Raw genomic sequence first — 57,671 nt, 5'->3', positions numbered from 1 at the left:
CATCAGTCATGGTACGCGCGGAGTGATTGCCTCTATCTGCGGGTTACAATTGGGGCTGGCCGTGCATATTGTGCTGGTCGGCGTGGGCCTGGGCGCACTGATTTCACAATCACTACTGGCATTTGAAATATTAAAATGGCTTGGTGCGGCTTACTTAATCTGGCTTGGTATTCAACAATGGCGAGCTGCCGGTGCGCTAGACCTGCATGCATTGGCGAACAGTATGCCACGGCGAAAACTGTTTAAACGCGCGGTATTTGTTAACCTGACTAATCCGAAAAGTATTGTTTTCCTGGCCGCATTGTTCCCACAATTTGTCCTGCCACATCAGCCCCAGGTGGCGCAATATCTGATTCTCGGTAGCACCAGTGTCATTGTCGATATTATCGTGATGATTGGCTACGCGACACTTGCTACACGAATTGCTGGTTGGATTAAATCACCGCAGCAAATGAAATTATTAAACCGGATATTTGGTGGCTTATTCATGCTGGTCGGTGCGCTACTGGCAACCGCACGAAAAGTATAAGAAAACTCGTCATCTCCCAACCGGGTAACTCACCGGTTGGGGAATAAATTCGTTAGCGAGACAATATCAGGTGGATACCAAAACCGGCGAATAGCACCCCAGCCAGGCCATCAATCCATTTGGATAGCCGCTGATAACCACGGCGCATCACCGGCAAGGCGAAGACACAGGCCACAATGCTGAACCACACGAACGTTTCGGACACAATCAGGACAAACAAGCCCCAGCGCGCGCCAGCACTGACATTGTCACCAACAAACAGTGAAAATACGCTGCCGAAATAGATAACTGCTTTGGGGTTAGATAAATTAGTCAGAAAGCCGCGTAAGAAAGTTCGGCCACGAGCAGGAAGCGCAACGTGTGCCTCACTTTCTGAAGCCCCCTGTTTGGCGCGGGCGGATTTCAGCAATTGCCAACCCATCCAGCACAGATATAACCCACCGCCGACCATAATAATTTCGTGCAACCACGCCATTTTCTGCAAGATGAGATTTAGCCCCATCAATGCCACACCGGCCCAGATAACAATCCCCAGCGAAATGCCGACCACCCCCATCATCGCTTCGCGGCGTGAACGGCTGGCCGCAGTTTGCGAGACAAAAAAGAAATCAGGCCCTGGGCTCATCAAAGCGACCAAATGCACCAGCGCGACAGTCAGAAACAGCATTAGCATGAAGAATTTCTCTCTACAAGGAAGGCGACCTGTTAGTCGTCATTATTATCTACGTGGTCGCGGATCAGCGCCATAAACGGCGCGCCAAAGCGCTCCAGCTTACGCTGCCCGACGCCATTAACACTCAACAGTTCGCTGGCGGTGATAGGCATTTGCTCAGCCATCTCCAGCAAAGTGGCATCGTTAAACACCACATAAGGCGGAATATTGCCCTCATCAGCAATAGACTTGCGCAACTTGCGCAATTTGGCAAACAACTTGCGATCGTAATTGCCACCATAGGATTTTTGATTGGCACTGCTACGCACTTTCAAACTCTGAATACGCGGCACCGCCAACTGTAATGGCAATTCAGCACGCAACACCGGGCGCGCGGCTTCGGTCAACTGTAAGGCAGAAAACATTGCGATATTTTGGCTCAACAACCCAAGGTGAATCAGTTGGCGCAAGACACTGACCCAGTGCTCATGACTTTGCTCGCGACCAATGCCGTACACCGACAGCTTGTCATGACCAAACTCACGAATACGCTGATTATTGGCCCCGCGCAGCACCTCGACGATATACCCTAAGCCAAACCGTTGCCCAACTCGATACACGCACGACAGCGCTTTTTGCGCATCCGCCAGCCCATCATAGCGCCTCGGCGGGTCCAGACAGATGTCACAGTTACCGCATGACTGCTGTTTACCCTCACCAAAATAGTTCAGCAGCACCAGTCGGCGGCAAGTTTGCGCTTCCGCAAAAGCCCCCATGGCATTAAGTTTATGCCGCTCAATATCTTGCTGTGCGCCCGCCGGTTTTTCTTCCAAACAGCGGCGCAGCCACGCCATATCGGCCGGGTCATACAGCAATATCGCCTCGGCGGGTAAACCATCACGCCCAGCACGACCGGTTTCTTGATAGTAAGATTCGATAGTGCGCGGAATATCAAAATGCACCACAAACCGGACATTGGGTTTGTTAATCCCCATGCCGAACGCCACGGTGGCGACCACGACTTGCAAGTCATCACGTTGAAATGCTTCTTGTACCTGCGCGCGACGCTCATTGTCCAACCCAGCATGGTAGGCCGCCACACTTAAGCCACGGCTTTGTAGACGGGCGGTGGTGTCTTCCACTTTTGCCCGGCTATTGCAGTAAATAATGCCACTTTTACCACGTTGGTCTTGGACAAAACGCCACAGTTGATCAAGCGGTTTGAATTTCTCTGCCAGAGTGTAGCGAATATTGGGGCGGTCAAAGCTACTGACCTGAATTAAAGGCTGATCCAGATTGAGTAACCGCACGATATCGCCACGCGTTGCTTCATCAGCCGTGGCGGTCAGTGCAATTACCGGTAAATGGGGGAAACGTTGCTTTAGCTGACCAAGAGCACGATATTCCGGGCGGAAATCATGGCCCCATTGGGAAATACAGTGCGCCTCATCCACCGCCAATAACGCAGGACGCCACTGGTGCAATTGGTCAAGAAAACTCTCCATGACCAACCGTTCTGGCGCGATATACAACAGTTTAATCTGACCGCTGCGGCAACCGTCCATCACCGCCAATTGCTGTTCACGTGTTTGTGATGAGTTTAAACACCCAGCGCCCACGCCATAGGCCAGCAGTTGGTCAACCTGATCTTTCATCAGAGAAATTAAGGGGGAAACCACCAGCGTTAAGCCATCCGTCACCAGTGCCGGAATCTGATAACACAAGGATTTACCACCACCGGTTGGCATCACTACCAGACAGTCTTGCCCTGATAGGGTGGCGTTGATAATTTCTTGTTGCCCTGGTCGGAATTGCTGGTAGCCGAAAGTATCTCGCAATACTTGCTCTGCCAGTAACTCCCTATTTATCACTGCTGCGGTTGACACACTTTTCCCCAACTATGAGATCTACACAGGCCGGTTAACCGGCCTGTGTCTGAAACTTTTCTAACGCCGGATGACGTTAAAGGACATCATTCAACATGATACCCATACCCACCCGTGTTTGCCTAAAGTTATAGTCAATCATTGACTCACCATAGCCACTAAACACTTGGGTATAGAAACGAACATGTTTGGTAATTGGGTAGCTCCAGCCCATTTCAGCGCCGCCGTAACCGGTATTCCAGTTATAACGACCATCAATACTGAACACGCTTTCCCCCAAGGCATAACCGACTTTCAGACGGTAATACCCCATGTATTTGTTGATATCCGGGTTGTCATCTTTGCCATCACTTTCAGGAATGCGATACCAAGGTTTCAGATCAATTTCCAGATTGCCGCGTTGCGCCATCAGACGCGTATACACGCGATCCCAGCTACGTGACGTGGGGTCGGCTTTCCCATTAGACTGATGGTTATAACCAAATTCGACTTCACGGAATGTCCAGCCCGCCAATTCATAATCTGTCGCCCATGCCAGGAATATCTGAGGTTCATAGTTGGTTTCACGGAACGGCGAAGATTCGTCACTATTAGATGCCTGCCACCAAGAGCGTTGAGTATAGGAAGCGCCCAGCAATGAGTTATCACCAGCAATACCACGCCAGATAGGGAAACCTAAACTGAGTTGGAATTTAACTTCGTCTTTCTTGGCATTCTCAGCCCAATCATAAGAGCTTATCGCATTCTTATTGATGTCACTGGTATAGGTGTATAGCAAATAGTTCGTTTCATACGGATAAAGCAAAAACGGGTTATCGTGGTCCTGTAACATCGCCGCGATAATACTGCCGCGCACCGTCGGTGCGTCATGAATCTTCTCAACCGTAGCTTCTTCTGCCTGCGCCAATGTCGGCACCAGTAATAAAGCTATTAAAATCCGCCAAAATCTACCCATAATTCCCCCATCACCTTACGAATTATTTCTATTTGTAATGAAAACAGCTCATTCTACACACAAATGTTATCTGAGATTAGTGTTGTTTATATTTATGATTTAACGACTGGAAAACAACAAAATAGGAGCATAAAATAAACAAACTAATAACATGAGAAATTATCTTTTAAGAGAAAAACAATGCCTGTTACCCCTTTAACTCTGGAGAGCGCCCGCAACTTCATCGGTGAGATCTTCGTTTATCACATGCCATTTAACCGCGAATTAGGATTAAAATTAACTCGTTTCGAGCAAGATTATGCCGAAATTACCTTTGATAATAATGACAAACTGGTGGGTAACATTGCGCAACGGATTTTGCACGGCGGTGTTATTGCTGCCGTACTAGATGTTGCCGCAGGTTTAGTGTGTGTCGGGAACAGTCTGGTTCGTCATGAGCCGTTGATACAAGAACAACTGCAAATGAAGCTAGCGAAAATGGGGACAATTGACCTGCGAGTCGACTATTTGCGTCCTGGTCGTGGTGAGCATTTTATTGCCAGCAGCCGTATTTTACGAAGTGGTAACAAAGTCTCTGTTGCCAGAGTTGAGCTGCATAATGAGAGCCAAATGCATATCGCCAGTGCAACTGCGACCTATTTGGTTGGCTAATGTGTTCGACAGCGGTGATGATTCGTAGGGCAAACTTAAGTACACTCACCGCATCTCCTTTCTAGTTCTGAGCCACACCATGGATAAACAACGAACCCGTCAGGGCATTTTTTTTGCTCTGGCCGCCTATTTTATTTGGGGGATCGCCCCCGCTTACTTCAAGCTCATCCAACAGGTGCCGGCTGATGAAATTTTGACTCATCGGATTATCTGGTCATTTTTCTTTATGCTGATTCTGCTGACGGTCAGCCGCAATTGGCCGCAGGTTCGCCATGCTATTCAAAATCGCAAACGCCTACTATTACTGGCAGTTACTGCGGTATTGATTGCCAGTAACTGGTTATTATTTATTTGGGCGGTCAACCACAACCATATGCTGGAAGCCAGTCTGGGCTATTTTATCAACCCATTGGTCAATGTGTTATTTGGCATGTTATTTCTTGGCGAGCGTTTTCGTCGTATGCAATGGGTCGCGGTGGCACTGGCTTTCGGCGGGGTGTTAATTCAGCTGTGGCAATTTGGTTCACTACCAGTGATTGGTTTAGGTCTGGCGATTACCTTTGCACTATACGGCTTGATACGCAAAAAACTGGGAATTGATGCCCAAACGGGCATGTTGGTAGAAACGATGTGGTTATTACCCATTGCGGCGGTCTACTTGTTCTTTATTGCCGACAGCCCGACCAGTCACATGGCGGCAAATGCCTGGTCATTGAATGTCCTCTTAGCCGCTGCGGGGGTGGTTACCACCATTCCTCTGCTGTTCTTCACTGCCGCCGCCACTCGTTTACGGTTATCAACACTGGGTTTCTTCCAGTATTTGGGGCCAACACTGATGTTTATTCTGGCGGTCACATTCTATGGTGAGACTATCGGCAACGATAAAATGGTGACTTTCGTCTTTATCTGGGCGGCGCTCTTGTTGTTCACGCTGGATGCGCTTTACACCCAACGTAAGCTACGCGCTTAACAGTGAAAATGCTAAAAAAGTCCGGCGACTCATTGAGTTACCGGACTTTTTTATTGAAATATTAAAGCCAGTTTTTGCGTTTGAAATACAAATATGGTGCCAGACCCGCAATAATCATCAAACTAATCGCCCCGGGATAACCGAACGACCACCTTAATTCCGGCATAAACTCAAAGTTCATCCCGTAACTGGACGCCACCAATGTTGGTGGCAGGAAAACAACTGATACGACCGAGAAAATCTTGATGATACGGTTCTGTTCAATATTGATAAAACCCATCGCCGCTTGCATCAGGAAGTTTACTTTCTGGAATAGGGATTCATTATGCGGCAACAAGGATTCGATATCGCGCAGCACCTCACGAGCTTGCTCCAACTGGTTACTGGGCAAACGGGCCTTACGTACCAAGAAATTCAGCGCTCGCTGGGTATCCATCAGACACAGCCGAACTTTCCAGCCGATATCTTCCTGTTCTGCCAACGTCGAGAGTGCGGCATCATATTCATCGCCCTGCTGGCCTTCCATGATAACGCGGCTTAAGGCCTCCAAATCGCTGTAAATATTCTCGATTTCATCTGCCAGCTGTTCAATTTTGGTTTCAAACAAGTCCAGCAGCAATTCATAAGCATTGCCGTCAACCAATGTCTGATTTCGCGTACGCATACGATACAAACGGAATGCCGGTAATTCGCGTTCGCGCAGGGTATAAAGGCGGCCATCACGGATAGTAAATGCCACGGTTGAGTTACCGGCATGGTCTTCAGCATCTTCATAATAGAAGAAGGAGTGAATATGCAGCCCATCCTCATCTTCAAAGAATCGTGCTGAAGCCTCGATGTCGTCCAACTCTGGCCGGGTCGCCAGACTTTGCCCTAACTCATTCTGGACGCGTTCCCGCTCCCCCTCTTCTGGCTCGACTAAATCGACCCAAAGTGAGGTAGTCAGGTCATCTGATTCATCCAGCTCCAAACGGGATAAGCGATTGTTACTTAATTTAAATGCGCTCAGCATGTGCCAAAACTCCCTTGCGGTGATGGAGTGGGAAAACGCATTGAAGCACAGAAACAGGTGAGTATTGAAATACCGTTTGTTTCAGACCATAAGGAGATCTGACTCACAGCGACGGTTTAGCGGGGCCGCTGACAACCACGAAGGCTATCAGCAAATAAGAGGATAGCCTTAGAAGTTGCACCATATGAACAGGTTATTGAGCCAGTATCTACTGGGTGTGTCCAAGGCGAATGTCCTCATCAAGAATAGTGCGCGCATGTTACGCCGAGAAGAAAAAGACTGTCAACCGGTTAAAAGATGTTAATTCGTGAGCACAATTTTCAGTTCTGAGCGGCAAGATTTTTTATCTGGTAACTCGTGACAATAAAGTAGGTAAATTCCTCCACAACATCACCCTGTTTACGCTAGATTACACTCAGCCACTCTTAAGGATATTTAGCCAGAATGAAGCAAATTACCCAGCAATCCCTGATGCAACTGAGCCAACAAGCCCAACAATCGCCGCGTCAGAGGGCCAACCTCAACTTCCATCCGCAGCTTGATGATGCCATACAGCGCCTGGCTATCGCGATGGAGCCGGAGACCTATGTCCGTCCTCATCGTCACCCTCACACGTGGGAATTACTAACAGCATTGCAAGGCAACTTTATCGTGTTGTTATTTGATGAGAGCGGAAAGGTAACACACCGAGCGGTGCTGGGTCAGGAAACCGCCATTCTGGAAATCCCTGCCAATGTATGGCACGCCGTGCTGTCACTGGAAAAAGGGGCGGTTATTTTTGAAGTGAAACACGGCCCTTATCAGCCAGTTGCTTATGAAGATGTTGCCCATTGGTCACCGGCTGAGGGTGAGCCCGACGTAAATCGAATTATGGCATGGTATGCCGTGGCAGATATTGGGGCAAACTATCAGAAATAATGTCATAAAAAACCGAAGCCAACTTCGACTTCGGTTTTGTGTACCCTGCATCTTCATTTAGCCGATAACTCAGCAAAACTCACAAACAGGTTTCCCTTGGTATTGGCAAAATAATCAACGCGTTATATTTTTAAACTTCTTAGTGGTGTCAGTCAGTGCAATTTCTGTCGGTAGCCGTTCCATTGAGCTGGCACCGTAAAAACCATCACATTGTGGGCAATTATCCATAATGTATTGGGCATCTTCTGGGGTAGAGATAGGCCCGCCGTGGCACAGGACAATGATGTCTTGGCGCACAGCTTTTGCCGCAGCGGCCCATTCGTTAATCAGAGGAACACAATCTGCCAGTTTCAATGCGGTGTCAGCGCCAATATTGCCGCCGGTGGTCAACCCCATGTGAGGAACAATAATATCGGCACCCGCTTGGGTCATGGCGACGGCATCTTCAGCGCTGAAGACATACGGTGTCGTCAGCAGGTCTTTTTCGTGGGCGAGACGAATCATGTCCACTTCCAAACCATAGCCCATGCCGGTTTCTTCGAGATTGGCGCGGAAATTACCGTCGATTAAGCCAACCGTTGGGAAGTTCTGCACGCCCGAAAAGCCCAAGTCCTTCAACTGATCCAAAAAGTGGTCAAATTGACAGAATGGGTCGGTGCCATTAACTCCCGCCAACACCGGCGTTTTCTTGACTACAGGCAGGACTTCTTTTGCCATATCGACCACAATTTCATTAGCATTGCCGTAGGCCAGCAGACCCGCCAGCGAACCACGGCCGGCCATGCGATAGCGGCCTGAGTTATAGATAACAATTAAATCAATACCACCGGCTTCTTCACATTTGGCCGACAGCCCTGTCCCCGCGCCGCCACCGATAATCGGCTCACGGCGGGCAATCATTTCCCGGAATTTGGCCAATATGGCCTGGCGTTGAAATTTTGGCATATGTTTCTCCACGAATTAAATGGCCCTAATGGGATGGGCTCTTTGCTATTTCTTTAAAGTTTTCTACTGCAGCTTGGGCAAACTCTGGGTCATTAATATTGAACGGATAATGCACCAGACGGCGTTTGTCAGTTTGAATCACGGTTTCTTGCAGCGTATGGATGAAAGCTTGCAGTGCTTTTTCATCCCAGAAAGGCTGGCCCGGCGCATCGAGTGCCGAGAATCCACCCTCTGGAATTAAGAAACGCACCTCTCCCTGGCAACGATTTAATTTCTCGCCAATCCAGCGCGCCATTTCAATATTCTCTTGCTCAGTGGTGCGCATCAGAGTGACCTGCGCATTATGTTTATAGAATAAGCGGTCTGCATATTTCGCCGGAATGGTCGCCGGGCTACCAAAATTGACCATATCTAATGCACCACAGGAGCCGACGTAAGGAATATTGGTGTGAGCAATAGCATCGAATCTTTCTGGCCCACAGGCCAATACTCCATCAAATAATAAGTCGCAGACTTCAGTGGTGGTCAGATCTAGCGCACCGGCCAGTAAACCGCTTTCGGCCAATTTTTCCATGGCTTTGCCGCCACTGCCGGTCGCGTGGAAAACCAGACAATCATATTCTGCCGATAGCGCGGCACTAACCGCCTGAATACAAGGCGTGGTGACGCCAAACATAGTCAAGCCCAGCGCGGGTTTATCCTCTGTGACTGATTCTTCTTTGGCAAAGTAAACCGCTCCGGCAATTTGATGAGCTGCATTGCTCAGCACGCGGCGGGAAATACGATTGAGGCCAGCAATATCAGTTACTGAATACATCATGGCGATATCACTGGCGCCGATGTAACCGGAAACATCACCAGAAGCCATCGTTGATACCATCAGTTTAGGTATACCAATAGGTAAGCTTTGCATTGCGGGAGTTATTAGCGCGGTACCGCCGGAACCGCCCAAGCCCAAAAGTGCCGCTACATCATCACGGCTGGCAATAAAACGCTCAAAAGCCACCGCCATCGCACTTATCGCCCGGCCTCTGTCACCACAGAAGACGGCCTGAAGCCCATCCGGATGATAGTTCGCCACCGTTTCTGCCGTGATATCAGCGCCGCTGGCGCGTTTACCTTCTTTCGTCGATAAATCAACCGTAACCGTAGTGAGGCCGGTTTCTTTAATTAACTCACTGACATAGGCCAGCTCATCGCCTTTGGTATCTGTTGTTGTCGCGATAAAAATATGACGAGGCATCTGAACATCCTTCTATGAATGCGGAATGTCGCAAAAAACTCAAGCCGCTCACTTCATTTTGTTGGGAATTGGTTGTTTGCTTACTGCCGGACAATGAAGCGAATTGGTTAAGATAAAGCCATATTGAGACTGCGGTATCATTTTCGCAAAGTGCATCATTAAAATATGAGACTGAAGTCTCAAAAATAATCTGAATGTGGAGAGCATTCATGGCGATTTGTGCGAACGGTTTGTTATAGTGGACGAAAATACAATTTCTAAACTATGGAGTGCCCGTGAATCATCAGGATAAACAAGAACACGTCTCTCCATCGCTAACCACCATCAGGGCCAGAACCCGGCGGTTACTTATCGACACCGCGATGGCGATGTATGAACAAGGTGCATTCCCATCAATCACAGAAGTAGCAAACGCGGCCCAACTCTCTCGTGCCACGGCTTACCGCTATTTCCCGACACAAAGTGCATTAGTCTCTGCCATGGTCGATGAAAGCCTTGGGCCAATACTGGAATGGCAACCCATTCAGCCCGATGCACGCCAGCGGATTGCTGAATTACTCTCTTTTGCTTATCCGCAGATGTTGCAACACGAAGGCGTGCTGCGAGCGGCGCTGCATTTATCCTTAGAGCAATGGGCCAACAACCGCAGTAATCCAAATAATGAAGAGAAGTTAATCCGCGGCAACCGTAAACGGCTGTTAAAACTGGCAGTTGAGCCATTGGAAGGGAAATTGGCACCAGAAGCACTGCAAAGAGTTATCTATGCCTTTTCATTAATTTATGGGTCAGAAGTTTTTATGGTACTGAAAGATATATGGCATTTAGATGAAGCTGGAATTCAGGATGTTACCCAGTGGATGGGCAAAGCCATTTTGCTACAAGCGGAAACCGATGCAAAACAAGCGGCTCAAGGCGAATCAGAGCCGCTAACACCGTGATGACGTCAAGGATGAAGGGTAAACTTAGACGGCTTCCAGCCGGGCGTAAGCGGCCACCAACCACTTAATCCCCTCGCCGGGGAAAGCCACCTGCAACCGGCTGTGTTCACCGCTGCCTTCCAGATTCACGATAGTGCCCTCGCCAAACTTAGGATGACGAACTCGCTGACCCAGTGAGAAGCCGCTGTCATTTTCGTTCATCGGCGTTCCCATACTGCGGTGGTTTACCGGACGAGAGACCGTTGCGCGTAACCGCACTTCTTCGACACATTCCTGCGGCAATTCGCCGATAAAACGTGATGGTCGATGATTGACTTCTTTGCCGTACAGACGGCGACTCTCGGCATAGCAAAGAGTTAGTTTCTGCATTGCACGGGTGACCCCAACATAGGCTAGCCGCCGTTCTTCTTCCAGACGCCCACCTTCATCCAATGACATCTGGCTCGGGAACATGCCCTCTTCCATACCGACGATGAATACCTGCGGGAACTCCAACCCTTTTGCTGAATGGAGAGTCATGAGCTGCACCGCATCCTGATAAGCATCAGCTTGGCCTTCTCCGGCCTCCAGCGCCGCATGAGAGAGGAATGCCTGTAATGGCATCAGATCCTGATCTTCGTCCTGATAGCTGTACTGGCGGGTCGCATTGACCAGCTCTTCAAGGTTCTCAACCCGCGCCTGACCTTTTTCGCCTTTTTCCTGCTCATACATTGACCATAAACCGGAGTCACGAATCACTCGGTCAGTTTGGACATGCAGCGGCATATCCGACGTCTCATGTGCCAGTGAGTCGACTAACTCGACAAAACGTTGCAATGCAGAAGCCGCACGGCCTGCCAGCACTTTTTCCTGCAACATGGCGCGAGTTGACTGCCACAAGGTTAACTGGCGGTCACGGGCAGTTTGGCGAATAACATCTAAGGTGCGATCGCCGATACCACGGGTTGGCGTATTCACGACCCGCTCAAAGGCCGCATCATCATTGCGATTAGAAATGAGGCGCAGATAAGCCAGTGCGTCTTTGATTTCTTGACGTTCGAAGAAGCGCTGACCGCCATATATCCGGTACGGCATGGCGGTCTGTAATAAGGCCTCTTCCAAAACACGTGACTGGGCGTTACTGCGATACAAGATGGCGCAATCATTCAGCGCACCACCATTGTCTTGCCAAGCTTTAATGCGGTTCACGACAAAACGGGCTTCATCTAATTCATTAAAGGCACAATAGAGTGAAATCGGCTCACCTTCAGCGCCGTCGGTCCACAGGTTTTTCCCCATGCGGCCATCATTATTAGCAATTAAGGTATTTGCCGCTGTCAGGATATTGCTGGTCGAGCGGTAATTTTGCTCTAATCGGATGGTTTCAGCACCCGGGAAATCTTTCAGAAAGCGCTGGATGTTTTCCACCTGCGCCCCACGCCAGCCATAGATTGATTGGTCGTCGTCGCCGACAATCATCACGTTGGAACGATCCCCTGCCAGCAGGCGAATCCAGGCGTATTGAATGTTATTGGTATCCTGAAACTCATCCACCAGAATGTTGGTAAAGCGCTCGCGATAATGATTCAGAATGTGTGGCTTATTCAGCCACAACTCGTGGGCACGCAATAATAGCTCGGCAAAATCCACCAAACCTGCGCGGTCACACGCTTCCTGATAGGCCTGATAAATACGCAGCCACGTAGCTTCGACCGGATTGCCATAGCTCTCAATATGTTGTGGTCGTAGCCCTTCATCTTTTTTGCCGTTGATATACCACATTGCCTGACGCGGCGGCCATTGTTTCTCATCTAAATTCAAGGCTTTAACCAAGCGTTTTAATAAGCGCAATTGGTCGTCGCTGTCGAGAATTTGGAAATCCTGCGGCAGATTGGCATCCATATGGTGAGCGCGCAGCAACCGATGCGCCAGACCGTGGAAAGTCCCAATCCACATTCCGCCCTGGCTGGTGCCAATCAAATGTTCAATACGGTGGCGCATTTCAGCCGCCGCTTTATTGGTAAAGGTGACTGCGATAATGGAATATGGGGAGGCATTTTCTACCGATAACAACCAGGCAATACGATGAACCAGCACCCGTGTTTTGCCGCTGCCTGCACCGGCCAGTACCAACAGGTTGCAGCGTGGCGCGGCCACGGCTTCGCGTTGTTTTTCATTCAGGCTGTCGAGCAGATCAGAAACGTCCATAGGCACCGTTTATCGGGTAAGGGAAAATAGCTAAATCGCCAGTTATCCGGCGATTTTACCATCATTCCACTGTGAATTTATACAGAGTTATTGCAGAGGATTATAGCAATGCTGTCAGGGAAGCCAACTGCGAAATCTCAATATGGGGCAATAACCGGCTATCACTGGCCGTCATCAGGCTTTGTTCGCGGTCATTAATCCAGCATGCTTGCATACCGCAACGTAGCGAACCGGCGACATCCGTGGTCAAATCATCACCGACATGCAAGATATGTTTCAGCGGAATATCCAGATGATTCGCCGCCTTATGGTACATATCGCGGAAAGGTTTGGCACGGCCATGGGGGCCGGAGCGCAAGACAAACTGGAAATAATTATCCAGACCACAGGCTTTAGGATCCGCATTGCCATTGGTAATGGCGACCAAGGGATAATGCTCGGCTAACGCGCTCAGAGTGTCATGTGTGGCGGGCGGCACATAAATACGGCTGCGCCATAAGGCAAAGTTTTCCATGGCTGCATCGGCCCCACATTGCGCTTGTGACTTATTCAAGCCGTGGCGAATGAGGCCCAGCTCGATGGCATGCCAGCGCCACTGAGTGACATCGTGATAAACATCGGGATCTTGCGCCAGTATTTCACTGCGAAAACGATGCAAATCTGCGGCCTGTAACTGTGCCAAATTGGGATGATACTGTTGTAAAAACGCCACAGACTCTTGTTCTGTACGGGATATCACCGGCCGATTGTCATACAGGGTGTCATCCAAATCGAAGGTAATAGCGGAAATACGTTCAAGTGGACGATAAAAATGCATCAGGATTTGCCTCGTTTGGCCCGTGGATGAGCAGCATCATACACTGTTGCCAGATGTTGAAAGTCTAGATGAGTATAAATTTGCGTAGTGGTCAGATTGGCGTGGCCCAGTAACTCTTGCACTGCGCGCAAATCTCCACTGGATTCCAGCATGTGAGTGGCAAAAGAATGACGCAATTTATGGGGGTGAATATGACTACTGACCCCTTGTTTTACGCCCCACTCAGCAAAGCGTTTTTGTACGTTACGTGCTGAAATTCGCTTACCGGTATTGGCTAAGAAGATAGCGTCATCCTGCGGCTCAAACAATTCTCGCAGCTCCAGCCAGTGTTCCAGCCATGTGACTGCCGTCCTGCCGATGGGCACTTTGCGCTCTTTGCTGCCCTTACCCATCACCCACACTTCACCGCCGACCAAATCCACATGTTTACAGTTCATTCCGACCAGTTCGGATAAACGTAAACCCGCGCCATACATCACTTCCAGCATCGCCCGGTCACGCACAGCCAGCGGGTCATTCAAGTCGATATCCAGCAGTTTATCGACTTCATCGACATCAATATTTTTCGGCAGATGGCGACCAGAGCGCGGAGTGCTCACGCCTTTGGCAGGATTGGCTGTCAGTATGCCCTGACTGACGAGCCAGTCGAGGAAACTGCGCAAAGCTGAGAGCCGTAAAGCCAAGCTTGATGAGTGTAAACCGGCACGTTTACTGCGGGAAACAAAGGAGCGAACCTGAGCGGCATCCAGCGTTTGCCAGTTAACCAAACCCATTTGTTCGCCCATTTCTATTAAGGCCTGCAACTGACGCCGATAGCTGGTAATAGTTAGCGGACTAAGCTGACGTTCAACTTTCAGGTAGCGCAGGAACCCCTCGACCTGCGGGGCGAGCGAAACGCTGAGCTCGGTCATATAGGCTCTATCCAGCGCTCCAGCAGGCTTGGCAACAATGTAGATAACTGATTAAGCATCACGGTGCCCATGCCTTGCTGATAATGCTGTATATCGCGACTGCTGAAGACAATCACGCCCAGATCGCCGTCTTTGCCCAACAATGACAGCGCCACTGAACCAACTTGCTTAGCTTGGGGCAATAACAGTAACAATTCCGGGCCATTCAAGCTGCCAAGATAATGGCGATCATTACCCAGCCGCTGAATGCGCATTGGCTCAAAAGCATGGCGAGACAGGCCCAAATGGGTGAAATCTGATGGCGCGCCTATCTGCCAGCGGTCAGTGAACAGCCTGACATTAGCCCCGGCCAGACCAAAATCTCTGGCCCAGCGCTGCAAGCGATTCAGCATATCTTGTAAGCTACTGGCGGCGGCAAGGTTGCCTTGCAGTTGCAGTAAGCGGTTGAACAGCACTTCATTCAAACCGGCCTGCTCCATCAGTAACGTAATCTCTTCTTCCAACTGACCTATCTGGTTACGCTGGCGGCCCAGTTGCCATTCCACCAGCGAGACTGTGCCTCTCACCGGATGGGGAATATGCATCTGTTCAACCAAACGAGCATTGCGGATAAAGAAGTCGGGATTTTGCAATAAATACTGCATCACGGCGTCGTCGTCTAATTCGATAGCCTCTAGCACCTGCTCCTCATAACTTTTCATGTAACACCCGTCATAATGAACATTTATACCCTAAATAATTCAAGTTGCAGGAAGGCGGCAACTGAGTATGTCCCCAGAAGCTTACATGAGTAAGTGACTGGGGTGAACGAAGGCAGCCAACGCACATGCAGCTTGAAGTATGACGGATATATTATAAATGGATAAATCCGTCATACACATGGGTCGCTGGCCCGGTCATATACAGTGGGTGCCCCGGCCCTTTCCAACTGATATGCAAGCTGCCCCCCGGCAATTCAACATGAACCTCTTCACTCAGCAACTCTTGCTGGATGCCAATCGCCACTGCCGCACACGCCCCACTACCACAGGCCTGAGTTTCACCGGCTCCGCGCTCATACACCCGTAAGCGAATATGTTCGCGACTCACCACCTGCATAAAGCCGATATTCGCCCGTTCAGGAAAGCGCTCATGGCTTTCTAATACTGGGCCAAGCAAGGCAACATTGGCAACAGAAACATCATCAACCTGCAGCACACAGTGAGGATTTCCCATTGAAACTACACCACACAGTACGGTGTGCTCTGCCGCACGCAAAATATAGGTTTTCTCTGCTTTGGCCGCACGGAAAGGGACACTTTGCGGCTCAAAATTAGGCTCGCCCATATTGACACAAACCAGCTCGTCTTCAGTGACACTCAGTATCATACGGCCCGTTTGGGTACTCACACTAATATCGCGCTTATTGGTCAGCCCTTTCAGGCGGACAAAACGGGCAAAGCAACGAGCGCCATTACCACACTGAGAAACTTCGCTGCCATCTGCATTAAAAATACGGTAATGAAAATCCAGCTCAGGATCGTAAGGCGGCTCCACCACCAACATCTGATCAAAGCCCACGCCAGTGTGCCGGTCTGCTAATCGACGGATTAACTCCGGCGAAAAGTAAACATTTTGGGTAACTGCATCAACAACCATAAAGTCGTTGCCAAGACCGTGCATTTTGGAGAACTGCATTTCATACTCCGCTGACTTTTATTTACCGGCTAAATTTTCGGTACTGGCTAAATCTGGCTGCGATAGAGATAATTATTGTGGCCCAGCGATAGTTTGGGTCGGTTTCGTCTCACCCGGCACACCCTGCTGATTTTTATTGACCTGACCGCTGTCTTGTTTTGTCGTTTCAACATTGGGTTTCTCTGCCGGAGGGAAAAATAACGGGCCTTTCAAGCCACATCCGGCAAGTGAAAACACCATTATCGCAGTAAGTGGCCAATATAATTTTTTTTTCATTTTTTAACGCCTGTAAATTGTTTTGACACCAGAAAATTGGTTTGACGCCGATAAATGTATTAATGCCTGTGATTCATGCGTCCAAGGTCTCTATAATCGCAGGTGGATCATGAAAAGCAATAGGAATTGAATATGAACGACAGCGAGTTTCATCAGTTAGCCGATCAATTGATGCTTTACATTGAAGAGACACTGGATGGTTTTAGCGGCGATAGTGATATCGATTATGAAACCAATGGCGGGGTGATGACCCTGGCTTTCGAAAATGGCAGCAAGATTGTTATCAACCGCCAAGAGCCACTGCATCAGGTATGGCTGGCAACCAAAACGGGCGGATACCATTTTGATTATCGCGAAGGGCATTGGTATTGCTCTCGCAGCGGCGAAGAATTCTTTACCAAGTTATCCGAAGCCGCGACCGCCCAAGCCGGGGAAGATGTTAGTTTTATCTAGCCGCATCCGGCGTCAAGGACTCAGATTAGTCCCCAACATCCTTGGAGTTGCGGGCAGGCGGCAAGTAAATCCCCCTGCAACTTCAAGGACGCAGGGGAAATTAATGTAGCTGAAACTGCTGCGCTGGCGCGTTGGCTTCTTTATCCGCAATATGTAGATGAGACAACGTATTGCTGCGGAAAGGAATGACCTGAGTTCGGCCATCTAACTGCACAATTTGGTAGAATTGCGGCAAGTTGAAGTTGATAAAGCTGGAGCCGTAAGTAAAGCGGTCGTGAGAAGATGAATAGAACCGGCTGACATCCCGCACTAATTCCTCTTTACTGCCCTCGCAGTGGTGATAGACCTCAACGCGGTTTGCCTCATCAAGGATATAAATATTAAATCCTTTTTCATCTGCGGTACCCTCGAAGAAGAACTGAATAATCCCTTCACTGGCAAAACCATCAACAACCGGTGGCAGATGAACCTGATCAGTTTCGACCTGAATTGATAACCCATGCAGCTTGTTATTAGAGATAGCACCATAGAATTCAACGGCATTTTCCAGTTTCTGAACCGAGACACTCAGGCGCTCAAAGAACAATCCCCATGTCTGGCCGGAAACCCGCACCGCTTTGAAACGGCCCGGTTCCTGACGAGTACTGGATAAGCGCAGTTCAATACATTCAGAGACTAATTGCTGAATACGGGTGCGAATCAAACCACGTAGATGTTGGCTATAGCAGAACACATCTACGGATTCTGGTGGTGCCGCATCCTGATGCATTTTGCCTAAAATGGTTTTTAGTGCTTCCAATACCGCCTGTTCACCACTGAAATGCAGGGTGCGCACTTCGTTCCAGGAGTTGCGGTACAACAAATCGATGCTCCCGACCAAGCACTGCTGCTGCTCACCAAAACTGAAGACATCCAGTTTACGGAAATCAAAATGCACTACCTGATTGCGGAAAGCCGCAGTGGGGTCATGCTCCAGATTGACGATAATCGCCAAATGGCGAATTTCACATGGGCTATATAGCGCTTTAGGTGTTGGTGCTGGCAGACGCAATGGGAAGTGGTGAGAAATGTCCGTCACCAGTTCTTGCAGTTTGACGGTATTACACAGATTGGCACTTTTAATATGCAGGCGTGTCTTGCTGGTCAATAAGCCGTTGAAATAGGCCCATGACACCAGTTTATTCAGGTAGCGGTTATATTCCAGCGGCTGATGACTGACGATAGCATCCATTGATGGCGCTTGATTGTACAGATACCAACCCGGACGATTAGCACGCCCTGCAGGCACATGAATAAAGGTCAGGTGCTCTTCTGAAAGGTCTGGGGAAATTTGCGGGTTTACCAGTGTCACTTTACCCGGTAAAGCTTCAAATGCCGCATACAATTTACGGGTCAGAACCCCGATATCCTGTGGGCTGGCACTGACACTCAAGTTGTTACGCCGTGCAAAGCGAATCAAATTTCGATAGCTTTGCATCATCGCGTCCAGCAGCTCGTTATGAGCTTCACGAACCCGTTCAATCTTCCAGTTGGCGCGATTATCCAACACCGCCAGACTCTCGTCACTCCAGCCCCATTCACTGACCAGTTGGCCAAGAATTTCACGCCGCCAGCCGACACTCGCTGGGGTGCGAGATAACTTCTCACACACTTTGAGATAGAAGCAACGGCGCACAAGGTTCAACCGGGTGGTGTCATTAATTTGGGTCAGATAGCGGGTAACACGGTCGAGCATCATGCAGTAAGCATCAAGGCCAAACGCGACTATCTCTCCGGCATGCAGGCGCTGTTTTATTTCCATCGCCAATAGTTGAGAGTTAGGGTATTCCCAAGAATAGGCTTCGAGTAAGACCGTTTTCAGCACGGCTTTATAAGGCGAATCAATACTCTTGTACAATTGCCACAAACTGGCCCCGAAATACTCTTCTGCTGATAGGGTGCTCAAACCGCCCAGATCCAGCCATTCATTCGGTGTTAATACGCCCTGCGTATACAGCGACAGCACGTAATCATCGTAATTATTTTCTTCTTCAACCGGAACCATATTCCACAGAATACGTTTCCCCGCCAGACGAACCGCACTGCGGTAAAACTCATCTAGCAATAAAATATGTTGGGTTGAGCCGCAATCTTCACCGCCCAGACTGCCACTGGCATTATGGCGGAAACGGTTTTCATCAATTAGGAAGAAACTGACTTCAACACCCATTGATGCAGCCCATTTTTCCAGCAGGCTACATTTTTTTTGCAAGCGGCTACGTTCTTCAGAATCAAGCCAGGCTTGGTGACATACCCAAATATCAAGATCGGATGTATGACACTGACCAATAGATGAAGTGCTACCCATTGAGTAGACACCAGTAATTGGCAGTTCACCGCCCACACTCTGTTGCAAAGGCTCGCCCCATTTGGCTTCAACCTCAGACAAATAATCCTGTTGTGTTTCATTGGGCGTGAAAAGGCAAATGCCATGGGGAACGTTACCATCAAGGTAACCCGGCATCAGTGGGTGATGACAATGTAATAGGGTCGGTAGCAGACTGTAGACCTTTTGGAAGGCTGGCCCCATGGCCGCCAAGGCGCGATCGACTCGTAATTGGTTGATCGCATCCAGTCGCTGTTTCAGTGTCTCGATGTAGAGGTACAAGACGTCTCGCCTGATTGTTCCGGTGCTTAGAAAGAAACCCGTGTTCCAGATTCGTTTATTGTTTTCTGACTTTCACCAAAAAATGTACTTTTTGTTGAACTGACCAAAAAACATTTTGTTTGAAGAATATTTAACGAATTATTGCTGGAAACGTGATCAATCTAACACCTTGCCGATTGACCGTAAAGAAAGTAAAGCTATCCCAACAATTATAACGCCTATCTCTTGCCAAAGTCATTGCTACGGCGGCCTGGTCTCAGGCCAATAAACCAAGCCAGTCCGCAGCGAATGCCACTTTGTCAGTCTAAAGGGAATAAACCCCTTATCCAGATGGGCATTTGTTAGAATAGTTGCTTTCTTATACTCTTATCCGCCCTGTTGATGTGGCTACCGCACTGACAGTCTTCATCGGTCAATGGTAGGATGGGCCGTAAAATATAAAAACGGTAACAAGCAATGTTAGACAAAATTATTCGAATTGCCACGCGACAAAGCCCGCTCGCCTTATGGCAAGCACATTATGTTCAACATTTACTGCAAACCAATCATCCTGGTCTGCAAGTCGAATTGGTTCCAATGGTCACTCGTGGGGACATCATTCTGGATACACCACTGGCCAAAGTCGGCGGTAAGGGTTTGTTTGTCAAAGAATTAGAGTTAGCGCTGTTGGAAGACCGGGCAGATATTGCAGTTCATTCGATGAAAGATGTCCCCATTGCTTTTCCTGAAGGATTGGGTCTGGTCACTATTTGCGAGCGTGATGACCCGCGCGATGCTTTCGTATCAATGAATTATGCACATCTGGATGACCTACCAGCGGGTAGCATCGTGGGCACCTCAAGCTTGCGCCGCCAATGTCAGTTGCGCGAACGCCGCCCTGACCTGGTTATCCGTGACCTGCGCGGTAACGTCGGCACGCGTCTTGCCAAGCTTGATAACGGCGATTATCACGCGATTATTCTGGCTGTTGCTGGCCTCAAGCGTCTCGGGCTCGAAACGCGAATTCGTTATGCCATGCCCGCAGAAGAGTCCTTGCCCGCCGTCGGCCAAGGGGCTGTTGGCATTGAATGTCGACTGGCGGATGATTTTACCCGCCAACTGCTCGCGCCACTGAATCATCGCGAAACTGAAATACGTGTATGTGCTGAACGCGCCATGAATACCCGCCTTGAAGGGGGCTGTCAGGTGCCTATTGGCAGTTATGCCGAATTAGACGGCGATACATTGTGGCTGCGCGCATTGGTCGGCGCACCCGATGGCAGTGAAATTATTCGGGGTGAGCGCCGCGGCCCTGCTGAAAATGCAGAGCAAATGGGTGTTGAGCTGGCCGATGAACTGCTATCACGGGGAGCGCGAGAAATACTGGCTGAGGTTTATCAGGATAATCAACCCTTATGACAATTCTGGTGACCCGTCCGTCCCCCTCCGGGGAGCAGTTAGTCAGCCGCCTGCGTGCGCTGGGCCGGGTTGCCTATCATGCGCCGTTGATTGATTTTTCTCCCGGCAATGACCTACCAAAACTGCCAGCATTGCTGCAAAACATGCAAGCTGGCGACTTGGTTTTTGCCTTGTCACAGAACGCGATTCGCTACGCTAACCCGCTGTTAAAAAGAAATAACCTGTCATGGCCTGCACAGTTATCTTATTATGCTATTGGCCGTAACACTGCTTTAGCATTGCATACTGCCAGCCGCTTGCACGTCACTTATCCCCCAACGGGAGAGACCAGCGAGATGCTGTTATCATTGCCTGACCTGCAAAATCTGGCGGGTAAAAAGGCACTGTTATTGCGCGGCAATGGCGGACGAGAGCTTCTCGGTGAAAGCCTGACTGAGCGGGGAGCCACGGTAACTTTTTGCGAATGTTATCAACGCAGCCCCATCTTTTATGATGGCAGTGAGCAAAGTGCGCACTGGCAACGTTCCGGAGTTGATATTCTGGTCGTTACTAGCGGCGAAATGTTACAACAGATCTATACTTTAGTTCCTGATTATTATCGTTCTTCCTGGTTGCTCCGCTGCCGCTTGGTTGTCGTGAGTGACCGCCTCGCAGCACTGGCGGCCCAAATGGGCTGGAGCCATATCCGGGTCGCGGAGAATGCTGATAATGATGCGCTAATCCGCGCACTACAAGATTTTCAATAAACCTGACTATGGGATGCCCAATATGACGGAACAAAATACCCCATCCGCACCAGTGGAAGAGACAACCACCGCGGCTGAGAGGCACCAACAGCCAGCTCCAGAAATCCGCCGGGAGAAACGAACCGGGCCAATTCTGGGAGCCATTGCTATCGCACTGGCCATTGCGCTAGGTGCCGGGCTTTATTATCACGGACACCAGCAGGCTCAGTTACAAGATGCCGCAACGCTTGCGTTGCAAGAACAGTTGGCGGAACTTAAGCAGAGCCAATCACAGGAAAAACAGCAGCTTGAGTCATTATTACAACAGCAAGGCAAAGCACTGGAAGCCGCTGACCGCCAGCAAATATCTCTGACGCGCCAACTTAATGAGTTACAGGAAAAAGTCGCCACGATTTCAGGAAGCGACGCCAAAACCTGGTTGCTGGCGCAAGCTGACTTTCTGGTGAAAATGGCGGGTCGTAAACTCTGGAGTGATCAAGATGTCACCACGGCAGCCACATTGCTGAAAAGCGCGGATGCCAGCCTGGCTGATATGAATGACCCAAGCCTTATAGATGTGCGCCGCGCATTGACTGAAGATATCAGTGCCCTTTCTGCTGTCACTCAGGTCGATTTCGACGGCATTATTCTCAAACTGAATCAATTGTCGAATCAAGTCGATAACCTGCGTCTGGCTGATAACAATATCGATGACTCACCCATGGATGCCAACAGCGATGAGCTGTCCAGTTCGTTAGCCGAGTGGCGTCAGAATCTGACCAAAAGCTGGCGCAGCTTTATGTCAGACTTTATTACCATTCGCCGCCGTGATAGTAGCGCAGAGCCACTGCTCGCACCGAATCAGGATGTTTATTTACGTGAAAATATCCGCTCCCGCCTGCTGGTTGCGGCTCAAGCCGTACCTCGTCATCAGGACGAAGTGTATAAACAGTCGCTAGAGACGATTTCCACTTGGATTCGTGCCTATTTTGATGTGAATGACCCGAATACCAAGGCTTTCTTGGATGAACTGGAGAGCTTGAGCCAGCAGTCAATTTCAATGGACGTACCTGATCAATTGAAAAGCCAGCCGATGCTGGAAAAATTGATGCAAACCCGGGTTCGTAACTTACTGGCACAAGCGCCAGTCGCCGCTCAGGGGGAATAAGTATGCTGCGAGTCTTACTGTTATTCCTCATCCTGACCGCCGGTATCGTCCTTGGCCCCATGCTGGCCGGTCATCAGGGTTATGTATTGATCCAAACCGACAACTATAACGTCGAAACCAGTGTGACCGGTTTGGTCATTATGTTGGTATTGGTGCTGGTGGCTTTCCTGATAGTGGAATGGATATTGCGCCGCATCTTCCGCACGGGCGCACGTACCCGTGGCTGGTTCCTGGGCCGGAAACGTACCCGTGCCCGCAAGCAAACCAGAGCCGCACTGATCAAATTGGCTGAAGGTGATTTCAAGCAAGTTGAGAAGTTACTGACGCGCAATGCCGATCACGCGGAACAGCCGATGGTGAACTACCTACTGGCAGCAGAAGCAGCCCAGCAGCGAGGGGATGAATTCCGTACTAATCAGTATCTTGAGCGTGCTGCGGAAGTGGCCGATACCGACCAATTACCCGTTGATATCACTCGAGTACGAATTCAGTTGGCGCAAGGGCATGTTCATGCTGCACGCCATGGTGTTGATAGGTTATTGGACCAAGCTCCGCGCCATCCGGAAGTCTTGCGTTTGGCAGAACAGGCTTATTTGCGCTCAGGTGCTTACAGTTCATTGCTGGAAATTTTACCGGCAATGAGCAAAGTCCAGGTGCATACCGCTGACGAGATAGCCGCGCTGGAACAGCAAGCATATATTGGCATGATGAATCAGTGTATGGCAGAAGAAGGGAGCGATGGTCTCAAACGCTGGTGGAAGGGCCAAAGCCGTAAAGTACGCAATGAGATCCCGCTGCAAGTGGCCTTGGCGGAGCACCTGATTGAATGTGATGATAGTGATGTGGCCCAGCAAATCATTCTCGATGGCCTGAAACGCCAATATGATGAGCGGTTGGTGCTGCTGATTCCGCGCCTGAAGTCCGGCAATCCAGAACCATTGGAGAAATCATTACGCCAGCATATCAAACAACATGGTGCCACACCGTTGCTCAATAGCACCTTGGGGCAGTTGATGCTGAAACATGGTGAATGGGAAAAAGCCCGTGAGGCTTTTAAAGCCGCACTTGAGCAGCGCCCTGATGGATATGATTATGCATGGCTGGCTGATGCCCTGGATAAACTACACCGTCCTGAGGATGCTGCGCAGGCCCGCCGTGAGGGGCTATTACTCACACTGCGGCAGAATGGCGAATCGCTTTAATGATTTGTGGGCCAAGGAGCGACCACGCCTAAGGGCACGTTTCCTCTCGGTTCAGTTTTATTCGTCATCTAAAGGCTCCTTCGGGAGCCTTTTTGTTTTATGCAAAAAAAACGCTTGCCCATTTCGGCAAGCGTCTAAAATTTTCAGGTCTACAGACAACAATGTCGGCGCCTCACTCAACGTTATGCCCGGTATGTGATGAAGATATTCAACATCGTTTACATGGACAATAGGCACCCTAAAATCGGCTCTGCGTCATCCCTGGGTTTATGAAGCTCAATTGGCTATAAAAACCAAGCTGTCATAATAAGTGGGATGAGCATCTACACAGTAGGTATTGCACTTAGCGTGCCAAATCGTAAAATTGGCCGTTATTTTGCTCATCCATTGATGAAAATATCTATAATTAACTGATAATTAATAGTTTTATTTTTACTTAAACTTGCTATGCAATACCTCTTACTCGCGGCACAGCATTTCATCTCATCAGAGTGATCTGTCGCTACAAAACGACGCTATAGCCCATCATTTTTTTTCTTAATATTTATCAATCTATTAGATGTCTCTGTTTAGAGACAAAGCATTCAACTTTTGTCGCAGAAAACCAACACTTATCTTTTCTGCTGATAATTATCTTTTGTGCTGATAAATAAAAGGTCTGGCTCTGCCATTTGATCAAAGGGAGCCAATAATGGCTTCTTATGCAATTGGAATGAACAACAACAGTTGTCTGGGTGGGATGATAAGAGGGAAGTGATGTTGGAATGGATTCTATGCAAACTTCTTATAGAAACAAAAGCGGGACAAAATACAAACGAAAAAAAACCCCGCATTGCGGGGTTTTTTCTGAAATTGGTCGGCGAGAGAGGATTCGAACCTCCGACCCACTGGTCCCAAACCAGTTGCGCTACCAAGCTGCGCTACTCGCCGATTTCTTACTACTCACTTTACATGGTCTTTCGACCTATGTCCATGTAAATCTTAATAAAATTTACATGTTTTGTGTGGTGCGAAGGGAGGGACTTGAACCCTCACGTCCGTAAGGACACTAACACCTGAAGCTAGCGCGTCTACCAATTCCGCCACCATCGCATGTTCCACAAAAATTTGGGGTGGCTAATGGGGCTCGAACCCACGACAACTGGAATCACAATCCAGGGCTCTACCAACTGAGCTATAGCCACCATCACTTCATACAGCTTACTTCGTCCTACGCGGCAATCTTACCACCGCAGCTCTTGCACACAAAATTAATGGTGCGCCCGACAGGATTCGAACCTGAGACCTCTGCCTCCGGAGGGCAGCGCTCTATCCAGCTGAGCTACGGGCGCTTAGCGCCGTTGCGGGTGGGGATACTACGGTTTTAATGCTTGGCTGTCTAGTGCTTTTTTAGAAGAAATGATGCGTTTGCTTACGCTTTGCTCACTCTGCCACAAAAGTCAGCTATTGATAGCCCCCGCCCCACCCTTTTCGCTGGTTTTATGGCCGTTTTAGTCCATCTGGACTTGAAACCACAGGAGATGTTTCGACAGACACCTTTTTATGCATCCCCAAGCTAAAGTAGCATACCGTCACCAAACCAAGGAAAATCACCCCGACCAATAAAGATAAACGGGTATCTGGGTTAAGCCCCATCCCCACCAGCACACAAATCAGGAAAGCGATTGTGAGGTAGTTTACATAGGGGAACATGATGGATTTAAACGGATGCTGTTTCAGCGCCTCAACATGCACCTGACGAAAACGTAGCTGGCTCACCAACACCACGAACCATGGCACCATGCCCGGCAGCACACTGGCGCTGTAAACATACACAAACACCTGCTGTGGGTTGGGAATAATGTAGTTAAGGCTAGATCCGACCATCAGGCATAAAATCGTGACGGCAATACAATAGACCGGAACACCGCTGGCAGATAATTTCGTCAAGCAAGCCGGTAACTGACGGTTCTTCGCCAGGGCATATAGCATACGCCCGCCGCTGTACATGCCGCTGTTACACCCCGACAGTGCGGCTGTGAGCACCACAAAGTTGATAATTCCCGCGGCTGAAACTATTCCAATCTTGGCAAAGGTCAATACAAATGGGCTGCCCCCGGTACCGATGCCGTCCCATGGGAAAATAGTCACAATCACAAAAATCGCCCCGACATAGAAAATCAGGATGCGCCAAAGGATGTTATTGATAGCACGTTTTAGTGTGACCTGAGGATTTCTGGCTTCGCCCGCAGTAATGCCGACCAGTTCGACCCCTTGATAGGATGCCACCACAATACACAGCGCAAACATGAAGCCTTTCCAGCCTCCAGCAAAGAAGCCGCCGTGGGCCGTCAGGTTATCAAAACCGATAGGTTGCCCATGATTACCAAAACCAAAGAAAATAACCCCTAACCCCACCAGAATCATCACAATGATGGTGGTCACTTTGATCATCGCAAACCAAAATTCCAGCTCGCCATACAGTCTGACCGCCGCGAGATTAGCGAGCGCGACTATCGCCACCCCAGCAATAGCCGGTAACCATTGGGGAATTTCGGGGAACCAAAACTGGACATATACACCAATCGCGGTAATTTCAGATATCCCCACCGCTATCCACATAAACCAATAACCCCAAGCGGTCAGGTAGCCAAAATAGGGGCTGAGATATTTATGGGCGTAAACGGCAAAAGAGCCGGCAACTGGTTCCAGGTAGAGCATTTCACCCATGGATCGCATAATGAAAAATACAAACAAACCGGCAATAATATAAGCCAGTAATACCGATGGCCCAGCCCATTTTAATGTACTGGCGGAGCCCATAAATAACCCAACACCAATGGTACCGCCCAACGCTATCAGTTCGATATGTCGGGCTTCCAGCCCACGGTGTAATCCTTTTTTCTCTTCGTTGTCTGCCATATATCCTCTATAAACCGACTGGTGTGTCTGCTCCGGATTGCCCGGTTGTTGTTGTTATTCAATACAAAATCAACGACCAAATGAAATATTTAGCTTAATTATTAATGCAGATTAAATAATAGGAATGCGACCATAAAAAAGCGGTAATAACCGCAAAAGCCGTAACCGGCCAGTATCGTTCCGTATCTGAGTCAGATTAGCAAACAAGAAACTAAAACTTTATGGAATAAAAACCAGACAATTGATTCCAGAATGAAATTAAGGCGGGATAGTATTAATCTGCGGAATGGATAAGAGAGGCTTTATAGCACCAGAGCCAGCAAGACCCTGATGCTATAACGGCTATTACAAGCGACCGCTGTAATAATAACCGACAAACTTGAGTAACTTGAATTGGCGACGGATGCGGCTGGGCTGAGCCAGGAGGCGATAGAGCCATTCCAACCCCAAGTTCTGCCATATCTTAGGCGCACGTTTAACATGGCCGGTAAAGACGTCGTAAGTCCCGCCAACCCCCATATAGAGGGCATCGGGATATACCTTACGGCAATCACGCATAAACATTTCTTGTTTAGGTGACCCCATGGCTACAGTGACAATTGCCGCACCGCTGGCAGCAATCCGCGCAAACAGGGCTTCCCGCTGTTCTGGGGTGAAATACCCGTCCTGACTCCCCACCAGATTCACATTCCATTGCGCGCGCAATTTGGCTTCAGTTTCGGCCAGAACATCAGGTTTACCGCCGACTAAAAATACCGGCGTCCCTTGCTGGCCCGCGCGCTGCATCAGAGCCTCCCACAAGTCAGCCCCTGCCACTCGTGACAGTTTTGCCTGCGGATATTTACGGCGGATGGCGCGCACCATGCTGATACCATCGGCATACAAGTATTCTGCTTCACTGATCAGTTCACGCAGAGCGGCATCGTCTTCGGCTTTCAGCAGTTTCTCTGCATTCATTGCCACTAAAGTCCCCGTTTTTACCGGGCCACTGCTCAGCAGATGATCCAGCGCCTGAGTCATGTCACGAAAGCCCCAGATGTCAAAACCGCGGACACTGTATTTTGGAATATCAATAGATTTTGGAATAGCAGTATTCTGTTCCATCACGATCCTTACTGTTGGCTGCTCGCTTGAGACATGGATAACGGCTTCGGTGTACTAATACGTCGCTGTACCCGTTGCTTTATCAAACCCGCCGTATCGAACAACCAATACAACAATTTCGCCAGTACCAGACAGGCACCAAAAATTACGCAGAAAAATACCACCCGCGAGACAAAGGAATCTAACCCTTCCCGAGCCAACACGATGATGTTAAATACCGCGCCAAAGCAGAAGCTTTGCAGGATGGCCGCTTTGTAGCGATTCTTCTCTGCTTTGCCTTGCTCATACAACCAGTCGAACCATTTAATAATTAACCCCACTACGATGGCACCCAGCGGGATAAACAGCACCCCGCCCATCACCACTAAAGACCCAATCAAGGTCGGGGAGATAGCCAGCCCAGAGTGGTTATCGAGCACATCCCAAGTGAAGTAATTGGCAGTATTCAGTACCAAATCTGGGCGTGCTGGCCACAAAGAGCTAGGAATAAATACATAGAAATCACGGATAATCGGCGCTAATCCCTGAAAATCTATTTTGTCGTAATTCTGAAGTAACAACCCAAGATTTTCCCACGGCGAGAAAGTATCCCGCGTCAGGTAAAGGAAAGTATAAAACGCCTCGGCACCATTCACATCCAAACCGTAACGTTTTAGCGCCAGCCAGAACATGCCGACAATCCCAAAGACCCCGGCAGCAGCAAGCATCCACAAGGTTATCCAGCCGCGAACGATGCCAATAAACAGGAATAATGAGAATGCGATGATGATATTAGCGCGGGTGCCGCCGACAATAACATAGGTCAGGATGCCAAACGCCACCGTGCTGGCCAGAAAGAAAAACCAGGCGCGCATATCCTGCTTTAGGAAATAAACCACTAACATCGCCGGAATGAAGAAGTAGAAAAAGCGCTTCAGCGCCACACCAGAGACATCACTGGAGAAAATTTTGCTGTAAGAATCCAGCTTAAAGAGCAAGAAACCATTCTGCATGAAGAAGATACCGACAGTGCCGATAGCCACCAGCGCCAACAGTATCCAGGTCAGATTGGTTTCAACCCGATTCATGGTGAATATCGGTGCTCTCGGCTGGCTACGTGGCTTGCGCAGGCGAGTCTTATAACTCACATAGTAAATGCCGTAGAACGCCGTGGCAGAGAGCATGGCATACAGTAAGTACTCAACCGGCACCACCGCGACGTCAAACTGGAACACCAACATGCAAGTGAGTGGGAAGCCAAAGTAGAACGTCAGCAAATAGAGCATTGAAAACAGCACGTTGAAGTTAAAGCGCACACGCCGAAACTCCTGATACGTCAATGTCAGGATAAAAATAACGGCTATCAGATAGACGCTGAAAAGACCGCCAAATTGCCCCAGCGTCATGGATGTTCTCCTGCGGCAAGTGCCAGCGCCTGTTGCCAACCCTCAATATAATTAGGGTTGAAGAACGCAATATTGTGCTTATCTAACCCTGCTAATTGCCGCTGCGCCTCGCGGATCAACGGCTCGTTCAATGAATCGCCATAGAAAAGCACCGGAATATGCTGCTCAGCTAAATCTTGCCAGAATGGATTCTTACGGCTTAAAACAAAAGGTACGCCAAACTGAGTTAATAAACACAGCGTGCCGATACCTTGCTGACGATTAAAAATAAAATAGCCCAAATCGCATTCACGCAGGATATTCAGATAATCATCAAACGGGATCTGTTCTGTCAGGATGCGCAGGTTATCTTGCACAAACAGCGCCAACCCCGCCTGCCTAACCTGTTCAATATACAGCTCATTATTAGCCGGGTAACCCATCGGCAGAATAACCCTGGCATCAGGGCCAAATTGCTGATGAATCGCCTTTAGCGCCTCAATATGGCGGTTGGTGGTGTCGCCTGAATTCCCCACCAAAATCGTCATTGGCCCCGCCAGTGGCTTATCAATATTGACGCCCGTTAAAGCCGGGTCCATGCGGGTCGGGAAATAAAGCAGTGACGCCGGCACCCGAGGGTGGCGCTGTTGGAAATGAATTAAATCGCCACGGGTCGCAAAAACGTGGCCCACCCGCCCCTGTGCAATACGGCGCAACAGGTAGAATAAGCGGAATTTCCAGCTTTTGGCATCTTCATATAAATCCGCACCCCAAATATGCCAATAAACTTGGTTCGGCTTGATTTTCCCACTCAACAACGCCAGCCATAAAGTGGCATTAAACTGCCCGTGCCAGAAGAAACGCGTATCGCGAGAAGCCTGTGCACGGGCAATAACCGCCTCCGCCAAGGCTTTCTTATTGCTGTGCGTCTCTATATCCAACTGAGGGAATGATGAAAAGGGGGCAGTTTCTTTTGCCGCCACCATAAAATGACGGGCTTGTTCTGCGGACACACGAGCCGTTAGCACATCATTAAAGAAGCGCAATACAGTCAGATTATGGTGCGGGATATCAGATCCCAGTACATGAATCAGGGTTGTCATTTTTTTCTACTGTACAGAGTGTTTACGGTGATGAATGTCTACGATACATAAGGAATACGCAGCTACAGAGCGCAAAATAGACAATATAAGTCGCCATATAGGCCTGTGCCGCGCCCAAAGAGCCATTCATTGGAATTAACCAATGGGCAAACCCGGTCAACAGTAAGAACTGGCTGACTTCCGTCAGAATGTAAAAACGCAAAGATGCTTTGGCAATCACCAAATAGCCAAATACATACGACCCAACCTTCAGCACATCGCCGACCAACTGCCAGGCAAAAAGGTCGCGCATGGCCGTAAACTGGTGAGAAAATAGCAGCCAGATAGCAAAATCACGTAATAACCAGACCATCAAACTGGCGGTTGCCACTGCCGGTAACACAAATTTCAATGAGCGCAGAATTTCACGAGAAATATCTGCTTTAGCTTTAAGCCTTGAAAGCGTCGGCAACAAATAGACGGTAAATGACGCGGTAATAAATTGTAGGTAAGCATCTGAAATACTGCTCACCCCTTGCCAGATACCTACGGCATCCCACCCATAGCGGTCAGCCAGCAAGTTACGCATCATCACATAAGCAACTGGCAAGGTCACCGAAGTAATCAACGCCATGATGGTAAACTTACCCAAATGGCTAGCTAATGCTTTATCCCAGCTAAGTTTAAGGTAACTTAAGGGAATAGTCTTGCGCCGAATCAGCATTACGGCCGCAGGAATAACCACTAAAGCGGGAACCAATGCCAGCCCCACCAGCGCTCCGGGATAACCGCCTATCCGAAAACAGAGATAATACGCGGCCACACCAATAAGGCTGCCGCCGATCACTGCCAGCGCATTTCCCATGGCATCACGATAGCCTTTGAGAATCGCCAAAAATAGGTTGGCATAGGCAATACCCATCTGGATAAATGCCACCGCCCGTACTACATTCTGGTAATCAGCATGACCAAATAACGCAATGCTGACAGGTTTGGCCGTCAACAGGAAAATCAATGCCAACAGAGTGGAAAAACCCAGCACAATTGCTGATGAAGTCCCTAAAACGGCTCGCAAACGTTCAGGCTGCTGATGATATTCAGCAACATATTTAGTAATACCGTTAAAGATACCGGCGCCCGAGAGCACGCCCAATACCGTAATTAGCTGGCGGAAGTTACCCGCCTGCCCGACACCACTGGGGCCAAAGGTCACCGCCAGCAGCTTAACCACTAACAGCCCTACGCCGATCTTAATTAGCGTAGAGCCAGCAGTCCAAATCGATGCTTTTGCCAGAGACATATCAGGCGAAGAAACTCAGAACAGTATTAATGACCGTGCTCTGATTCACATCAGTCAGGTTATAGAAGATTGGCAAACGAACCAGACGTTCACTTTCCTTAGTCGTAAAGCGGTCTTCACCATCCATACGACCAAATTCCTCGCCAGCCGGACAAGCATGCAGTGGAATGTAGTGGAATACCGACATGATTTCAGCTTCTTTTAAGTAGCTGATAAATGCTGAGCGCTCTTCAATGTCACGCAATTTGATATAAAACATGTGCGCATTCTGTACCACATTGTCCGGAATAACGGGCAAATCGAGACGCCCGGCATCAGCCAAGGGCTTGAAAGCATTATAATAGGTATGCCACAGCGCCAGACGACGTTCATTGATTTTATCTGCGGCTTCTAACTGGCCCCATAGATATGCGGCCTGTAAATCAGACATCAAATAGCTAGAGCCAATGTCACGCCAAGTATATTTGTCGACCTGACCACGGAAGAACTGACTGCGATTGGTCCCTTTCTCGCGGATGATTTCAGCGCGGTCAATCAATGACGGGTCATTAATCAGGGTTGCACCACCTTCACCGCCCGCGGTGTAATTCTTGGTTTCATGGAAGCTAAAACAGCCGATATGGCCGATAGTGCCCAGAGCCTTACCTTTGTAAGTCGACATCACGCCCTGCGCGGCATCTTCTACCACAAATAAATTATGCTTTTTCGCCAGCGCCATGATGGTGTCCATCTCACAGGCAACACCCGCGTAATGGACCGGTACGATAACCTTGGTTTTATCGGTGATAGCCGCTTCAATCTTGGTTTCATCAATATTCATGGTGTCTGGACGAATATCCACAAACACCATTTTCGCGCCGCGCAGCACAAAAGCATTGGCGGTCGACACAAAAGTGAAACTCGGCATGATCACTTCATCACCGGGTTTTATATCCAGCAATAACGCGGCCATTTCCAGTGAGGCGGTGCAAGACGGGGTCAGCAAGACTTTTGGGCAGTTAAAACGCTGTTCCATCCACTGCTGGCAACGATGGGTAAAGCCGCCATCGCCACACAGTTTCCCGCTATTCATTGCATCCTGCATATAACCCAGTTCAGTGCCGACTACCGGTGGAGCGTTAAATGGAATCATCTCATCCCCTGCATAACCAATACGCGGTGCTCTCAATCGAAGCACCACTGCGAATATAAAGACGTAAAGCAGCAATATTGCTCATTTGTGTGGCCACCCGTAACCGGTGTAATCCATGACTCTGGCACCACTGCTTTGCCGCCGACATTAATAATGAACCTATGCCTTTACCCTGCGCATCCGGGAATACCGCCAACAGGCCAATACGGGCGCAGCCATCTTGTAAATCACGTAAGGTGACAAACCCCGCCGGCTGCCCCGCTGAATCCATCACCAACAAACATTGATGGTCGAAGGTGCCCAATACCGCCTTTTCAGCCCATAATGCATAAAACCGCCCGCTGTCCTGTGGGTCATACCACGGCGCGCGAAAACGACTCAATGCAAAAGCCTTGGCGGCAACACCGCGCAATAGCGGGATATCCTCGGGGATTGCTACCCTATGTTGATAGGTTCCGGCCTCACTCTGCGGTGTTGCATTTTCTGTGCCAACTGCATCAGCCACTGACAGTGCTAAGTCAACTTCGCCTTCAACCAGCTTGAAACCAAGCTGACCGAGAGCATCAATAAGATCAAGGCGATGGGTTGGTACTTTGGCTTGGGTAAGGGTAAAAGCATCCAACTCAGCCGGATCAAGTTGCGGGGCTGAGTTGGAGAAATTCAGTTTTGCACTTTGGCGCTGGAAAAATTCACTTTCCCAGGCCAGCGGCTCAATACTGGCGTGGACGGGCATGAAGCAAGTCCAACAGATATTTACCATAGCCGGTTTTAGCCAACGCGGTGGCGGCGCGTCTGACGCCGTCGTCGTCCAACCAACCATTGCGCCAAGAGATTTCTTCCAGACAGGCAATTTTGAAACCTTGACGTTTTTCAACGGTTTGCACGAAAGTGCTAGCTTCAATCAGACTGTCATGTGTCCCGGTGTCGAGCCAGGCAAAGCCACGGCCCAATAATTCCACCGTCAACTCCCCACGCTCTAAATACATCTGGTTGATACTGGTTATTTCCAGCTCACCACGGGAAGAAGGCTTAACTTGCTTAGCGAATTCAACTACTTGATTATCATAGAAATAAAGCCCAGTGACGGCCCAGTTGGATTTCGGCTGACTTGGTTTTTCTTCTATGGATAATGCGCGGAAGTCATCATCAAACTCCACCACACCAAAACGTTCTGGATCCATGACTTGATAGCCGAAAACAGTCGCGCCGTGCTCACGCGCCGCGACAGTTTTCAGTTTTGGGCTAAAGCCCTGACCAAAATAGATATTATCGCCGAGCACCAAACAACAAGGCTCATTGCCGATAAACTCTTCACCAATGATAAATGCTTGTGCCAGCCCATCAGGGCTAGGTTGTGCGGCATAACTCAGATTAATACCAAATTCTTCACCATTACCCAGCAAACGCTGGAAAGAAGGTAAATCTTCTGGAGTAGAAATAATCAGGACATCGCGGATACCCGCCAGCATCAGCACTGACAGCGGGTAGTAAATCATCGGCTTATCATAAACGGGAAGCAGTTGCTTAGAGACACCACGGGTGATGGGGTGCAACCTCGTGCCGGAGCCACCAGCCAGAATTATGCCTTTCATACGATCTCCTAAGACATACAATGTCTTGAAAACATCATGCAAAATATTGAATGATGCCATCCCAATGATTAATAAACTTCGAACCTATCGTCAATCACCCAGCGAAATACTCTATAGATTTCAAGGTGCAGGAAGGCGGCAAGCAAGGAAATCCCGATGAGCTGACATAAGTCAGTGATTCGGGTGACCGAGCGCAACCAACACATCTGCAACTTGAAAGATGAAGAGTATCAGTCACTCAAGCCCAAACGCTCACCGGCATAAGAACCATCCTGAACACGTCGCCACCAAGATTCGTTGTTCAAATACCATAATACGGTTTTGCGGATACCACTTTCGAAGGTTTCCTGCGGTCGCCAACCTAGTTCCCGCTCAATTTTACCTGCATCAATGGCATAACGCATATCATGGCCCGGCCGGTCTTTCACATAGGTAATCAGGTCACGATAGTGAGTAATTCCTGCCGGTTTTGCGGGAACCAGTTCATCGAGCAGGGCGCAGATGGTTTCAACCACTTCAATATTCTTGCGCTCGTTATGGCCGCCAATATTGTACGTCTCGCCAACGACACCTTCGGTAACAACCTGATATAAGGCCCGAGCATGGTCTTCAACAAACAGCCAATCGCGAACTTGTGCGCCATTGCCATATACTGGCAACGGTTTTCCCGCGAGCGCATTCAAAATAACCAGCGGGATCAATTTCTCAGGGAAATGATACGGGCCGTAGTTATTTGAGCAATTGGTCACCAAGGTCGGTAAGCCATAGGTTCGCAGCCAAGCCCGGACTAAATGGTCACTGGATGCTTTGGAGGCAGAATAAGGGCTACTTGGTGCATAAGGCGTTGTTTCAGTAAACAAATCATCCGTGCCATGCAGGTCACCATACACCTCGTCCGTCGAGATATGGTGGAAGCGAAACGCCAGTTTTGCCTCAGCGCTCAGTTGCAACCAGTAATGACGCGCCGCCTCTAACATCTGGTAAGTGCCCACGACGTTAGTTTCGATAAAGGCCGCTGGGCCATCAATTGAGCGGTCAACATGACTTTCTGCCGCCAGATGCATTACGACATCGGGTTGATATTGTGCAAAAACGCGGTCCAGCTCAGCACGAGAGCAGATATCAACCTGTTCGAAAGCATAGCGCTCGCTTTGCGCGACAACTGCCAGTGACTCCAAATTGCCCGCGTAGGTGAGTTTATCAACCACCACCACGCTATCTGAAGTGCCATTGATAATATGTCTTACCACTGCGGAGCCGATAAATCCGGCCCCACCTGTGACTAGAATACGTCTCAACGCCATACTCCTTTGGTGTCCACAATCCACGATTGCTTCACATCTTCAGGTTTGATGGCTTTGAATTGGCTATGATCAACCAACATCACCAGCACATCCGCTTGCTGCAAGGCTGTTGCGGTATCTTTCAGGGCAACGTTACCCGCCAGAGACTTCGGCAATTGCTCAACATTAGGTTCAACCACCAATGTTTCACCAGCATGCCATTCAGCAATCAAATGCGCGATTTCAACGGCCGGGCTTTCGCGCAGGTCATCAATGTTTGGCTTAAAGGCCAAACCGAAACAGGCAATTTTGACTTCAGAAGCACGTTTGTCAGTCGCTGCCAGACAATCAGCTACGGCAGCTTTAACACGGTCAACAACCCACAGTGGTTTGCCGTCATTCACCAAACGCGCAGTGTGGATAAGACGCGCTAACTCTGGGTTCTGAGACACAATAAACCAAGGGTCAACAGCGATACAGTGGCCACCAACACCTGGGCCTGGCTGCAAAATATTCACCCGTGGATGACGATTCGCCAGGCGAATCAGCTCCCACACATTGATTCCTTGCGCATCACAAATCAGAGACAATTCATTGGCGAAAGCAATGTTCACGTCACGGAAACTGTTTTCAGTCAGCTTACACATTTCTGCCGTGCGGGAGTTCGTCACCACACATTCGCCTTCCAGGAAGATTTTGTACAATTCACTGGCGCGAGCAGAACATTTTGGTGTCATACCGCCGATAACACGGTCGTTCTGAATCAGTTCAACCATCACCTGACCCGGCAATACGCGCTCAGGGCAATAAGCGATGTTAATATCCGCTTCTTCACCCGCGGTCTGTGGGAAGCTCAAATCAGGGCGAGCTTCAGCCAGCCATTGGGCCATTTGTTCCGTGGCGCCGACAGGAGAAGTCGACTCCAGAATGACCAAATCGCCTTTTTTCAAAACAGGAGCAATAGATTTAGCCGCTGATTCAACAAAAACCATATCCGGCTCATGATCGCCTTTAAACGGTGTCGGTACGGCAATTAGAAACGCATCTGCTGGCAGTGGCTTGGTTACGGCTTGCAGGTAACCCCCTTCAACAGCAATCTTCACCACTTTATCTAAGTCCGGCTCCACGATATGGATTGCACCGCGATTAATGGTTTCAACCGCATGGGCATTGACGTCAACACCAATAACTTTCTTCTTGCGCGACGCGAAAGCGGCAGCAGTTGGCAGGCCAATATACCCAAGACCGATAACAGAAATAGTTTCAAAACTCATAGCGTCACCTGATGATTCTTTAAAGCTTCAAGGATGCGTTGACAGGCATGCCCGTCACCGTAAGGATTGTGCGCCCGCGTCATTTGATGATAGGCAGTTTCATCAGTCAGCAAGCGGGTCACTGCATCGACAATTTTATTAATATTAGTGCCAACCAACAAAACTGTACCGGAATCTACTGCTTCCGGGCGTTCAGTGGTATCACGCATCACCAGTACCGGCTTACCTAATGAAGGAGCTTCTTCCTGAATACCCCCGGAATCTGTCAAGATCAGGTAGGCATGGTTCATCAGATAAACGAATGGCAGATAATCTTGCGGGTCGATCAGAATGATATTATCAATACCTTTCAGAATACGATTGACCGGCTCACTGACGTTAGGGTTGAGATGTACCGGATAAACCACCTGCACATCGGGATGTTTGCGCGCAATTTCAGCTAATGCGCTACAGATCCTCTCAAACCCACCCCCAAAGCTCTCACGGCGATGGCCAGTGACCAGAATCATCTTCTTCTTGGTATCGAGGAATGGATAGCGCTCCGCCAAGCTGGCACGTAACTCTGGGTTATTCATAACCCGATCCCGCACCCAGAACAGCGCATCAATCACGGTATTACCCGTCACAAAGATACGGTTTTCCGGCACCATTTCACGTAACAGGTTTTGCCGCGAGTTTTCCGTCGGAGCAAAATGATACATGGCAAGATGGCCGGTCAATTGGCGGTTGGCTTCTTCTGGCCACGGAGAATAGAGATTCCCAGTGCGTAAGCCCGCTTCGACATGCCCAACAGGGATGCGGTGATAAAAGGCGGCAAGGCTGGTCGACAATGTCGTCGTCGTATCGCCGTGCACCAAAATGACATCCGGCTTAAACTCCGCCAGAACGGGCTTTAGCCCTTCCAGAATACGGCAAGTTATTTCCGTTAATCCCTGTCCCGGCTTCATGATATTCAAATCATAATCCGGTTGAATCTCAAATAAACGCAACACCTGATCCAGCATCTCACGATGCTGAGCAGTGACACAAACTCTTGATTCAAAGGCTTCATCCTGAGCCAAAGCATGCACCAGAGGAGCCATTTTAATGGCTTCAGGCCGGGTGCCAAAAACAGTCAACACTTTCACAGTGAATCTCTTTAAGGTCAGTTAGCCGCAGACAACGCCTGCAAGTTGGGCGCACAATGCGCCCATTACTTCATAGTCAATATTACTTTGCGCTTCACGGCACGGGTTATGCTTGCGTACTGGTACGACGAACCAACACCACACCCGCCCCGACCAATGCCCCTATCGCACCCCACATAATCAGCAGGAATACACGACGCGGGCTGTCACGGGTAACCGGATCTTCTGGTGTGCGTAAGTAACGGTAAGCCTGGAATGTTTTATCCAGCGTCGGACCGACGTTCAATGTTGCCAGCATTGCTCGGTTCTGATCGTAATCAATATCAAAACTTGGGCCGGTAGCCTGTAATGTTTCCAAACGGGCTTCAAGCATTGGTTTACCTAGCATAAACATTTTGGAATCAGGTAGTTGTTCAGCCGGCGTGTCCGTTTGATTGCGATTAATCCCTTGCTGGCTAGCCACTTTCAAAGCTTGTTTAACCGCAGTAACTTCGCGGTCAAATACGGCTTGGGCAACAGCTTCCTGGCGTTTAACCTGAGCTTTCATTGACTGAGTGCGAGCAGCCCATGCGCCCTGAATTTCATCATTCAAATGGCTGGCAGCACGTTGGCTGGCAAAATCAATGTAATTGCGCAGTAGTTTATTGGAGTCAGAAGCGGTTTCGGCCGTCAATTTGATGCTGTCATTCAGCATTTTTTTGTCGTCACGTGGGGTGAAAACAATATTATTCACCAGTTCATCCAGTAATGCGGCATCCGCCTTAGCATCACCTTCCAATCGCTGTTTGTAGTAATCAGTTTGTAGCCAAAAATCACGGCGGGTATCGTAAGCAGCTAACTGAGTAATAAATTCACTGTATGCTTCGTCAGAGATACCGGGTTGCTCACTGGCAACACCACTATTCACGCGGCTATCCAGATTACGCAAAAACTGCTGCTGAGAATAATAACCCCCCAAATTGTTAACTGTTGGCCTGTCTGTAATGGCGGTCGCACTCCACTGTTGTTTCACCAAGTAGGAAACACCCAGCGCTATCGCAGCAAAAAGAATTGCCATACCGATAATCCACACTTTACCACGCCAAAGAGTGCGGCACAGGCTGCGGATATCTAACTCGTTATCCACAACGGGCTCATTATTGGTAGATCCTGTTTTATCAGTCGACATAGATTCTGGTTTCATCACTGCCTAAAAGCCTCTGGTTAAGATTCATGCTTATTTTGCGATGCACGGCGCATCCGGCGCTTGATACGCTTGATAAAACGCGCCACTCGCCATGCCCGTTTAATGCAGTAGCCATACAACAGAAATGCAAGCAAGAATAGTGCCAACATGACCCATTCAGGCACGAATGTCAGCCGTTCGCCGATGACACCCACTGCCGCTAACAACGCCGCAGCCAGGGTGATTAAGACAAATGCCTGCCGCGAAGTAAAGCCAGCACGCATAATCAAGTGATGGATATGTTGGCGGTCGGGTGAGAAAGGACTCATTCCTTTACGTAAACGCCGATACATGATGGCAATCATATCCATCAATGGAATGGCAATAATCCATAATGCAGTCACTGGGTTAACAGGGTGCGCATTCCCTTGAGTACTTTGCAATAACACCCAAATGGCGGTGAAACCAATCAGAGTGCTACCCGCATCCCCCATAAAGACCTTGTAACGGCGTCCTAATAAACCAAGGTTCAGCAAGATATAAGGCAAAATGGCGGCAATCATCGCAAAGCACCACAGTGCTAATGCCATTTGGCCACTTTGATACAGCAAAATACCCATGGCACCAAAAGAGACACAGGAAAGCCCGCCGAGTAAACCATCAATACCATCGACCATATTGAAAGCATTGATTGCCGCCCACACTGCAAATAATGTGACGACATAACCAAACGGCCCTAATACCATTTCCCAAGGGCCAAAAGCATGCCCCAGACTGCGTAAATAAAGCCCGGCGATCGCCATCATAGCGATACCGACCAGCGCCTGAACAAAAGCACGAATTTTTACGCTGATATCGAAGCGATCGTCTAACGCACCAACGAACACCAATAAACCGGCACACCCAAGATATAAGCGGAAATGTGGGATTTGCTGATTAGTAATCAGAAAGGTAAAACAAATACCAGCAAACACGGATATTCCGCCCACTAATGGGATCAACCCTTGGTGACGTTTGCGATAGTTAGGTTTATCGACCAATCCAATTTTCTTGGCAACTTTGCGAGCAACAAATAAAAATGCCAGAGAAAACAGGAAAATAACAAATATTTCAGTACTCATAGTGAGTAAATTCACGTTTAACCGCTCTCTGCAAAAAGATACGACAGCTTAGCATGTGGCTTGGCGTATACCATGCCTTCCCTATGCTTTCAGTTATTTCTGAATATGATGACAGCCTTGGTTGTTATTCCCAACTCTATTTTTAGTCTTTTCTCGTTGCTAATGAGAATAATTACCAAACTATTAGTTGGTTCGATTACATATCCACTGAGTAGATAACAATCCCGGCTATCGTATATTCCAAATACAAAAAACGCCACGACTGCGCGTGGCGTTTTGTTTAATTTTGCTACCCTTTCGAACTTGAAGCTACAGCGTATTAACTGCAACCCAATTTCTGCGGGTAAAAAACCTACGAACGTCTCATGTTATCGAAGAACTGATCGTTGGTTTTCGCTGTAGCCAATTTGCTGATGAGGAACTCCATTGCATCGATTTCACCCATTGGATGAAGGATACGACGCAGGATCCACATTTTTTGCAGCTCTTCAGTGGTTGTCAGCAGCTCTTCTTTACGCGTGCCTGAGCGGTTGAAATCAATGGCTGGGAACACACGTTTCTCTGCGATTTTACGCGACAGATGCAGTTCCATGTTGCCGGTACCTTTAAATTCTTCATAGATAACTTCATCCATTTTAGAACCGGTATCAACCAATGCGGTGGCAATGATGGTCAGGCTCCCGCCCTCTTCAACATTACGAGCAGCACCAAAGAAACGCTTAGGACGATGCAAGGCGTTGGCATCCACACCACCAGTCAGAACTTTACCTGAAGCAGGCACGACGGTGTTGTATGCACGGGCCAAACGGGTAATGGAGTCCAGTAAAATGATAACGTCTTTTTTATGCTCAACCAGACGTTTCGCTTTCTCGATAACCATTTCAGCAACTTGAACGTGGCGGGATGCTGGCTCGTCGAAAGTTGAAGCAATAACTTCACCTTTCACCAGACGCTGCATCTCGGTCACTTCTTCCGGGCGCTCGTCAATCAGCAATACCATCAATACGCAATCAGGGTGATTGTAAGCAATGCTGGTGGCAATATTCTGCAACAGCATGGTTTTACCCGCTTTTGGCGGAGCCACAATCAGCCCACGCTGACCACGACCGATTGGCGATGCCAAATCAAGTACACGGGCAGTCAAATCTTCAGTCGAACCATTACCTCGTTCCATGCGCAGACGAGAGTTGGCATGCAATGGAGTTAAGTTTTCGAATAGAATTTTGTTACGCGCATTTTCCGGTTTGTCATAGTTAACTTCGTTAACTTTCAACAATGCAAAGTAACGCTCACCCTCTTTAGGTGGACGAATCTTACCGGCAACGGTATCACCAGTGCGGAGGTTGAAACGGCGAATTTGGCTTGGGGATACGTAGATGTCGTCAGGGCCGGCGAGGTAGGAGCTGTCTGCAGAACGGAGGAAACCAAATCCATCCTGCAATATCTCCAACACACCGTCACCGAAGATATCTTCTCCACTTTTCGCGTGCTGCTTAAGGATAGAGAAAATAATATCTTGTTTACGCATCCGGGCTAGGTTTTCCAGCCCCATATTTTCGCCAAGTGTTATCAGATCAGAAACCGGCGTGTTCTTTAATTCGGTAAGATTCATAATGGTGGGTTCTTAAACTCGGGGTATGTCTCGAACTATGGTCGTGAATGGTATGGCAGCGTCATCCGTGCCTGTTTAATGGGACATTCAATCACCGGCCTTGGGCCAAACCACGCAAGTAATGACTTACGCAAGAATGCGCGACACAACGGTGTAAAGATTGAAGGTGCCTTAGACTGATTTTGTAAAACACTAGACTGTCAAAAACCGATTGAGTTCATACATATTCTCAACACAAATTATTTCGACATAGAGTAAAGCTTTAGATTCAAACTATTTAGATGCTACAGACTATTTATTAGATACTAAAGAATAAGCTAGATGCTACAAACCCGGACTCAATACACAGGAATGTTCTATATGCAGTAGAGTAAACTTAACACGCTTCTTTGCAGGCGTCTAGCGGTCAGTGTGAGAAATCACAACTGCCGCTAAACATACCCTACAGCCTTGAAGCGGAAGCGCTGTTAGCAGCTCTGACTCACCCGAATAACTGACCTGAGTCAACTCATCGGGATTTGCTCGTTTGCTGCCTTGCTGCAACTTCAATGACTTTAGGTACTAACCCGCTAATGTCACTTACAGATTCGCATCCAAGAATTCTTTAAGTTGACCTTTAGACAAGGCACCAACCTTGGTTGCCACAACTTCACCGTCACGGAATAACAACAGCGTAGGGATGCCACGGATACCGTATTTTGGTGCCGTACCCTGGTTGTCATCAATATTCAATTTAGTAATGGTAAGTCTGCCTGCATACTCTTCAGCAATTTCATCCAAAATCGGAGCAATCATCTTGCACGGACCACACCATTCAGCCCAGAAATCGACCAGAACCAGGCCCTCGGCTTTCAGCACGTCTGTGTCGAAGCTGTCGTCACTCAGGTGAATAATTTTATCGCTCATGTTCTACTCCAAAGGATTGTGTCTACCTCGTTGGTGTAGCATTAACCAACAATAGGATGACTTTATTTCACCGGATACGCTTTCGTAAAGCAATAGTTAGCTGATATTCTACCACACTATGAGCAAAACACACTTGACCGAACAGAAGTTTTCCGACTTCGCCCTGCACCCGCTAGTTATTGAAGCTCTTGAAAACAAAGGGTTTCAGTATTGTACGCCGATCCAGGCGTTAGCATTGCCACTCACCCTATCTGGGCGTGATGTAGCGGGTCAGGCGCAAACAGGGACCGGCAAGACGCTGGCATTTCTAGCGTCTACTTTCCATTATTTGCTTTCTCACCCTGCGCAAGAGGGTCGCCAGACTAATCAGCCACGCGCATTGATTATGGCTCCCACTCGTGAATTAGCCGTACAAATTCACTCCGATGCAGAATCACTTTCCCAAATAACCGGGCTGAAATTAGGCTTGGCTTACGGTGGTGATGGCTACGATAAACAGCTTAAAGTGCTGGAAAGTGGCGTTGATATTCTGATCGGTACTACTGGCCGTTTAATCGATTACGCAAAACAAAATTACATTAATCTCGGTGCGATTCAGGTTGTGGTGTTAGATGAAGCTGATCGGATGTACGATCTGGGCTTTATTAAAGATATCCGCTGGCTGTTCCGCCGTATGCCTTCCGTTGACCAGCGTTTAAACATGCTGTTCTCTGCCACACTCTCGTACCGGGTACGTGAATTAGCATTCGAACAAATGAATAACGCCGAATATGTTGAAGTGGAACCGTTACAAAAAACCGGCCACCGCATTCAGGAAGAGCTGTTCTACCCTTCAAATGAAGAAAAAATGCGTCTGCTTCAGACGTTGATTGAAGAAGAGTGGCCAGATCGCTGCATTATTTTTGCAAATACTAAGCATCGCTGCGAAGAAATTTGGGGTCACTTGGCTGCTGATGGTCATCGTGTTGGTCTGCTGACCGGCGATGTCGCGCAGAAAAAACGCCTGAGAATTCTGGAAGATTTCACCAAAGGTGATTTGGATATTCTGGTCGCCACCGATGTCGCCGCCCGTGGTCTACACATTCCACTGGTAACCCATGTCTTCAACTATGACCTACCTGATGACTGTGAAGACTATGTTCACCGCATTGGCCGTACTGGTCGTGCTGGCGAAAGTGGTCATTCCATCAGCCTGGCTTGTGAAGAATACGCCTTAAACTTACCGGCAATCGAGACCTACACTGGTCATAGCATTCCAGTAAGTAAATATAATAGCGATGCGCTATTAACTGATCTGCCGGCGCCAAAACGTCTGGCCCGAACCCGCACTGGGAATGGTCCACGCCGTAACTCTGCCCCACGTCGCAGTGGTGCACCGCGGAATAACCGTAAGCGACCGAGCTGATAAATGATGCTAAGTTCCACCTCACTTTATGCTGCCATCGATCTTGGCTCCAACAGTTTTCATATGTTGGTAGTACGTGAGGTGGCAGGCAGTATCCAAACGCTGGCCCGAATCAAACGGAAAGTTCGTCTGGCTGCGGGTTTGGATACCCAGAATCGCCTATCGCAAGAGGCGATGGAGCGCGGCTGGCAATGTCTGAAGCTTTTTTCAGAGCGTTTGCAGGACATTCCTTTGGATCAGATTCGTGTGGTGGCAACAGCGACCCTGCGTCTGGCCTCCAATGCTGAAGAATTCCTGCAAACTGCGACCGACATCCTCGGCTGCCCGATTCAGGTCATCAGTGGTGAAGAAGAAGCACGTCTGATTTATCACGGCGTCGCACATACTACTGGTGGGCCAGAGCAGCGTCTGGTGGTCGATATTGGCGGTGGTAGCACAGAGCTTGTGACCGGTAATGGCGCTCAGGCAAATATTCTAGTCAGTTTATCAATGGGTTGTGTAACCTGGTTGGAGCGCTACTTCAGCGATCGCAATCTGGCAAAAGAGAATTTTGACCACGCGGAATTGGCTGCCCGCGAAATGCTCAAACCTGTCGCGCAGCGATTTCGTGAGCACGGCTGGCAAATCTGCGTGGGTGCCTCTGGCACTGTTCAGGCCCTGCAAGAGATCATGGTCGCCCAAGGTATGGACGAGCTGATTACCTTAGCCAAATTACAGCAGCTCAAACAAAGAGCAATTCAGTGTGGCAAACTAGAAGAACTGGAAATCCCCGGTTTAACACTAGAGCGCGCGCTGGTTTTCCCCAGTGGTCTGTCCATTTTAATCGCGATATTCCAGGAACTGGCGATTGAAAGTATGACACTGGCAGGGGGGGCGCTACGCGAAGGTCTGGTCTATGGCATGCTACATTTGCCAGTGGAGCAGGATATTCGCGGCCGAACCGTGCGAAATATCCAGCGCCGCTACTTACTGGATACTCAACAAGCCAAGCGCGTCAGCAAATTGGCTGATAATTTTTTGCTTCAAGTAGAAAAAGAGTGGCATCTCGACAGCCGATGTCGTGAGTTATTGCAAAACGCGTGTTTGATACATGAAATTGGCCTAAGCGTCGATTTTAAACGCGCTCCGCAACACGCCGCATACCTGATAAGTAATCTGGATCTACCCGGTTTTACTCCTGCACAAAAACGTCTACTGGCAGCTTTGCTGCAAAATCAGAGTGATACTCTCGATCTTTCACTGCTAAATCAACAGAATGCATTGCCAGTGGATATGGCCCAGCATCTGTGCCGGTTATTGCGACTGGCAATCATATTCTCCAGCCGTCGCCGGGATGACACCCTGCCAGCTGTCAGGCTACGGGCCAATGGTGAAGCACTTTATGTCCTGTTACCGCGGGGCTGGTTGCAGCAGCATCCTTATCGCGCGGAAGCATTAGAACAAGAAAGTCATTGGCAGAGCTATGTTCAGTGGCCACTTTTATTAGAAGAATTTAACTAAATTCTTTGCAGTTGGGCGACCTTGGTCGCCTTCACTTCTTATTATTCCCACTGTAATTCCTCATAAAACTATCAGATTGTGATCATCCTCAGTTTAAAAAAGAAACATTGTATGTATTTTTATAAAACACTGTTTCTTTATTGAAAAGGGATAATAATGCAAGAACAGCTTCGACGTCCATGTACCACCAGTATGTTAGTGATGATTACCAGCCTAATGGTGAGTAGCCCTATAGTAATGGCAGCAAAATCAAATAGCTCCGATGCTCCTCAGCAACTGCAAGTTCCTACTCTCGCCTATGATGAGAGCAGTATTGTTCTGGTGTGGAAAGCGCCAGAAGATACCCGCAAAATTGTCGATTATCAGATTTTCTCTGCGGGAAAATTGTTAGGTAAAGCCAGTGATAACAATGATAAGTTCTCCCCCGCCAAGCCCTATATCGATAACTTTTATGCCAATGATAAAGATAACTTCCAGCATAAAATCGTGATGCAGAATTTTACGGCCACGAACCTGAAACCTGAAACCAGCTACCAATTTACAGTGAAAGCACAATACGCGGATGGGTCTTTATCTGCTGCCAGCAAGCCCATCACAGTCAAAACCAGTGCTAAACCGCAGATTATAAATGTTCGTGACTTCGGTGCTATCGATGATGGCAAGACATTGAATACTAAGGCTATACAGCAAGCCATTGATAGCTGCAAACCGGGTTGCCGGGTTGAAATCCCCTCCGGCACTTACAAAAGTGGCGCACTTTGGCTGAAAAGTGATATGACCCTCAATCTGCAAGCGGGCGCAACACTGCTCGGTTCAGAAAATCCTGATGATTACCCCGCCGGTTACCGCCTTTACCCTTATTCCACCATTGAGCGCCCAGCATCACTGATCAATGCCATCGATCCCAATAACAGCAAACCCGGCACATTCCGCAATATTCGAATTACTGGTTCTGGGGTCATTGATGGAAATGGTTGGTTGCGCGCCAAAACCCCCGACATTACTGATGAGTTAGGCCGCTCATTGCCACAATATGTCGCCAGCAAAAATAGTAAAGTGCATGAAGATGGCATCTTAGCCAAAAACCAGGTTGAAAAGGCTGTTTCCGATGGTATGGATTTGAAAAATGCCTACGGGCAACGCCGTTCCAGCTTAATGACATTACGCGGAGTAGAAAACGTGTATCTGGCCGGTTTTACTGTGCGTAACCCGGCTTTCCACGGCATTATGAATCTGGAAAACCATAATGTTGTTGCCAATGGATTAATTCACCAAACCTATGATGCAAATAATGGTGACGGCATTGAGTTCGGTAACAGTCAGAATGTTATGGTCTTTAATAACTTCTTTGATACCGGCGATGACTGCATCAATTTTGCGGCTGGCACTGGGGAGAAGGCTCAAGAGCAAGAGCCAATGAAAGGCGCATGGTTATTTAATAACTATTTCCGAATGGGCCACGGTGCAGTGGTCACGGGTAGTCATACAGGTGCCTGGATTGAGGATATTCTGGCCGAAAATAATGTGATGTACCTGACTGACATCGGCCTGCGGGCCAAGAGCACCAGCACTATTGGTGGGGGTGCCCGCAATGTGATTTTCCGCAATAATGCCATGCGGGATCTGGCGAAACAAGTGATGGTGATGACTCTGGATTATGCTGACAGTAATGCCAACATTGATTATCCACCAGCCAAAGTTCCTGCTCAGTTCTATGATTTCACAGTAAAAAATATAACTGTGGATAATACAACCGGCAAAAATGCATCTATTGAAATCAAAGGGGATACCGCGAATAAAGCCTGGCACCGGTTGGTACATTTTAATAATGTGCAGTTTAATAATGTCACACCGACTGCAATCAGTGACTTACGTGATAGTGAATTTAATAAAGTGACTTTCACTGAGTTGCGGGGCGAAACACCATGGCACTTCAGCGATGTGAAAAACGTCAAGGTTGATGGTAAAGCTGTCGCACCTTAATGAGTCGCGGATGGGCAGGTGCTGTGCCGTTAGCAAAACCTGCCCACTGTTGGTTTTTCACATTTACTGAGGCTTTTTAGCTTTCGCTAATTGTTCTCGAATATTGGCCAGATGACTCTGGCCTTTTTGCATCCGCTCTTCTGGGCTAACCGCTTTGCGTTCGTTTTCCCATTTGAGATCGTCTTGCGGCAATTCCATCAAGAAACGGCTAGGTTCTGGCCGAATCAATTCACCATACTGACGCCGCTCTTTGCATAAGGTGAAAAACAGTTCGCGCTGAGCACGGGTGATACCCACATATGCCAGCCGCCGCTCTTCATCGACATTGTCTTCGTCAATGCTGCTTTGGTGTGGCAGCAAGCCCTCTTCCATGCCAACCAAAAATACGTAAGGGAATTCCAATCCTTTTGAAGCATGCAGCGTCATTAGTTGAACTTGATCCAGCTCTTCATCACTTTCCCCACGTTCCATCATATCGCGCAGGGTAAAGCGCGTAACAACCTGAGTCAGCGTCATCGGTTCATTCAGTTCTGACCCTTCTAACATTTCGGTCATCCAACTGAATAATAAATTGACGTTTTTCATCCGCATTTCAGCCGCTTTCGGGCTAGGAGAGGTTTCGAACAGCCAGCTTTCATAATCAATACCGTGGATCAAATCCCGTACTGCCGCCACCGGTTCACGTTCCACTAACCGGATAATGCCGTCCATCCAATGAGTAAAACGCTGTAATGACTCCAGACCGCGCCCCTTCAGATGCTCGCCTAGCCCTAAATCAAAACTGGCGCGAAACAGACTTTTATTACGCACATTAGCCCATTCACCCAGCTTTTGAATTGTCGCAGAACCAATCTCGCGCTTAGGAGTATTCACAATACGTAAGAATGCGCTGTCATCATCCTGATTGGTCAATACCCGCAAATAAGCCAGTAAATCTTTGATTTCTGGACGCGAGAAAAATGAATCTCCGCCAGAGATACGATATGGAATGCGGTTCTGCATCAGCAGCTTTTCAAATAACCGTGACTGATGGTTACCGCGATACAAAATGGCATAATCGCTGTATTGCGTTTTTTTCACAAAATGGTGGGCAATCAGCTCCCCGACCACTCGTTCAGCTTCATGATCTTCATTATTAGCGGTAATCACTTTGAGCTCATCACCATAACCCAACTCAGAAAATAGCCTTTTTTCAAAAACATGGGGGTTATTGGCGATCAAGATATTCGCTGCTTTCAGAATTCGGCCCGAAGAGCGGTAGTTCTGCTCCAGCTTAATCACCTGCAACTGAGGGAAATCTTCATTCAGCAAAACTAAGTTCTGTGGTCGCGCACCGCGCCATGAATAGATGGATTGGTCATCATCACCCACTACGGTAAAACGCGCCCGGCTACCTACCAGCAGCTTAACCATATGATACTGGCTGGTATTGGTATCTTGGTATTCATCTACTAATAAGTAGCGCAGCCGATTTTGCCAACGCTCTCGCACTTCCAGATCATTTTGCAGCAACAACGTTGGCAGGGAGATAAGGTCATCGAAATCCAGAACATTGCATGCTTTTAAATGGGCGTCATACAAGCCATAGCAATGGACAAACAATTTATCGCGCTCAGATCGTGCCAGTGCTGCCGCAGCGGCTGGATCAAGAAGATCATTTTTCCAATTTGAGATCTGGGATATCAACTGTTGCAGTAACGTTTTATCGTCTTCCAACCATTTGTGGGTTAAATCTTTCAATAGACCCAATTGGTCCTGCGCATCAAACAGTGAGAAATTAGATTTCATCCCCAGCGCTTTGTACTCTTTTTTGATGATTTCCAACCCCAAAGTATGGAATGTCGCAATCATCAAACCCCGTGCTTCTTTGCGCCCTAAAGTCTGAGCCACGCGTTCTTTCATCTCGCGGGCGGCTTTATTGGTAAAGGTTACCGCTGCAATATGTTTTGGCTGATAGCCACATTGGCGGATCAGGTGCGCAATCTTATTGGTGATGACTCGGGTTTTGCCCGATCCCGCACCGGCCAACACCAGGCAGGGCCCGGTGACGAATTCGACAGCTTGTTGTTGGCTGGGGTTTAATCGCATAGCACTCGGAAGCTCTGTAGATAAACGGGGGAACAGGATTGTAGCAGAAAGCGACTGCTGAAAAAAAACAGTGACCATCTTTTGATTTGTAAAACGCTGACCAGCGTGGCCCCATCATGACTAAAATACGTTACACTGGCGCGCTTCAAGGCTCCCTTGAAGATAATATTCGTTCAAATAACCCTACCCAATAAATTGGTGGTGATTGTTACTATGGCAAACAAAGCTTCTGCACTGCACATCCTGGTTGATGATGAAAAGCAGGCAAACGATATTCTGGCACAGTTGAATAACGGTGCAAATTTCCAAGAGTTAGCGAAAAAGTTCTCTAACTGCCCGTCAAAACGTAATGGCGGCGATCTGGGTGAGTTCAATAAAGGGGATATGGTCCCGGCATTCGATAAAGCCGTATTCAGCTGCGAATTGCTGCAACCTTATGGCCCGGTAAAAACTCAGTTTGGTTATCATATTATTAAAGTTTTATATCGTAATTAAGTTAGTCATGCGCCACCTTACCGGCGGCGCAAATAACCTATCTTCTGCCTATCTATTTATTACTGCCTCAATATGTATCGCAGAGTCATTCTTCTTTAAAAGAACATTAATATTCCCAGCACTCAAGACACCCATAAATTATATCCATACAAAATACCGACTTAACTTTACAAACTGAGCATGAAATAACATTCTCTAGTCATCTTAAAACGCGAGAAAAACACGATGAAAACAAATTCCCAATAAAAACAACAAGAAAGATCTCATTAGTCGTTTTTTATTTTAAAAACAATTCATTTAAATACAATCACTTAGATTAATTTAAGATATAATTTAATTATTATAGGAATTTTCCCACAAACATTGGTTTGTTTATCTTATGTGCAGCAAGCATTACTTTCTATATTATCTCATCATCAAGTAATGGACGCAGTCGGAATAATGGCTACCAAATTACTTTAATGAAACAACACCATGTGGAAAGCTGACGAGTATAATCGAATAATATTCGCACATATAGTCATTAACCCACTTCATATTTATTAAGTTAAATACTCATCCGCATTTGAATGCAACGAGCGTTTGACCAATTTCTAATTATTATATTGGAGTTTTAAATGAATAAGATTACTTTGGCTATGGCATTATTCGCAGCATCTACAACTGTAGCAATGGCCGCCAGCAATAATACAATTACTTTCCAAGGGGAAGTCACAGCACAAACTTGTTCTGTTACCGTCAACGGCCTTGACGCAAACCCAACAGTATTATTGCCAACAGTATCAAGTGGCGATTTAGATGCTTCTGGTAAAACTGCAGGTAAAACAACCTTTACTCTGGGTGTATCTGGCTGCACAACAAGTACTGATGATATTAATATCAAAACTGTTTTCGTTGGTAACCAAGTAACAACTTCCGGCAACTTAAAAAACAGTGGCACAGCGGCAAATGTTGAGCTTCAATTACTGAAAGATGCAGTAACCACAGCAGGTATCGATTTGAATAGCGGCGTGGCACAAGATGGTATCGTGTTAAAAGCAGGTGATACAGCAGCTGAGCATGATTTTGCGGTGCAGTATTTTGCAACCGGTCAAGCTGGCCCTGGTTCTGTGATCGCCTCTGTACAATATGCAGTTTCCTACCTCTAATATCAGTATCGTAGGATAGGATATACTTTAAGTAATTGGAGTTGTAGGTGGCAGCAAGTTGAGCTCAATGAAATTACTCCGGTAAGCCATTTGGGTGATGACACAGCTAACCCCTACAACTTCTAGTTCAAAAAGTTTAACTATTCCACCCGTTTCCTTCAGAGGATATTCCCATCATGCTTAATATAAATGGCTACCGTTATCTGCTTATCACTTTATTAATTCTTATGGGTATATCTTTTGCTAATGCCAGTGTAGTCATGAGTGGCAGCCGAATTATATATGCGGCAGGAGAAAAAGAGCACAGTGTCCAATTAACGAATAAAGATAACTTTCCTAATGCTGTCCAAGTCTGGCTAGACAGTGGTGATGCTCAGTCAACACCAGAGACAGGGAAAGCACCGTTTATTGTTACTCCGCCTTTTTTCCGTATTGAAGCGAATGCAGGTCAAACATTACGGCTGAAATATACCGGTAGTGGTTTGCCGACGGATAGAGAATCCGTGTTCTACCTTAATTTTTTACAGGTTCCGCCGGTAAATAAAGCAGAAAAGAATAATAAAATGTTAGTGTTGATGCGCAATCGCATTAAAGTGTTCTATCGCCCTGAAAATATTACGGGCCGTGTTGACCAAGTCTCCAGTGCACTGACTTTTAATGTACGCCAACAAGGTAAAGATGTTGTTGTTACGGGTAAAAACCCAACAGGATTCTATGCCACCATAGCCAGTGGTGAAGTCGTTGGGGGGGGTAAAAAACTCAAAATGAAATCAGAGATGATCCCTCCAATGTCTCAGATTCAATGGGTTATCCCAAATTCATCTGCACCTTCAAATGCTATTGTTAACTTCCTGTTGGTAAATGATTTCGGTGGGCAGGATACCGGTAGCTATAAAACTCAGTAGTGGCTTTCCGGCGAAGGAATATTTATGGGGCTTTCACAAGTCGTTCTAAAAAAGAAGTTCTCTGGCCGTAAAAAAGCATTAACGCTGTGTATAACTTTGATTTTATATGTCGATACTGTTTCGGCTCAGGAAGAGCCACAAAATCTCGAATTTGATGAATCACTTTTTTTAGGAACAAATTTTGCTTCCGGTTTGAATCAACTGAATAAAGAGAATTCTGTCACACCGGGAAATTACGATGCTGTAGATATCCTGGTTAATAACAAACCATTCAAACGCACCACAGTTCAGTTTATTAAGAATGCCGATTCGTCGGAAGTATTTCCCTGCCTGAGTGATGAGCTATTAACTGCGGCTGGCGTTGAGCTGGCCAATAAAAATACTACCTCACCGAAAGAATCTAATACCACTGAGGGTGAATCCATACCCTCAGAATCTGCGGATATTACATCTGCGGATACCATATCTTCTGCCACCGAGAAATGCGTACCATTAGCGGAGCGCGTCAAAGGCGCGTCTTTTAATTTCGACCAGGCCAAACTGCGCTTGGAACTGTCTATTCCCCAAGCATTATTACAAAAACGGCCTCGGGACTATATTGACCGTGCTGAGTGGGTGGAAGGTGAAAAACTCGCATTCGTTAACTACAGCGCTAACTTTTATCGTAGCGATACGCAATCTCAGCAAAATAATACATCTGACTATGGTTTTGTTGGCTTAAAAAGTGGCCTCAATCTCGGATTGTGGCAATTACGTCAGCAATCAAATGTGCGTTATGCCAGTAACAATAATAACAGCGATACTCAATGGAATAATATCCGCACTTATGTGCAACGCCCTATCTCATCATTGGATAGCCAATTAACGCTGGGTGAAACCTTCACCGACAGTACCTTATTTGGCACGATGTCATTTCGTGGTGTCAAAATGGCTACTGACCAGCGTATGTGGCCACAATCGATGCGCGGTTTTGCCCCTGAAGTCCGTGGTGTTGCCACCAGTAATGCGCGGGTCGTTATTCGCCAGAATGGGCGTGAAATATATGAAACTAATGTTGCCCCTGGCCCATTCGTTATTAACGATTTATACAGCACCACCAGCCAGGGTGACCTTAATGTTGAAGTTATAGAGGCTAATGGTAGCCGTTCGACATTTACTGTGCCTTTCAGTGCCGTGCCGGATTCAATGCGCCCTGGTGTAAGCCGTTATAATGCAGTGGTTGGGGAATCACGTGACTTCACCAATATTGACAGCTATTTCACTGATTTTACCTATGAGCGCGGTCTTACAAATCAATTAACTGCCAACAGTGGCCTTCGTTTAGCGCAAGATTATACGGCATTACTTTTGGGGGGAGTATTAGGTACGCCGGTTGGCGCGTTTGGCCTTAATACCACCTATTCCCACGCCAAAGTTGAAGATAATAAAACTCAAGATGGTTGGCGGATGCAAGCCACCTATAGCCAGACATTTAATGAAACTGGCACTTCATTCTCGCTGGCTGGATATCGCTATTCCACAAAAGGGTATCGTGATTTAAATGATGTATTTGGTGTGCGTTCAGTGCAAAAGAATGGCGGAACCTGGGATTCATCAACATATAAACAACGTAGCCAATTTACCACCACAATAAACCAAACTCTGAGTGGTTATGGGCAACTTTCAGCCTCAGCGTCGACCAGTGATTATTATAACGACACACAAAGAGATACGCAGTTACAGCTAAACTATTCAAATAGTTATAAAGATATTAGCTATAACGTGGCACTGAGCCGCCAGCGCACAATTTATACCTCAACCCAGTTTGGTTGGGATACGGATGATACGGACGAAACAATGACAACAACGCGCTACGGTAATACCGAAAATATCGCGTCATTGACCGTGTCTATTCCACTGAATATTGGCAGCAGGAATCAATACTTATCCATGTCTGCCAACCGCAATCCGAAAAGTGGCAATAACTATCAGACGTCATTATCAGGCACCGCCGGTGAACGTAATACTTTAAATTATTCAGTAAATGCAGGTTATGACGATAGTAATATCAGCGGTAGCTCAAATAGTTGGGGGGCAAATGTGCAGAAGCAATTCCCTAATGCTACCGTCAATGGCAGCTATTCTCGTGGCAATAACTATACCCAATATGGGGCTGGTGCTCGCGGAGCTGCTGTTATCCACAGTAAAGGTGTCACACTGGGGCCTTATTTGGGCGACACTTTCGGTTTAATTGAAGCTGATGGCGCTCAAGGTGCAACAGTGCGAAATGCACAAGGGGCGAGGATTGATAATAATGGCTTTGCTCTGGTGCCGTCATTAACACCTTATAATTACAATACAGTCGGTTTGGATACTAAAGGAATTAATCGCAATACGGAGCTGAAAGAAAATCAGGGGCGCGTGGTTCCTTATGCTGGGGCCGCTGTGAAAGTGAAATTCGAAACCTTGACCGGCTATGCGGTATTAATTCAAACCCAAACTGCTGATGGTGAAGGATTACCCTTGGGCGCTGATGTTTATAATAGCAAAGATGAAATTGTCGGTATGGTGGGCCAGGGGAATCAGATCTATGCACGAGTGAAAGATAATAAAGGTTCGCTTTATGTTCGTTGGGGTGAAAACAGCAATGAGCAGTGCGAATTACCTTATAATTTTGCTCACCAAGATACTGAACAAGATATTATCAATATAACAGGCAGTTGCCGCCGGTAACCATTATGAGAAAAATAATGTTAAGACCAACAGAGCAGTTAATATCTTGCGAAGTCTCACGGCCAACAATGCCTCCTTATTCCCGTCGCCCGTATATTGTGGCGGGAACGATGTTAATAATAGGGTTATTTAGCACCTCAGCATGGTCAAATTGCCTCCGAATTACAGCACAAAGTCAGCTTGGTGCCGGTGACGGCACCGCAAGCGCTTGGGCGGGTTCTCTTGATTATAATAACGGGTCACTCGGCTTACCTTGCCTTATTGATCTCAGCACCAATGCAAACTTTCAACCCGATGGCACATTATTGGCAGCGGCGACTTCCGACTTTACCACTTTTGCCCTGAATACCAGCTATGACCCAGATCGCGTGCTATTTCGTTGTGAGGCCGCAGATGTTGACCAACTCTTCGAAATGTATGCCACTAACGGGGATAATGACTATGGTGGCAAAAATGAAGATGGCGCGATTGCTGGCAATGTTCCCTCCGGTTTCGCGACGTATGTGCGCAACGTAGTTATCAGGCTTACAAATCTATCAACAGGTGAATATTATTCCCGCTTATGGAAAGGGCGGCGCTTAACTAATCTTGATAAAGACAGTTCTGGCCGTATTCTGGTTAAAGCTAAGAATTTCAGTAATCTATATACTGAGCTATTTCGTATTGATTATGCCCGAGCGGGGACTAACAACGCAGCATCTTATACCTATGCCTATACTCAGCCCAATGCCTATATCGCCTTTAAAGGGCCGGGGATTAGCGGCCCAATTGAAGGAACCGACTCAGTATCAAACTGGCCCGGCTGGTACTCGACCTGGCCTGCCTCTATTGGGTTGTATAACTATGTGACTTTCCGTCGTACCACAATTTGCGCGGTAACTCATTTCACCCCGACCGTTATCTTACCCCGAATTTCAGTGGCGGAACTGAATAATGGAAGCTCCAGTTCGGCTGAGTTCAGTGTTGATTTCCAGTGCCAAACAGGAGTGACCTCCGGCGTCAATGCTGGCGCGGTGGCCATGGGCTTTTTGGTGCCAGCAGCAAATGCGGCCAAAGCTCAAGCATTGGGATTAATGAACGGCAGCGGTGGTATAAGTCATTTAGTTTCAGATAATTATGGCGCTGCCGGAATGTCCAGCGGCGTTGGCATCCGAATCTACCGCAACAATAGTCCAATTTATTTACTATCAAAAAATGTCACTCAAACCGGTAATAACGGAGGATGGTATGGCATCTTCCAGGGTGCTCAAGAAATCACCGGTACCGTGAGTGGGGGCAACAGTTACACTGAGAATTTTCGGGCTGAGTTAAGTAAAATCAGCGGGCAAACTGTGACGGCAGGAGCTGTGAATGCGCATGCGCAAGTGGTTATCCGGGTTCAATAATCTGTGTTTCAACCACAGAATCAGTGGGTTGCTATTATTGCTCATCATGACCTGTAGTGTGCCGGCCATGGCAAGTGTAGTGGCAGAAAAGACACGTATTATCTTCAGCGAAGGCAGCACTGAAGAATCATTGCAGTTGGTCAATAGTAATGACTACCCGGTGGCAGTGCAGGTCTGGGTGGATGATGGCGATTTGATGGCAACACCGGAGAAAGCCGTTTCCCCGGTATTAGTGTTGCCGCCATTATTTCGGTTACAGCCACAAGCCCAACGCAGCTTGCGTTTGATTTTATCGGGTGCCAGTAAGTTACCGGTGGATAGAGAATCTGCATTCTGGCTCAATGTTTATGAAATCCCACCGAAAACAACAACTAAAGTTGATAATGAGTCCTCCGTCACACTGGCTTTGCGCATGCAATACAAAGTATTTTATCGCCCTAAAAACCTGCCCGCGCCAGCGGATGCCGTCAGCAAAGCGTTAACTTTTGCCTTAGAACGTAACGGCAATACAGCCATGATTAAAGTTGATAATCCAACACCTTATTATGCATCAATCTCCTCTCTGACATTGGGTTCGGCTGAAGGATTGCCAGATATGGTCGCCCCATTCTCTAAGCTGGATTTTCCACTCAACCGTTTACCACTTGCGGGCGGTAAAACTGTTGATTTTGTCTTAGTCGATGATTTAGGTAATCGTAAAGCTTTTAGCCGTGGGCTGAAGTAAATTACGGTGATGGCGGTTTGATATGTTTGCTAAAAACAGAGTCGATTTGCGGCTCTGTGCCAATGTCATTCATTTAAATTTGAGTTGGTTTGTTTCACATCACTAACCTTTTCAAACCGCTAGCGATATATGGAAAATCCAAATGGGCGTTATCTCTGGCCCATGCTCCCCAACGAGTTAAAATAATTTGAATTCCCCGCATT

General features: G+C 48.0%; 49 protein-coding genes and 4 tRNA genes (1 of these 53 cut by a window edge). 19 read left to right on the top strand and 34 right to left on the bottom strand.

Features of this window, described 5'->3' with window-relative positions; all coding sequences use genetic code 11:
* Window positions 1-529 carry the 3' portion of a homoserine/homoserine lactone efflux protein gene (rhtB, locus tag F0T03_RS01040; protein ID WP_159677065.1) on the top strand. 92 nt of this gene lie to the left of the window's left edge, so 529 of the gene's 621 nt are visible here — the last part of the coding sequence; its start codon lies beyond the left edge, outside the window; the stop codon is at window positions 527-529.
* Between the two features lie 52 nt (window positions 530-581).
* Here rhtB and rhtC read toward each other — a convergent pair whose 3' ends face one another.
* The 3 genes from rhtC to pldA all read right to left on the bottom strand — a co-directional run bounded on the left by rhtC (window position 582) and on the right by pldA (window position 4,022).
* Window positions 582-1,202, bottom strand: coding sequence for a threonine export protein RhtC (gene rhtC / locus F0T03_RS01035; protein WP_159677064.1), 621 nt, complete (start codon window positions 1,200-1,202; stop codon window positions 582-584).
* A 32-nt stretch (window positions 1,203-1,234) separates the two neighbouring features.
* Entirely contained in the window at window positions 1,235-3,067 is a 1,833-nt protein-coding gene (gene recQ, locus F0T03_RS01030; RefSeq protein WP_145556081.1) for an ATP-dependent DNA helicase RecQ, read from the bottom strand.
* Between the two features lie 76 nt (window positions 3,068-3,143).
* Entirely contained in the window at window positions 3,144-4,022 is an 879-nt protein-coding gene (gene pldA, locus F0T03_RS01025; protein WP_145556080.1) for a phospholipase A, read from the bottom strand.
* A 180-nt stretch (window positions 4,023-4,202) separates the two neighbouring features.
* Here pldA and F0T03_RS01020 point away from each other — a divergent pair, with 180 nt between their 5' ends.
* Together F0T03_RS01020 and rarD are read left to right on the top strand one after the other, a co-directional pair.
* On the top strand, window positions 4,203-4,673 hold the full coding sequence (locus tag F0T03_RS01020; RefSeq protein ID WP_145556079.1) for a thioesterase family protein: 471 nt from the start codon (window positions 4,203-4,205) through the stop codon (window positions 4,671-4,673).
* 79 nt (window positions 4,674-4,752) lie between these two features.
* Window positions 4,753-5,643: an EamA family transporter RarD gene (gene rarD / locus F0T03_RS01015; protein ID WP_145556078.1), complete on the top strand. Its 891-nt coding sequence runs from the start codon at window positions 4,753-4,755 to the stop codon at window positions 5,641-5,643.
* 61 nt (window positions 5,644-5,704) lie between these two features.
* Here rarD and corA read toward each other — a convergent pair whose 3' ends face one another.
* The gene (gene corA / locus F0T03_RS01010; RefSeq protein WP_145556077.1) at window positions 5,705-6,655 is read right to left on the bottom strand and encodes a magnesium/cobalt transporter CorA; all 951 of its coding nucleotides are present in this window, start codon (window positions 6,653-6,655) and stop codon (window positions 5,705-5,707) included.
* 444 nt (window positions 6,656-7,099) lie between these two features.
* Here corA and F0T03_RS01005 point away from each other — a divergent pair, with 444 nt between their 5' ends.
* Window positions 7,100-7,573, top strand: coding sequence for a WbuC family cupin fold metalloprotein (locus tag F0T03_RS01005; protein WP_145556076.1), 474 nt, complete (start codon window positions 7,100-7,102; stop codon window positions 7,571-7,573).
* A gap of 114 nt (window positions 7,574-7,687) precedes the next feature.
* On the opposite strand, the gene F0T03_RS01000 is transcribed toward F0T03_RS01005, so the two are convergent.
* Together F0T03_RS01000 and F0T03_RS00995 are read right to left on the bottom strand one after the other, a co-directional pair.
* A complete protein-coding gene (locus F0T03_RS01000) occupies window positions 7,688-8,518 on the bottom strand; it encodes a phosphoenolpyruvate hydrolase family protein (RefSeq protein WP_145556075.1) in 831 nt (276 codons plus the stop codon).
* Between the two features lie 25 nt (window positions 8,519-8,543).
* Complete coding sequence (locus tag F0T03_RS00995) at window positions 8,544-9,761, bottom strand: Tm-1-like ATP-binding domain-containing protein (protein WP_159677063.1); 1,218 nt, start codon at window positions 9,759-9,761, stop codon at window positions 8,544-8,546.
* A gap of 275 nt (window positions 9,762-10,036) precedes the next feature.
* On the opposite strand from F0T03_RS00995, the gene F0T03_RS00990 reads away from it, so the two are divergent.
* The gene (locus F0T03_RS00990; protein ID WP_145556073.1) at window positions 10,037-10,699 is read left to right on the top strand and encodes a TetR/AcrR family transcriptional regulator; all 663 of its coding nucleotides are present in this window, start codon (window positions 10,037-10,039) and stop codon (window positions 10,697-10,699) included.
* A gap of 24 nt (window positions 10,700-10,723) precedes the next feature.
* Here F0T03_RS00990 and uvrD read toward each other — a convergent pair whose 3' ends face one another.
* The 6 genes from uvrD to lptM form a co-directional block, all read right to left on the bottom strand.
* A complete protein-coding gene (gene uvrD / locus F0T03_RS00985) occupies window positions 10,724-12,886 on the bottom strand; it encodes a DNA helicase II (protein WP_145556072.1) in 2,163 nt (720 codons plus the stop codon).
* A 100-nt stretch (window positions 12,887-12,986) separates the two neighbouring features.
* Complete coding sequence (gene yigB / locus F0T03_RS00980) at window positions 12,987-13,703, bottom strand: 5-amino-6-(5-phospho-D-ribitylamino)uracil phosphatase YigB (protein ID WP_159677062.1); 717 nt, start codon at window positions 13,701-13,703, stop codon at window positions 12,987-12,989.
* Window positions 13,703-14,614 carry a tyrosine recombinase XerC gene (gene xerC, locus F0T03_RS00975; protein WP_159677061.1) on the bottom strand — a complete coding sequence of 304 codons (912 nt, stop codon included), beginning with the start codon at window positions 14,612-14,614 and terminating at the stop codon, window positions 13,703-13,705. Before xerC ends, yigB begins: the two co-directional genes overlap by 1 nt.
* Entirely contained in the window at window positions 14,611-15,315 is a 705-nt protein-coding gene (locus F0T03_RS00970) for a DUF484 domain-containing protein (RefSeq protein WP_159677060.1), read from the bottom strand. Before F0T03_RS00970 ends, xerC begins: the two co-directional genes overlap by 4 nt.
* A 151-nt stretch (window positions 15,316-15,466) precedes the next feature.
* Window positions 15,467-16,291 (bottom strand): diaminopimelate epimerase, encoded by an 825-nt coding sequence (dapF, locus tag F0T03_RS00965; protein ID WP_145556068.1) that lies wholly within the window; start codon window positions 16,289-16,291, stop codon window positions 15,467-15,469.
* Between the two features lie 72 nt (window positions 16,292-16,363).
* The gene (gene lptM / locus F0T03_RS00960) at window positions 16,364-16,567 is read right to left on the bottom strand and encodes an LPS translocon maturation chaperone LptM (protein ID WP_145556067.1); all 204 of its coding nucleotides are present in this window, start codon (window positions 16,565-16,567) and stop codon (window positions 16,364-16,366) included.
* Between the two features lie 132 nt (window positions 16,568-16,699).
* Between lptM and cyaY the strand changes: the two genes are divergently transcribed.
* Window positions 16,700-17,020 (top strand): iron donor protein CyaY, encoded by a 321-nt coding sequence (cyaY, locus tag F0T03_RS00955; protein ID WP_159677059.1) that lies wholly within the window; start codon window positions 16,700-16,702, stop codon window positions 17,018-17,020.
* Window positions 17,021-17,120: 100 nt separating this feature from the next.
* Here the strand turns inward: cyaY and F0T03_RS00950 are convergent, their stop codons facing one another.
* Window positions 17,121-19,667, bottom strand: a complete 2,547-nt coding sequence (locus tag F0T03_RS00950; RefSeq protein WP_145556065.1) for a class I adenylate cyclase — start codon at window positions 19,665-19,667, stop codon at window positions 17,121-17,123.
* Between the two features lie 456 nt (window positions 19,668-20,123).
* On the opposite strand from F0T03_RS00950, the gene hemC reads away from it, so the two are divergent.
* Genes hemC through hemY form a run of 4 tightly spaced genes read left to right on the top strand, consistent with a single transcriptional unit; the run spans window position 20,124 to window position 24,160 of the window.
* Window positions 20,124-21,065, top strand: a complete 942-nt coding sequence (gene hemC / locus F0T03_RS00945; RefSeq protein ID WP_159677058.1) for a hydroxymethylbilane synthase — start codon at window positions 20,124-20,126, stop codon at window positions 21,063-21,065.
* Window positions 21,062-21,811 carry a uroporphyrinogen-III synthase gene (gene hemD / locus F0T03_RS00940; protein WP_145556063.1) on the top strand — a complete coding sequence of 250 codons (750 nt, stop codon included), beginning with the start codon at window positions 21,062-21,064 and terminating at the stop codon, window positions 21,809-21,811. The genes hemC and hemD overlap by 4 nt, the downstream gene beginning before the upstream one ends.
* 22 nt (window positions 21,812-21,833) lie before the next feature.
* A complete protein-coding gene (gene hemX, locus F0T03_RS00935) occupies window positions 21,834-22,958 on the top strand; it encodes a uroporphyrinogen-III C-methyltransferase (protein WP_145556062.1) in 1,125 nt (374 codons plus the stop codon).
* Window positions 22,959-22,960: 2 nt separating this feature from the next.
* Window positions 22,961-24,160: a protoheme IX biogenesis protein HemY gene (gene hemY, locus F0T03_RS00930; protein WP_159677057.1), complete on the top strand. Its 1,200-nt coding sequence runs from the start codon at window positions 22,961-22,963 to the stop codon at window positions 24,158-24,160.
* 853 nt (window positions 24,161-25,013) lie between these two features.
* Here hemY and F0T03_RS00925 read toward each other — a convergent pair.
* The 19 genes from F0T03_RS00925 to trxA form a co-directional block, all read right to left on the bottom strand.
* A tRNA-Pro gene (locus F0T03_RS00925) sits at window positions 25,014-25,090 on the bottom strand.
* Between the two features lie 75 nt (window positions 25,091-25,165).
* Window positions 25,166-25,252 (bottom strand) — tRNA-Leu (locus tag F0T03_RS00920).
* A 16-nt stretch (window positions 25,253-25,268) separates the two neighbouring features.
* A tRNA-His gene (locus F0T03_RS00915) sits at window positions 25,269-25,344 on the bottom strand.
* A 70-nt stretch (window positions 25,345-25,414) separates the two neighbouring features.
* A tRNA-Arg gene (locus tag F0T03_RS00910) sits at window positions 25,415-25,491 on the bottom strand.
* Window positions 25,492-25,639: 148 nt separating this feature from the next.
* Complete coding sequence (gene thrP / locus F0T03_RS00905) at window positions 25,640-27,061, bottom strand: bifunctional threonine/serine APC transporter ThrP (protein ID WP_145556060.1); 1,422 nt, start codon at window positions 27,059-27,061, stop codon at window positions 25,640-25,642.
* A 345-nt stretch (window positions 27,062-27,406) separates the two neighbouring features.
* The gene (gene wecG, locus F0T03_RS00900; protein ID WP_145556059.1) at window positions 27,407-28,165 is read right to left on the bottom strand and encodes a lipopolysaccharide N-acetylmannosaminouronosyltransferase; all 759 of its coding nucleotides are present in this window, start codon (window positions 28,163-28,165) and stop codon (window positions 27,407-27,409) included.
* Between the two features lie 8 nt (window positions 28,166-28,173).
* On the bottom strand, window positions 28,174-29,550 hold the full coding sequence (gene wzyE / locus F0T03_RS00895; RefSeq protein WP_145556058.1) for an ECA oligosaccharide polymerase: 1,377 nt from the start codon (window positions 29,548-29,550) through the stop codon (window positions 28,174-28,176).
* Window positions 29,547-30,632, bottom strand: a complete 1,086-nt coding sequence (locus F0T03_RS00890) for a TDP-N-acetylfucosamine:lipid II N-acetylfucosaminyltransferase (RefSeq protein WP_159677056.1) — start codon at window positions 30,630-30,632, stop codon at window positions 29,547-29,549. The genes wzyE and F0T03_RS00890 overlap by 4 nt, the downstream gene beginning before the upstream one ends.
* A gap of 22 nt (window positions 30,633-30,654) precedes the next feature.
* The gene (gene wzxE / locus F0T03_RS00885; RefSeq protein WP_145556056.1) at window positions 30,655-31,911 is read right to left on the bottom strand and encodes a lipid III flippase WzxE; all 1,257 of its coding nucleotides are present in this window, start codon (window positions 31,909-31,911) and stop codon (window positions 30,655-30,657) included.
* Between the two features lies 1 nt (window position 31,912).
* On the bottom strand, window positions 31,913-33,043 hold the full coding sequence (gene rffA, locus F0T03_RS00880) for a dTDP-4-amino-4,6-dideoxygalactose transaminase (protein WP_159677055.1): 1,131 nt from the start codon (window positions 33,041-33,043) through the stop codon (window positions 31,913-31,915).
* Between the two features lies 1 nt (window position 33,044).
* Window positions 33,045-33,776, bottom strand: a complete 732-nt coding sequence (gene rffC / locus F0T03_RS00875; protein ID WP_159677054.1) for a dTDP-4-amino-4,6-dideoxy-D-galactose acyltransferase — start codon at window positions 33,774-33,776, stop codon at window positions 33,045-33,047.
* Window positions 33,754-34,635 carry a glucose-1-phosphate thymidylyltransferase RfbA gene (rfbA, locus tag F0T03_RS00870; protein ID WP_159677053.1) on the bottom strand — a complete coding sequence of 294 codons (882 nt, stop codon included), beginning with the start codon at window positions 34,633-34,635 and terminating at the stop codon, window positions 33,754-33,756. Before rfbA ends, rffC begins: the two co-directional genes overlap by 23 nt.
* Before the next feature lie 230 nt (window positions 34,636-34,865).
* The gene (rffG, locus tag F0T03_RS00865) at window positions 34,866-35,939 is read right to left on the bottom strand and encodes a dTDP-glucose 4,6-dehydratase (RefSeq protein WP_181952448.1); all 1,074 of its coding nucleotides are present in this window, start codon (window positions 35,937-35,939) and stop codon (window positions 34,866-34,868) included.
* Window positions 35,930-37,192, bottom strand: coding sequence for a UDP-N-acetyl-D-mannosamine dehydrogenase (wecC, locus tag F0T03_RS00860; RefSeq protein WP_145556051.1), 1,263 nt, complete (start codon window positions 37,190-37,192; stop codon window positions 35,930-35,932). The genes rffG and wecC overlap by 10 nt, the downstream gene beginning before the upstream one ends.
* Window positions 37,189-38,319: a non-hydrolyzing UDP-N-acetylglucosamine 2-epimerase gene (wecB, locus tag F0T03_RS00855; RefSeq protein ID WP_145556050.1), complete on the bottom strand. Its 1,131-nt coding sequence runs from the start codon at window positions 38,317-38,319 to the stop codon at window positions 37,189-37,191. Before wecB ends, wecC begins: the two co-directional genes overlap by 4 nt.
* A gap of 106 nt (window positions 38,320-38,425) precedes the next feature.
* A complete protein-coding gene (wzzE, locus tag F0T03_RS00850; RefSeq protein ID WP_162526852.1) occupies window positions 38,426-39,502 on the bottom strand; it encodes an ECA polysaccharide chain length modulation protein in 1,077 nt (358 codons plus the stop codon).
* Between the two features lie 20 nt (window positions 39,503-39,522).
* The gene (gene wecA / locus F0T03_RS00845; RefSeq protein ID WP_145556049.1) at window positions 39,523-40,620 is read right to left on the bottom strand and encodes a UDP-N-acetylglucosamine--undecaprenyl-phosphate N-acetylglucosaminephosphotransferase; all 1,098 of its coding nucleotides are present in this window, start codon (window positions 40,618-40,620) and stop codon (window positions 39,523-39,525) included.
* Window positions 40,621-40,957: 337 nt separating this feature from the next.
* On the bottom strand, window positions 40,958-42,217 hold the full coding sequence (gene rho / locus F0T03_RS00840) for a transcription termination factor Rho (protein WP_004704159.1): 1,260 nt from the start codon (window positions 42,215-42,217) through the stop codon (window positions 40,958-40,960).
* 579 nt (window positions 42,218-42,796) lie between these two features.
* Complete coding sequence (gene trxA / locus F0T03_RS00835; protein ID WP_145556048.1) at window positions 42,797-43,123, bottom strand: thioredoxin TrxA; 327 nt, start codon at window positions 43,121-43,123, stop codon at window positions 42,797-42,799.
* 118 nt (window positions 43,124-43,241) lie between these two features.
* Here trxA and rhlB point away from each other — a divergent pair, with 118 nt between their 5' ends.
* From rhlB to F0T03_RS00820, 3 genes are all read left to right on the top strand, one after another.
* Window positions 43,242-44,528 (top strand): ATP-dependent RNA helicase RhlB, encoded by a 1,287-nt coding sequence (gene rhlB, locus F0T03_RS00830; protein WP_145556047.1) that lies wholly within the window; start codon window positions 43,242-43,244, stop codon window positions 44,526-44,528.
* A gap of 6 nt (window positions 44,529-44,534) precedes the next feature.
* Window positions 44,535-46,028 carry an exopolyphosphatase gene (gene ppx, locus F0T03_RS00825; RefSeq protein ID WP_162527003.1) on the top strand — a complete coding sequence of 498 codons (1,494 nt, stop codon included), beginning with the start codon at window positions 44,535-44,537 and terminating at the stop codon, window positions 46,026-46,028.
* A 156-nt stretch (window positions 46,029-46,184) separates the two neighbouring features.
* Window positions 46,185-48,011, top strand: coding sequence for a glycosyl hydrolase family 28 protein (locus F0T03_RS00820; protein WP_159677051.1), 1,827 nt, complete (start codon window positions 46,185-46,187; stop codon window positions 48,009-48,011).
* A gap of 63 nt (window positions 48,012-48,074) precedes the next feature.
* On the opposite strand, the gene rep is transcribed toward F0T03_RS00820, so the two are convergent.
* Window positions 48,075-50,099 (bottom strand): DNA helicase Rep, encoded by a 2,025-nt coding sequence (gene rep / locus F0T03_RS00815; protein WP_145556044.1) that lies wholly within the window; start codon window positions 50,097-50,099, stop codon window positions 48,075-48,077.
* Window positions 50,100-50,312: 213 nt separating this feature from the next.
* Between rep and ppiC the strand changes: the two genes are divergently transcribed.
* The 6 genes from ppiC (at window position 50,313) to F0T03_RS00785 (ending at window position 57,468) form a co-directional block, all read left to right on the top strand.
* A complete protein-coding gene (ppiC, locus tag F0T03_RS00810; RefSeq protein WP_004704164.1) occupies window positions 50,313-50,594 on the top strand; it encodes a peptidylprolyl isomerase PpiC in 282 nt (93 codons plus the stop codon).
* Window positions 50,595-51,211: 617 nt separating this feature from the next.
* Window positions 51,212-51,742: a fimbrial protein gene (locus F0T03_RS00805; RefSeq protein WP_159677050.1), complete on the top strand. Its 531-nt coding sequence runs from the start codon at window positions 51,212-51,214 to the stop codon at window positions 51,740-51,742.
* Between the two features lie 176 nt (window positions 51,743-51,918).
* Entirely contained in the window at window positions 51,919-52,647 is a 729-nt protein-coding gene (locus F0T03_RS00800) for a fimbrial biogenesis chaperone (protein WP_162526851.1), read from the top strand.
* Window positions 52,648-52,671: 24 nt separating this feature from the next.
* The gene (locus tag F0T03_RS00795) at window positions 52,672-55,359 is read left to right on the top strand and encodes a fimbria/pilus outer membrane usher protein (protein WP_159677049.1); all 2,688 of its coding nucleotides are present in this window, start codon (window positions 52,672-52,674) and stop codon (window positions 55,357-55,359) included.
* A 68-nt stretch (window positions 55,360-55,427) separates the two neighbouring features.
* Complete coding sequence (gene stbD / locus F0T03_RS00790) at window positions 55,428-56,744, top strand: fimbrial usher protein StbD (protein ID WP_208787103.1); 1,317 nt, start codon at window positions 55,428-55,430, stop codon at window positions 56,742-56,744.
* Complete coding sequence (locus tag F0T03_RS00785) at window positions 56,710-57,468, top strand: fimbrial biogenesis chaperone (protein WP_159677047.1); 759 nt, start codon at window positions 56,710-56,712, stop codon at window positions 57,466-57,468. The genes stbD and F0T03_RS00785 overlap by 35 nt, the downstream gene beginning before the upstream one ends.
* 94 nt (window positions 57,469-57,562) lie before the next feature.
* Here the strand turns inward: F0T03_RS00785 and F0T03_RS00780 are convergent, their stop codons facing one another.
* On the bottom strand, window positions 57,563-57,670 hold the full coding sequence (locus F0T03_RS00780) for an antiterminator Q family protein (protein WP_159677046.1): 108 nt from the start codon (window positions 57,668-57,670) through the stop codon (window positions 57,563-57,565).
* Between the last annotated feature and the right edge of the window lies 1 nt (window position 57,671).

The organism is Yersinia canariae (assembly GCF_009831415.1).
Lineage (GTDB): Bacteria > Pseudomonadota > Gammaproteobacteria > Enterobacterales > Enterobacteriaceae > Yersinia > Yersinia canariae.
The sequence above is the reverse complement of the archived record's forward strand: the minus strand, read 5'-3'. Positions and strand labels throughout refer to the sequence as shown.

Excerpts from the sequence above, each read along its gene's own strand:
- rhtC (WP_159677064.1), bottom strand. The coding sequence starts at position 1,202 with ATGCTAATGCTGTTTCTGACTGTCGCGCTGGTGCATTTGGTCGCTTTG.
- pldA (WP_145556080.1), bottom strand. The coding sequence starts at position 4,022 with ATGGGTAGATTTTGGCGGATTTTAATAGCTTTATTACTGGTGCCGACA.
- F0T03_RS01020 (WP_145556079.1), top strand. The coding sequence starts at position 4,203 with ATGCCTGTTACCCCTTTAACTCTGGAGAGCGCCCGCAACTTCATCGGT.
- rarD (WP_145556078.1), top strand. The coding sequence starts at position 4,753 with ATGGATAAACAACGAACCCGTCAGGGCATTTTTTTTGCTCTGGCCGCC.
- corA (WP_145556077.1), bottom strand. The coding sequence starts at position 6,655 with ATGCTGAGCGCATTTAAATTAAGTAACAATCGCTTATCCCGTTTGGAG.
- F0T03_RS01005 (WP_145556076.1), top strand. The coding sequence starts at position 7,100 with ATGAAGCAAATTACCCAGCAATCCCTGATGCAACTGAGCCAACAAGCC.
- F0T03_RS01000 (WP_145556075.1), bottom strand. The coding sequence starts at position 8,518 with ATGCCAAAATTTCAACGCCAGGCCATATTGGCCAAATTCCGGGAAATG.
- F0T03_RS00995 (WP_159677063.1), bottom strand. The coding sequence starts at position 9,761 with ATGCCTCGTCATATTTTTATCGCGACAACAACAGATACCAAAGGCGAT.
- uvrD (WP_145556072.1), bottom strand. The coding sequence starts at position 12,886 with ATGGACGTTTCTGATCTGCTCGACAGCCTGAATGAAAAACAACGCGAA.
- yigB (WP_159677062.1), bottom strand. The coding sequence starts at position 13,703 with ATGCATTTTTATCGTCCACTTGAACGTATTTCCGCTATTACCTTCGAT.
- xerC (WP_159677061.1), bottom strand. The coding sequence starts at position 14,614 with ATGACCGAGCTCAGCGTTTCGCTCGCCCCGCAGGTCGAGGGGTTCCTG.
- F0T03_RS00970 (WP_159677060.1), bottom strand. The coding sequence starts at position 15,315 with ATGAAAAGTTATGAGGAGCAGGTGCTAGAGGCTATCGAATTAGACGAC.
- dapF (WP_145556068.1), bottom strand. The coding sequence starts at position 16,291 with ATGCAGTTCTCCAAAATGCACGGTCTTGGCAACGACTTTATGGTTGTT.
- lptM (WP_145556067.1), bottom strand. The coding sequence starts at position 16,567 with ATGAAAAAAAAATTATATTGGCCACTTACTGCGATAATGGTGTTTTCA.
- cyaY (WP_159677059.1), top strand. The coding sequence starts at position 16,700 with ATGAACGACAGCGAGTTTCATCAGTTAGCCGATCAATTGATGCTTTAC.
- hemC (WP_159677058.1), top strand. The coding sequence starts at position 20,124 with ATGTTAGACAAAATTATTCGAATTGCCACGCGACAAAGCCCGCTCGCC.
- hemD (WP_145556063.1), top strand. The coding sequence starts at position 21,062 with ATGACAATTCTGGTGACCCGTCCGTCCCCCTCCGGGGAGCAGTTAGTC.
- hemX (WP_145556062.1), top strand. The coding sequence starts at position 21,834 with ATGACGGAACAAAATACCCCATCCGCACCAGTGGAAGAGACAACCACC.
- hemY (WP_159677057.1), top strand. The coding sequence starts at position 22,961 with ATGCTGCGAGTCTTACTGTTATTCCTCATCCTGACCGCCGGTATCGTC.
- thrP (WP_145556060.1), bottom strand. The coding sequence starts at position 27,061 with ATGGCAGACAACGAAGAGAAAAAAGGATTACACCGTGGGCTGGAAGCC.
- wecG (WP_145556059.1), bottom strand. The coding sequence starts at position 28,165 with ATGGAACAGAATACTGCTATTCCAAAATCTATTGATATTCCAAAATAC.
- wzyE (WP_145556058.1), bottom strand. The coding sequence starts at position 29,550 with ATGACGCTGGGGCAATTTGGCGGTCTTTTCAGCGTCTATCTGATAGCC.
- F0T03_RS00890 (WP_159677056.1), bottom strand. The coding sequence starts at position 30,632 with ATGACAACCCTGATTCATGTACTGGGATCTGATATCCCGCACCATAAT.
- wzxE (WP_145556056.1), bottom strand. The coding sequence starts at position 31,911 with ATGTCTCTGGCAAAAGCATCGATTTGGACTGCTGGCTCTACGCTAATT.
- rffA (WP_159677055.1), bottom strand. The coding sequence starts at position 33,043 with ATGATTCCATTTAACGCTCCACCGGTAGTCGGCACTGAACTGGGTTAT.
- rffC (WP_159677054.1), bottom strand. The coding sequence starts at position 33,776 with ATGCCCGTCCACGCCAGTATTGAGCCGCTGGCCTGGGAAAGTGAATTT.
- rfbA (WP_159677053.1), bottom strand. The coding sequence starts at position 34,635 with ATGAAAGGCATAATTCTGGCTGGTGGCTCCGGCACGAGGTTGCACCCC.
- rffG (WP_181952448.1), bottom strand. The coding sequence starts at position 35,939 with ATGGCGTTGAGACGTATTCTAGTCACAGGTGGGGCCGGATTTATCGGC.
- wecC (WP_145556051.1), bottom strand. The coding sequence starts at position 37,192 with ATGAGTTTTGAAACTATTTCTGTTATCGGTCTTGGGTATATTGGCCTG.
- wzzE (WP_162526852.1), bottom strand. The coding sequence starts at position 39,502 with ATGAAACCAGAATCTATGTCGACTGATAAAACAGGATCTACCAATAAT.
- rho (WP_004704159.1), bottom strand. The coding sequence starts at position 42,217 with ATGAATCTTACCGAATTAAAGAACACGCCGGTTTCTGATCTGATAACA.
- trxA (WP_145556048.1), bottom strand. The coding sequence starts at position 43,123 with ATGAGCGATAAAATTATTCACCTGAGTGACGACAGCTTCGACACAGAC.
- rhlB (WP_145556047.1), top strand. The coding sequence starts at position 43,242 with ATGAGCAAAACACACTTGACCGAACAGAAGTTTTCCGACTTCGCCCTG.
- ppx (WP_162527003.1), top strand. The coding sequence starts at position 44,535 with ATGCTAAGTTCCACCTCACTTTATGCTGCCATCGATCTTGGCTCCAAC.
- F0T03_RS00820 (WP_159677051.1), top strand. The coding sequence starts at position 46,185 with ATGCAAGAACAGCTTCGACGTCCATGTACCACCAGTATGTTAGTGATG.
- rep (WP_145556044.1), bottom strand. The coding sequence starts at position 50,099 with ATGCGATTAAACCCCAGCCAACAACAAGCTGTCGAATTCGTCACCGGG.
- ppiC (WP_004704164.1), top strand. The coding sequence starts at position 50,313 with ATGGCAAACAAAGCTTCTGCACTGCACATCCTGGTTGATGATGAAAAG.
- F0T03_RS00805 (WP_159677050.1), top strand. The coding sequence starts at position 51,212 with ATGAATAAGATTACTTTGGCTATGGCATTATTCGCAGCATCTACAACT.
- F0T03_RS00800 (WP_162526851.1), top strand. The coding sequence starts at position 51,919 with ATGCTTAATATAAATGGCTACCGTTATCTGCTTATCACTTTATTAATT.
- F0T03_RS00795 (WP_159677049.1), top strand. The coding sequence starts at position 52,672 with ATGGGGCTTTCACAAGTCGTTCTAAAAAAGAAGTTCTCTGGCCGTAAA.
- stbD (WP_208787103.1), top strand. The coding sequence starts at position 55,428 with ATGCCTCCTTATTCCCGTCGCCCGTATATTGTGGCGGGAACGATGTTA.
- F0T03_RS00785 (WP_159677047.1), top strand. The coding sequence starts at position 56,710 with ATGCGCATGCGCAAGTGGTTATCCGGGTTCAATAATCTGTGTTTCAAC.
- F0T03_RS00780 (WP_159677046.1), bottom strand. The coding sequence starts at position 57,670 with ATGCGGGGAATTCAAATTATTTTAACTCGTTGGGGAGCATGGGCCAGA.